The sequence below is a fragment of the Rhodococcus sp. Leaf225 genome (assembly GCF_001426145.1).
Lineage (GTDB): Bacteria > Actinomycetota > Actinomycetes > Mycobacteriales > Mycobacteriaceae > Rhodococcoides.
In genome coordinates, this window is sequence record NZ_LMRN01000020.1 from 214,470 (window position 1) to 271,784 (window position 57,315).

The 57,315-nt window shown below is 69.1% G+C and carries 54 protein-coding genes, 1 tRNA gene, 1 other RNA gene and 1 pseudogene (1 of these 57 cut by a window edge); 42 read left to right on the forward strand and 15 right to left on the reverse strand.

Going from position 1 to position 57,315, the window contains the following annotated elements; genetic code table 11:
• Positions 1 to 33 precede the first annotated feature (33 nt).
• Positions 34 to 378 carry a WhiB family transcriptional regulator gene (locus ASG69_RS14485; RefSeq protein WP_156380535.1) on the forward strand — a complete coding sequence of 115 codons (345 nt, stop codon included), beginning with the start codon at positions 34 to 36 and terminating at the stop codon, positions 376 to 378.
• A gap of 23 nt (positions 379 to 401) precedes the next feature.
• On the opposite strand, the gene ASG69_RS14490 is transcribed toward ASG69_RS14485, so the two are convergent.
• From ASG69_RS14490 to ASG69_RS14500, 3 genes are all read right to left on the reverse strand, one after another.
• The gene (locus ASG69_RS14490) at positions 402 to 1,712 is read right to left on the reverse strand and encodes an ABC1 kinase family protein (protein WP_027506825.1); all 1,311 of its coding nucleotides are present in this window, start codon (positions 1,710 to 1,712) and stop codon (positions 402 to 404) included.
• A gap of 83 nt (positions 1,713 to 1,795) precedes the next feature.
• Complete coding sequence (locus tag ASG69_RS14495; protein ID WP_056447855.1) at positions 1,796 to 2,677, reverse strand: hypothetical protein; 882 nt, start codon at positions 2,675 to 2,677, stop codon at positions 1,796 to 1,798.
• 122 nt (positions 2,678 to 2,799) lie between these two features.
• On the reverse strand, positions 2,800 to 4,179 hold the full coding sequence (locus ASG69_RS14500) for a zinc-dependent metalloprotease (RefSeq protein WP_027506823.1): 1,380 nt from the start codon (positions 4,177 to 4,179) through the stop codon (positions 2,800 to 2,802).
• Positions 4,180 to 4,312: 133 nt separating this feature from the next.
• On the opposite strand from ASG69_RS14500, the gene ASG69_RS14505 reads away from it, so the two are divergent.
• Entirely contained in the window at positions 4,313 to 5,338 is a 1,026-nt protein-coding gene (locus tag ASG69_RS14505) for a YlbL family protein (protein WP_056448064.1), read from the forward strand.
• A gap of 17 nt (positions 5,339 to 5,355) precedes the next feature.
• Here ASG69_RS14505 and ASG69_RS14510 read toward each other — a convergent pair whose 3' ends face one another.
• Complete coding sequence (locus tag ASG69_RS14510; RefSeq protein WP_231476446.1) at positions 5,356 to 5,994, reverse strand: PPA1309 family protein; 639 nt, start codon at positions 5,992 to 5,994, stop codon at positions 5,356 to 5,358.
• 178 nt (positions 5,995 to 6,172) lie between these two features.
• On the opposite strand from ASG69_RS14510, the gene ASG69_RS14515 reads away from it, so the two are divergent.
• Positions 6,173 to 9,169, forward strand: a complete 2,997-nt coding sequence (locus ASG69_RS14515) for a UPF0182 family protein (protein WP_200933828.1) — start codon at positions 6,173 to 6,175, stop codon at positions 9,167 to 9,169.
• Positions 9,170 to 9,704: 535 nt separating this feature from the next.
• Here the strand turns inward: ASG69_RS14515 and ASG69_RS14520 are convergent.
• Entirely contained in the window at positions 9,705 to 10,235 is a 531-nt protein-coding gene (locus tag ASG69_RS14520; protein ID WP_027506819.1) for a transglycosylase family protein, read from the reverse strand.
• A gap of 462 nt (positions 10,236 to 10,697) precedes the next feature.
• Between ASG69_RS14520 and ASG69_RS14525 the strand changes: the two genes are divergently transcribed.
• Positions 10,698 to 10,774: transfer RNA gene (locus ASG69_RS14525), tRNA-Met, on the forward strand.
• Positions 10,775 to 10,873: 99 nt separating this feature from the next.
• Here the strand turns inward: ASG69_RS14525 and ASG69_RS14530 are convergent.
• The 4 genes from ASG69_RS14530 to ASG69_RS14545 all read right to left on the reverse strand — a co-directional run bounded on the left by ASG69_RS14530 (position 10,874) and on the right by ASG69_RS14545 (position 14,721).
• Positions 10,874 to 11,083 (reverse strand): hypothetical protein, encoded by a 210-nt coding sequence (locus tag ASG69_RS14530; RefSeq protein WP_037186691.1) that lies wholly within the window; start codon positions 11,081 to 11,083, stop codon positions 10,874 to 10,876.
• Between the two features lie 103 nt (positions 11,084 to 11,186).
• Positions 11,187 to 12,407, reverse strand: a complete 1,221-nt coding sequence (locus ASG69_RS14535) for an acyl-CoA dehydrogenase family protein (RefSeq protein WP_056447862.1) — start codon at positions 12,405 to 12,407, stop codon at positions 11,187 to 11,189.
• 31 nt (positions 12,408 to 12,438) lie between these two features.
• A complete protein-coding gene (locus ASG69_RS14540; RefSeq protein WP_056447865.1) occupies positions 12,439 to 13,857 on the reverse strand; it encodes an acyl-CoA dehydrogenase family protein in 1,419 nt (472 codons plus the stop codon).
• A 39-nt stretch (positions 13,858 to 13,896) separates the two neighbouring features.
• Positions 13,897 to 14,721, reverse strand: a complete 825-nt coding sequence (locus ASG69_RS14545) for an inositol monophosphatase family protein (protein WP_056447868.1) — start codon at positions 14,719 to 14,721, stop codon at positions 13,897 to 13,899.
• A 57-nt stretch (positions 14,722 to 14,778) separates the two neighbouring features.
• Between ASG69_RS14545 and prfB the strand changes: the two genes are divergently transcribed.
• The 15 genes and pseudogenes from prfB (at position 14,779) to ASG69_RS14610 (ending at position 28,718) form a co-directional block, all read left to right on the forward strand.
• Positions 14,779 to 15,894 carry a peptide chain release factor 2 gene (prfB, locus tag ASG69_RS14550; protein ID WP_027506816.1) on the forward strand — a complete coding sequence of 372 codons (1,116 nt, stop codon included), beginning with the start codon at positions 14,779 to 14,781 and terminating at the stop codon, positions 15,892 to 15,894.
• Positions 15,895 to 15,960: 66 nt separating this feature from the next.
• Positions 15,961 to 16,785 (forward strand): mechanosensitive ion channel family protein, encoded by an 825-nt coding sequence (locus tag ASG69_RS14555; RefSeq protein WP_081821432.1) that lies wholly within the window; start codon positions 15,961 to 15,963, stop codon positions 16,783 to 16,785.
• The gene (locus ASG69_RS14560; RefSeq protein ID WP_056447871.1) at positions 16,782 to 17,234 is read left to right on the forward strand and encodes a hypothetical protein; all 453 of its coding nucleotides are present in this window, start codon (positions 16,782 to 16,784) and stop codon (positions 17,232 to 17,234) included. Before ASG69_RS14555 ends, ASG69_RS14560 begins: the two co-directional genes overlap by 4 nt.
• Positions 17,235 to 17,287: 53 nt before the next feature.
• Positions 17,288 to 17,977: a cell division ATP-binding protein FtsE gene (gene ftsE / locus ASG69_RS14565; RefSeq protein WP_027506813.1), complete on the forward strand. Its 690-nt coding sequence runs from the start codon at positions 17,288 to 17,290 to the stop codon at positions 17,975 to 17,977.
• Between the two features lie 69 nt (positions 17,978 to 18,046).
• Positions 18,047 to 18,952: a permease-like cell division protein FtsX gene (gene ftsX, locus ASG69_RS14570; protein WP_027506812.1), complete on the forward strand. Its 906-nt coding sequence runs from the start codon at positions 18,047 to 18,049 to the stop codon at positions 18,950 to 18,952.
• An 87-nt stretch (positions 18,953 to 19,039) separates the two neighbouring features.
• Positions 19,040 to 19,513, forward strand: coding sequence for an SsrA-binding protein SmpB (gene smpB, locus ASG69_RS14575; RefSeq protein ID WP_027506811.1), 474 nt, complete (start codon positions 19,040 to 19,042; stop codon positions 19,511 to 19,513).
• Complete coding sequence (locus ASG69_RS14580; RefSeq protein ID WP_156380536.1) at positions 19,510 to 20,379, forward strand: DMT family transporter; 870 nt, start codon at positions 19,510 to 19,512, stop codon at positions 20,377 to 20,379. Before smpB ends, ASG69_RS14580 begins: the two co-directional genes overlap by 4 nt.
• 69 nt (positions 20,380 to 20,448) lie before the next feature.
• On the forward strand, positions 20,449 to 21,966 hold the full coding sequence (locus tag ASG69_RS14585) for an SDR family oxidoreductase (protein WP_051613594.1): 1,518 nt from the start codon (positions 20,449 to 20,451) through the stop codon (positions 21,964 to 21,966).
• 62 nt (positions 21,967 to 22,028) lie between these two features.
• Positions 22,029 to 22,399, forward strand: a transfer-messenger RNA (tmRNA) gene (gene ssrA / locus ASG69_RS22200).
• 122 nt (positions 22,400 to 22,521) lie between these two features.
• Positions 22,522 to 23,178: an alpha/beta hydrolase gene (locus tag ASG69_RS14590; RefSeq protein ID WP_056447877.1), complete on the forward strand. Its 657-nt coding sequence runs from the start codon at positions 22,522 to 22,524 to the stop codon at positions 23,176 to 23,178.
• A gap of 59 nt (positions 23,179 to 23,237) precedes the next feature.
• A complete protein-coding gene (locus ASG69_RS14595; RefSeq protein ID WP_056447880.1) occupies positions 23,238 to 24,536 on the forward strand; it encodes an NAD(P)/FAD-dependent oxidoreductase in 1,299 nt (432 codons plus the stop codon).
• A 41-nt stretch (positions 24,537 to 24,577) separates the two neighbouring features.
• A pseudogene (locus ASG69_RS22870) lies at positions 24,578 to 25,204 on the forward strand (DUF1365 domain-containing protein); the annotation flags it as partial.
• A gap of 156 nt (positions 25,205 to 25,360) precedes the next feature.
• On the forward strand, positions 25,361 to 26,635 hold the full coding sequence (locus ASG69_RS22875; protein WP_056448067.1) for an SAM-dependent methyltransferase: 1,275 nt from the start codon (positions 25,361 to 25,363) through the stop codon (positions 26,633 to 26,635).
• Entirely contained in the window at positions 26,632 to 27,927 is a 1,296-nt protein-coding gene (locus ASG69_RS14605; protein ID WP_056447883.1) for an SAM-dependent methyltransferase, read from the forward strand. Before ASG69_RS22875 ends, ASG69_RS14605 begins: the two co-directional genes overlap by 4 nt.
• On the forward strand, positions 27,924 to 28,718 hold the full coding sequence (locus ASG69_RS14610; protein WP_056447886.1) for a DUF1295 domain-containing protein: 795 nt from the start codon (positions 27,924 to 27,926) through the stop codon (positions 28,716 to 28,718). Before ASG69_RS14605 ends, ASG69_RS14610 begins: the two co-directional genes overlap by 4 nt.
• A gap of 79 nt (positions 28,719 to 28,797) precedes the next feature.
• Here the strand turns inward: ASG69_RS14610 and treY are convergent, their stop codons facing one another.
• The 4 genes from treY to ASG69_RS14630 form a co-directional block, all read right to left on the reverse strand.
• The gene (gene treY, locus ASG69_RS14615; RefSeq protein ID WP_056447889.1) at positions 28,798 to 31,146 is read right to left on the reverse strand and encodes a malto-oligosyltrehalose synthase; all 2,349 of its coding nucleotides are present in this window, start codon (positions 31,144 to 31,146) and stop codon (positions 28,798 to 28,800) included.
• 9 nt (positions 31,147 to 31,155) lie between these two features.
• Entirely contained in the window at positions 31,156 to 33,480 is a 2,325-nt protein-coding gene (glgX, locus tag ASG69_RS14620; RefSeq protein ID WP_056447892.1) for a glycogen debranching protein GlgX, read from the reverse strand.
• Positions 33,481 to 33,560: 80 nt separating this feature from the next.
• Positions 33,561 to 34,490, reverse strand: coding sequence for an NAD(P)/FAD-dependent oxidoreductase (locus ASG69_RS14625; protein WP_056447895.1), 930 nt, complete (start codon positions 34,488 to 34,490; stop codon positions 33,561 to 33,563).
• Complete coding sequence (locus ASG69_RS14630) at positions 34,487 to 35,083, reverse strand: TetR/AcrR family transcriptional regulator C-terminal domain-containing protein (protein WP_027506801.1); 597 nt, start codon at positions 35,081 to 35,083, stop codon at positions 34,487 to 34,489. The genes ASG69_RS14625 and ASG69_RS14630 overlap by 4 nt, the downstream gene beginning before the upstream one ends.
• Positions 35,084 to 35,149: 66 nt before the next feature.
• On the opposite strand from ASG69_RS14630, the gene ASG69_RS14635 reads away from it, so the two are divergent.
• Positions 35,150 to 35,725, forward strand: a complete 576-nt coding sequence (locus ASG69_RS14635; RefSeq protein WP_051613593.1) for a DUF2567 domain-containing protein — start codon at positions 35,150 to 35,152, stop codon at positions 35,723 to 35,725.
• A gap of 113 nt (positions 35,726 to 35,838) precedes the next feature.
• Positions 35,839 to 36,915 (forward strand): GGDEF domain-containing protein, encoded by a 1,077-nt coding sequence (locus ASG69_RS14640; protein ID WP_056447898.1) that lies wholly within the window; start codon positions 35,839 to 35,841, stop codon positions 36,913 to 36,915.
• Here the strand turns inward: ASG69_RS14640 and ASG69_RS14645 are convergent.
• Positions 36,908 to 37,663 (reverse strand): NUDIX hydrolase, encoded by a 756-nt coding sequence (locus tag ASG69_RS14645; RefSeq protein ID WP_082544651.1) that lies wholly within the window; start codon positions 37,661 to 37,663, stop codon positions 36,908 to 36,910. The two genes, ASG69_RS14640 and ASG69_RS14645, sit on opposite strands and share 8 nt — an antisense overlap.
• 80 nt (positions 37,664 to 37,743) lie before the next feature.
• Here ASG69_RS14645 and nadA point away from each other — a divergent pair, with 80 nt between their 5' ends.
• The 13 genes from nadA to hisI all read left to right on the forward strand — a co-directional run bounded on the left by nadA (position 37,744) and on the right by hisI (position 48,675).
• A complete protein-coding gene (gene nadA, locus ASG69_RS14650) occupies positions 37,744 to 38,781 on the forward strand; it encodes a quinolinate synthase NadA (protein WP_056447901.1) in 1,038 nt (345 codons plus the stop codon).
• Positions 38,778 to 40,400: an L-aspartate oxidase gene (locus ASG69_RS14655; RefSeq protein WP_056447904.1), complete on the forward strand. Its 1,623-nt coding sequence runs from the start codon at positions 38,778 to 38,780 to the stop codon at positions 40,398 to 40,400. Before nadA ends, ASG69_RS14655 begins: the two co-directional genes overlap by 4 nt.
• Complete coding sequence (nadC, locus tag ASG69_RS14660; RefSeq protein WP_056447907.1) at positions 40,397 to 41,266, forward strand: carboxylating nicotinate-nucleotide diphosphorylase; 870 nt, start codon at positions 40,397 to 40,399, stop codon at positions 41,264 to 41,266. The genes ASG69_RS14655 and nadC overlap by 4 nt, the downstream gene beginning before the upstream one ends.
• A 37-nt stretch (positions 41,267 to 41,303) precedes the next feature.
• The gene (locus ASG69_RS14665) at positions 41,304 to 41,771 is read left to right on the forward strand and encodes an SRPBCC family protein (RefSeq protein ID WP_056447910.1); all 468 of its coding nucleotides are present in this window, start codon (positions 41,304 to 41,306) and stop codon (positions 41,769 to 41,771) included.
• 135 nt (positions 41,772 to 41,906) lie between these two features.
• Entirely contained in the window at positions 41,907 to 43,244 is a 1,338-nt protein-coding gene (hisD, locus tag ASG69_RS14670; protein ID WP_056447913.1) for a histidinol dehydrogenase, read from the forward strand.
• Entirely contained in the window at positions 43,241 to 44,377 is a 1,137-nt protein-coding gene (locus ASG69_RS14675) for a histidinol-phosphate transaminase (RefSeq protein ID WP_056447916.1), read from the forward strand. Before hisD ends, ASG69_RS14675 begins: the two co-directional genes overlap by 4 nt.
• Positions 44,378 to 44,410: 33 nt before the next feature.
• Complete coding sequence (gene hisB, locus ASG69_RS14680) at positions 44,411 to 45,028, forward strand: imidazoleglycerol-phosphate dehydratase HisB (RefSeq protein ID WP_056448074.1); 618 nt, start codon at positions 44,411 to 44,413, stop codon at positions 45,026 to 45,028.
• Entirely contained in the window at positions 45,025 to 45,663 is a 639-nt protein-coding gene (gene hisH, locus ASG69_RS14685; RefSeq protein ID WP_056447919.1) for an imidazole glycerol phosphate synthase subunit HisH, read from the forward strand. Before hisB ends, hisH begins: the two co-directional genes overlap by 4 nt.
• Complete coding sequence (locus tag ASG69_RS14690; RefSeq protein ID WP_056447922.1) at positions 45,660 to 45,899, forward strand: hypothetical protein; 240 nt, start codon at positions 45,660 to 45,662, stop codon at positions 45,897 to 45,899. The genes hisH and ASG69_RS14690 overlap by 4 nt, the downstream gene beginning before the upstream one ends.
• A gap of 52 nt (positions 45,900 to 45,951) precedes the next feature.
• Positions 45,952 to 46,704, forward strand: coding sequence for a bifunctional 1-(5-phosphoribosyl)-5-((5-phosphoribosylamino)methylideneamino)imidazole-4-carboxamide isomerase/phosphoribosylanthranilate isomerase PriA (priA, locus tag ASG69_RS14695; protein WP_056448077.1), 753 nt, complete (start codon positions 45,952 to 45,954; stop codon positions 46,702 to 46,704).
• The gene (locus tag ASG69_RS14700; RefSeq protein ID WP_056447925.1) at positions 46,701 to 47,546 is read left to right on the forward strand and encodes an inositol monophosphatase family protein; all 846 of its coding nucleotides are present in this window, start codon (positions 46,701 to 46,703) and stop codon (positions 47,544 to 47,546) included. The genes priA and ASG69_RS14700 overlap by 4 nt, the downstream gene beginning before the upstream one ends.
• On the forward strand, positions 47,543 to 48,316 hold the full coding sequence (gene hisF, locus ASG69_RS14705; protein ID WP_027506789.1) for an imidazole glycerol phosphate synthase subunit HisF: 774 nt from the start codon (positions 47,543 to 47,545) through the stop codon (positions 48,314 to 48,316). The genes ASG69_RS14700 and hisF overlap by 4 nt, the downstream gene beginning before the upstream one ends.
• Entirely contained in the window at positions 48,313 to 48,675 is a 363-nt protein-coding gene (gene hisI / locus ASG69_RS14710) for a phosphoribosyl-AMP cyclohydrolase (protein ID WP_056447928.1), read from the forward strand. The genes hisF and hisI overlap by 4 nt, the downstream gene beginning before the upstream one ends.
• Positions 48,676 to 48,685: 10 nt before the next feature.
• On the opposite strand, the gene ASG69_RS14715 is transcribed toward hisI, so the two are convergent.
• Entirely contained in the window at positions 48,686 to 49,192 is a 507-nt protein-coding gene (locus tag ASG69_RS14715) for a MarR family winged helix-turn-helix transcriptional regulator (RefSeq protein ID WP_056448080.1), read from the reverse strand.
• Positions 49,193 to 49,332: 140 nt separating this feature from the next.
• Between ASG69_RS14715 and ASG69_RS14720 the strand changes: the two genes are divergently transcribed.
• From ASG69_RS14720 to pyk, 8 genes are all read left to right on the forward strand, one after another.
• Complete coding sequence (locus ASG69_RS14720) at positions 49,333 to 50,874, forward strand: anthranilate synthase component I (RefSeq protein WP_235578963.1); 1,542 nt, start codon at positions 49,333 to 49,335, stop codon at positions 50,872 to 50,874.
• Positions 50,871 to 51,530 carry a TIGR02234 family membrane protein gene (locus ASG69_RS14725; RefSeq protein WP_056447934.1) on the forward strand — a complete coding sequence of 220 codons (660 nt, stop codon included), beginning with the start codon at positions 50,871 to 50,873 and terminating at the stop codon, positions 51,528 to 51,530. Before ASG69_RS14720 ends, ASG69_RS14725 begins: the two co-directional genes overlap by 4 nt.
• 114 nt (positions 51,531 to 51,644) lie before the next feature.
• Positions 51,645 to 52,454 carry an indole-3-glycerol phosphate synthase TrpC gene (gene trpC, locus ASG69_RS14730; protein WP_027506784.1) on the forward strand — a complete coding sequence of 270 codons (810 nt, stop codon included), beginning with the start codon at positions 51,645 to 51,647 and terminating at the stop codon, positions 52,452 to 52,454.
• A 55-nt stretch (positions 52,455 to 52,509) separates the two neighbouring features.
• Positions 52,510 to 53,769: a tryptophan synthase subunit beta gene (gene trpB, locus ASG69_RS14735; RefSeq protein ID WP_027506783.1), complete on the forward strand. Its 1,260-nt coding sequence runs from the start codon at positions 52,510 to 52,512 to the stop codon at positions 53,767 to 53,769.
• A gap of 20 nt (positions 53,770 to 53,789) precedes the next feature.
• Positions 53,790 to 54,593, forward strand: coding sequence for a tryptophan synthase subunit alpha (gene trpA, locus ASG69_RS14740; RefSeq protein ID WP_056448083.1), 804 nt, complete (start codon positions 53,790 to 53,792; stop codon positions 54,591 to 54,593).
• Complete coding sequence (lgt, locus tag ASG69_RS14745) at positions 54,593 to 55,603, forward strand: prolipoprotein diacylglyceryl transferase (protein ID WP_056448086.1); 1,011 nt, start codon at positions 54,593 to 54,595, stop codon at positions 55,601 to 55,603. The genes trpA and lgt overlap by 1 nt, the downstream gene beginning before the upstream one ends.
• Positions 55,581 to 56,321, forward strand: a complete 741-nt coding sequence (locus ASG69_RS14750; protein WP_056447937.1) for a TM2 domain-containing protein — start codon at positions 55,581 to 55,583, stop codon at positions 56,319 to 56,321. Before lgt ends, ASG69_RS14750 begins: the two co-directional genes overlap by 23 nt.
• A gap of 99 nt (positions 56,322 to 56,420) precedes the next feature.
• Positions 56,421 to 57,315, forward strand: partial view of a pyruvate kinase gene (gene pyk, locus ASG69_RS14755; RefSeq protein WP_027506780.1) — the 5' portion only. Its footprint extends 524 nt past the window's final position; the window shows 895 of its 1,419 coding nt (coding positions 1-895); its start codon is at positions 56,421 to 56,423; its stop codon lies off the right edge, out of view.

Genomic DNA, 57,315 nt, shown 5'->3' on the forward strand with positions numbered 1-57,315 from the left:
CCACCGTGAATCGCAGCAGAAGAGGAGAACGACGTGTCACCCGCCACCACCCGGACGACATGCCGCACCGACGACACCACGACCGACCGGTCCGTGGCCGCCATCGACGACTTCGTCGCAGATCAGTTGCCGTGCCGCCGAGCCGATCCGGATCTCTGGTTCGCCGAGTCGCCCGACCGTCTCGAACGCGCCAAGCAGCTGTGCGCACACTGCCCCATCAGGTCGGGGTGCCTCGACGCGGCGCTCGACCGTGCCGAGCCGTGGGGAGTGTGGGGCGGCGAGATCTTCGATCAGGGAGTCGTCATCGCGCGCAAGCGGTCTCGCGGCCGTCCCCGCAAGAACCCGGTCACACCCGCACCGTCCGTCGTCTGTGCTTGACGGTCGGTGCGGGTGTCGCCCGGCTACTCGGCGAACCCGGGCATCCACTCGGTGAGAATCGCCATGTACGGAGCATTCGCGTCGAGCTGGGCGCAGATGCCCACCGATCCCAGGAGAACGCGGAAGATCACCGCGTACCGCGGCGGCAGATTGAGGGACCGGGCCGTACGGAACTGCGGACCGTTGAAGTCCGCGGCCTTGCCTGCCGTGCCCTGCAGCCACTTTCGAGTGAAGTGGAACGACTCGGTCTTGATCGGATCGGTGAAGGGGCGGAGATAGTCGGCGATCTCCTGCTCGGTGACCTCGCGGCCGGGAATCACGAATCCCGTCTCGCGCAGCAGTTCCGTCAGCTCGTCGAACTCCTCGTCGCGCGAGAGTCGCACCATCCGACCGAGTTCCGGGGGCAGACCGTCGGGGAGAGTGAGGCACGCACCGAAGTCGATGACGCCGAGCCTGCCGTCGGCGAGCAACTTGAAGTTGCCGGGGTGCGGATCGCCGTGGATGCGGCGGACGCGCTCCGCCGATTCGAAGTGGAAGCGGGCCAGGTTCTCGCCGGCGGTGTTGCGCTGCTCCGCGGTTCCGGTGGCGATGACGGAGGAGAGGGACGTTCCTTCCATCCACTCCGTGATGACCACCTTGGGAGCACTCGCCACGACACGAGGCACGGCGAATCTTTCGTCCCCGTCGTAGACCGCGGCGAACGCACGCTGGTTCTCGCCTTCGATCCGGTAGTCGAGTTCCTCCTCCGTGCGCGCCGACATCTCGTCGAGGACGGCCTTCACGTCGGTTCCCGGCACGATGGTGCCGAGGATGCCGACGAAACGCGACAGCGTCTTGAGGTCGGCCTTCAGCGCCTCGTCCGCACCCGGGTACTGGATCTTGACCGCCACGTCGCGACCGTCGGACCAGGTCGCTCGGTGCACCTGCCCGATGGAGGCCGACGCGGTGGCCGTGTCGTCGAAGTCGGAGATGCGCGAGCGCCACCCGGTGCCGAGCTGTTGATCCATCACCCGATGGACCGTCGCGATCGGCATCGGGGGCGCCTCGGCCTGCAGCTTGGTCAGCGCCTCGCGGTAGGGCTCTGCCATCTCCTCGGGTACGGCCGCCTCCATGACGCTGAGAGCCTGACCCAACTTCATCGCTCCGCCCTTGAGTTCGCCGAGAACGGCGAACATCTGCTGGGCGGCCTTGGCGCTGAGTTCGGCGTCGATCTCCGCACGATTTCCGCCCGCGAGTTTGCGTCCGAAGCCCATCGCTGCGCGGCCTGCCATCCCGAGGGGGATGCTGGCCAGCTTGGCTGTCCGGGCGGAACTGCTGCGGGGGATGTCGGGCATGACTCCATCATGTCTGACGATCGGCCGACGCGCCGCGACCGGTCGAGACCCGGCCGCGCATCCGTGACACGTCACACCGTCCGTCACCGACGAGCGCAGGTGCACAACAGGTGACGCGGCCATCGTCGACGGCGGGTGGCCGCGGCGACGAGGTCCACCTCCAGGCTGTGCCCGACGGTCATCGGTGCGGGCGAGTCTGCGTGTGCGTCGAGGAACTCGGTGACCTGCGCGACCGCGAACGCCGCGGTGGCGGCGATGGTGGCGCCGCTCGCGGACCCGACGGTGCCGAGGAGCTGCGCGGCGAGGTGCGGCCATTCCCGGTCGTAGTCGCACCGCGTCAGCTCGACGCACTCGAGGCAGGGCGTGTGTCCGGGAAGGACGAGCGGTCCCACCACGCCGACGCCGTCGCGCAGCCGCACGGGAAGGTGCGGGATGCCGTCGTCCATGAGCACCCGGGACACCTCGGGGGCACAGAGCACGGTGTCCGCCACGACCACGCAGTCGACGTCCGCGTGTCTGTGGGGGAGTGACACGTGCCGGCGCTGGACGCGGCCCGTCGGGGACAACCCGATGGACACCGCATCCGACAGGGGACCGCGTCCCAGCACGAGGACCGTGCGGACGGCGGACGACCGCGGGTGACGACGTCCGAGCACGCCCAGTCGTTCGAGTTCGGCTTGCACCGCGGTGAGCACTGCCGCGTCCACGCCGAGTTCGGCTGCACGCCAGTACACGTCGGGTATCGACCGCCGTCCGTCCAGGAGACGCAGCACCGAGGCCATGACGGCCGGTGTCACGCCGTCCGGCGGGGTGAGGACCACCCGGCGCTCGGGATGCCAGCCGACCTGCAGCCGACCGTCTCGGCGCACGAGGAGCGTGACCGATTCGGCCAGGTGCGGGAGGCCGTCCCGGTCGGCGCGCGTACGGGCGATCTCGGGCGAGCTCGCGTGGCGTGTCTCCGTCATGCGCAGACGATGGCACGCCCCACACTGCGGACGGGGTGTCTCGCGCCGTTTGTCCACAGGCGTACGACGCTCAGAGCTGCGACGCAGTCACGCGGGCGTCGGGAAGTCCCAGGTCGGCGGAATCAGACGGGGGCGGGGCCCTCGTCGTCTCCCTCGGCCTTCTTCTCGGCCGCGCGCTTGCGCTCGAACTCCTCGAGCTGAGCGATGGGGTCGTCGAAGGACCCGGTGTCCCCGCCCACGATGCGATCGATGAAGGACGACGAGTCGTCGAGGTCCGCGGTGTCGGGCAGCAGATCGGGGTGGGCCCACACACCGTCGCGGCCGTCGATACCCGCAGCGTCGGTCAGTCGACGCCACAGATCGGCTGCTTCACGCACCTTGCGCGGCCGCAATTCGAGGCCGATGAGCGTCGCGAAGGTCTGCTCGGCCGGGCCGCCGGACGCGCGACGGCGCCGCATCGTCTCCGACAGTGCGGACGCTCCCGGCAGCCGCTCGCCCAGAGCGGTGGTCACCACCGTGTCCACCCACCCCTCGACGAGGGCCAGCAATGTCTCGAGGCGCTCCAGGGCCGCCTTCTGCTCCGGGGTCGTCTGCGGCTCGAACGCACCCTGCTGCAGGATCTTCTCCAGCTGGCTCGGGTCGGTGAGCGCGGACGGATCGATACCGCGGGCCGCCTCCTCGATGGCACCGAAGTCCATCCGGATGCCGCGCGCGTACTCCTCGACGGTGGCCAGAACGCGCTGACGCAGCCACGGCACGTGCGAGTAGAGACGGTGGTGGGCGACCTCGCGCGCGGCGAGGAACACGAGCACCTCGCGCTCGGGCAGCTCGGTGCCCTCGCTGAACACCGCGACGGCGTCGGGAAGCAGCGCCGCAGTGTCCGACGGGCCGAGCGGCAGGCCGATGTCGGTCGAGGTGAGGACCTCCTTGGCCAGCTGGCCCAATGCCTGGCCCAGCTGTGAGCCGAACGCCATGCCGCCCATCTGACCGAGCATGCCGATCATCGGACCGACCATCTGTTGCGCCTCCGGCGGCAACGCGGAGGTCCACATGCCGGAGATCTGCTCGGCGACGGGATCGCACAACCGCTTCCACGTGTCGAGCGTGTTGTCCAACCATTCCTGCGGAGTCCACGCCTCGGTGCGCACCGCGCCGGCCGGGAGGATGGTGGCCTCGTTCAGCCACTGCTCCGCCAGGTGCGCCGCGTCGACGACGGCGGACTTCGATCCCTCCCGCACGGGGGTGGTCGACCCGATCTGCTGGAGGGCCAGCTTCTTCGCCAGGTCGTAGTTCACCGGTCCGGACGTGGCACCGGATCCCATCCCGCTGAACATCTGACCCATCTGCGTGAACATCTGGCCGAGCGCCGCCGGATCGAAACCCTCGGCGCCGAAACCGAATCCGCCGGCACCACCTCCGGGCGTGCCGGAGCCGCCGCTCGACCCCTCGTTCTTGTCCGGGTCGTCGTCGGAATTGGAGAATCCGAAAGGCGTGTTGGTCATGGTTCAACGGTACAAGCCGAACACGGGTTCGGCGGCGATGCCGAGTGCGCCGAGCGCGAACACAGCGACGCCACGGGCGACGTCGACGCGTCTCCCCGACAGCGCTGACGGTGTCGTTCTCTACTGTGGTGACGTGAATCGAAGGATCGCGACGCTCCTGGTCGCTCTGTTGCCGGTGGTCGTCCTCGGAGTTCTGGGATCTGCGGTCACCGTTCCGTTCGCGGCCCTCGGGCCCGGACCGACGTTCGACACACTCGGTGAGGTGGACGGCAAGCCCGTCGTGGACGTCCAGGGCACCGACGTCGATCGGCCGTCCGGCCACCTGAACATGACGACCGTGGCGGTTCGGGACGAGTTGACGGTGTTCGACGCTCTCGGCCTCTGGCTCAGCGGCAGGCAGGGGTTGGTCCCGCGCGACGAGATCTACCCGCCCGATCGCAGCCGAGAAGAGGTCGAGAACGCCAACCAGGCCGACTTCGCGGAATCCGAGGACAGTGCGGAACTCGCAGCCCTGGATCACCTCGGACTGCCCACGGTGCTCACGGTCGCGCAGATCGGCGACGACAGCCCCGCGGCGGGCGTCCTCGAGGAGGGTGACCGAGTGACCGCGATCGACGGCGCGCCCGTGTCCACTGTGGCCGACGTCCAGAAAGCTGTCGGTGCCGTGAATCCCGGCACGACCATCTCGGTGGACGTCACGCGGGACGGCGCGACGACGACGGAGAACGTCACCGTCGCCGCCCGTCCGGACGACGCCGAGCGCGGCTATCTCGGCATCACCCCGGAGGAGACACCGGACGTGCCGTTCACCGTGGAGTTCAATCTCGCCGACGTCGGCGGCCCGTCCGCCGGACTGATGTTCTCGCTGGCGGTGGTGGACAAGCTCAGTCCCGGCGACCTCAGCGGCGGTGCCTTCGTCGCCGGCACAGGAACGATCGACGCCGACGGCGTGGTGGGTCCCATCGGCGGGATCCCGTACAAGTTGGTCGCCGCACGCGAGGCCGGCGCGACGATCTTCCTCGTTCCCGCGGACAACTGCGCCGAGGCGGCGCCGCGGACGCCGGAGGGGCTACGCCTGGTGAAGGTCACGAGCCTGGACGATGCGATCGGGTCGCTCGACGCTCTGGCCGGTGGGGGAGACGCCCCGTCCTGCTCGTGACGATCCGGGTGCGAACGCTAGTAGTCCTCGTCCTCGGGATCCGCGTCGAGCGTGGCGTGCAGCGCCGCGACGACGTTCGGCGCCAGGTTCTCGTAGGTCAGTAGCTCCGGCGCCTCGTCGAAACTGCTGTCGTCCTCGTTCTCGGGACGCAGCTGCAGCAGGGCGATGGACGGACCGTCCCGAAGTACGGCGACGATGAGCCGCCCGTCGCGCCGGTCGGGGTGCTCCTCGGCCGTGAGGCGCGCGGCCTGGTCCGCCGCGTCGCGATCCGCCAGGAGCGGAGCGAGGGCGCTGTCGAGATCCGATTCGGCCTCGGGCGGCAGAACGACGATCTCCTCGACCAGTGCGCACCCGGCGACCGAGGCCGGCCAGGTGGTCGTGCCGAGGAACTCGTCGAGCGCGTGCGATCCGCCCGCGACGTCGGCGGGCAGCCGCTCCTGGGCGACAGGGGTCAGGTCGGCGCCGTCCTCGAGCTGGTCGAGCAGGCTGGGCTCCGCGGCCGCCAGATCCTCGGTCGGGACCAACGCGAACAACTGAGGCCCCTGGTCCCACCCGCCGGCGTCCACGTAGTCGACGACCTCGCGCACACAGCGGGCGAGGGCGCGTTCGGCGCGGGCGTCCCCGGATTCGGGATCGAACCACTCGCTCCCGGTCACGATGCATCCTCGTTGTCACTCACCGCTCCATCCTCGCATCGAGGGCTAGAGTCGTGGACGTCGCCACGGCGGGACACTTCGCGTTCGAGGGTGTCCGTACAGTGGTCGAAAACGGACATGTGGTGTCGTCACGGTGGTGTCACGAGGCGACGGCGCGCGAGATCTTGGAGTGTGGCACGTGGGCATGAGGCCCCCAACCGGTTTGCCGTCGTTGTCGAGACGGAGCCGTACGTTACTGGTCCTGGCGTTGGTTCTGGCCGCGCTGTTGCTCATCGGTCCCCGGTTGGTGGACACGTACACGGACTGGTTGTGGTTCGGGGAGGTCGGCTTCCGCAACGTCTTCACGACGGTGCTCCTCACTCGCGTGATCACGTTCCTCGTCGTCGCTCTGCTGGTGGGCGGCACGGTGTTCGGTGCTCTCACCGTCGCCTACCGGTCGCGTCCGGTCTTCGTACCCACGGCCGGACCGAACGATCCCATCGCTCGCTACCGCACCACCGTCATGTCGCGTCTGCGCGTGTTCGGTATCGGCATCCCGGTCGTCATCGGCCTGCTCTCCGGCCTTGTCGCACAGGGCAACTGGGTCACGGTGCAGATGTTCCTGCACGGTGGATCCTTCGGCGTGCAGGATCCGCAGTTCAACCTGGACGTCGGCTTCTACGCCTTCGATCTGCCGTTCTACCGGTCGATCCTCAACTGGCTCTTCGTCGCCGTCGTCATCGCCTTCTTCGCGGCACTGGTCACGCACTACATCTTCGGCGGCCTGCGCCTCAGCGGCCGCGAGGGTGCGCTGACCAAGTCGGCGCGCATCCAGTTGGCCGTGCTCGCCGGCACCTTCGTCGTCCTCAAGGCGGTGGCGTACTGGTTCGATCGTTACGCACTCTTGTCGAGCAGCCGTAAGGAGCCCACGTTCACGGGCCCCGGCTTCACCGACATCAACGCCGTCCTGCCCGCGAAGCTCATCCTGCTGGCCATCGCTGTCATCTGTGCGGGTGCCTTCTTCGCGGCGATCTTCCTGCGCGATCTGCGGATCCCGGCACTCGCCACCGCGCTTCTCGTCCTGTCGTCGATTCTCGTCGGCGCCGTCTGGCCGTTGGTCGTCGAGCAGTTCTCGGTGCGCCCCAACGCTGCCGACAAGGAGCGGGCGTACATCGAACGGAACATCGAGGCCACCCGAGCCGCCTACGGCATCACGGACGACACCGTGACCTACGAGGACTACACGGGCGTCGGTTCCGCGTCGCCTCGGGACGTCCCCGCGGACCAGACCACCATCGCCAACACCCGTCTGCTCGATCCGAACGTGCTCTCGCGCACCTTCACCCAGCAGCAGCAGCTCAAGAACTTCTACGGGTTCCCGTCCACGTTGGACGTCGACCGCTACGAGATCGACGGGCAGCTCCAGGACTACATCGTCGCGGCGCGTGAGCTGTCTCCCAACAGCCTCACCGGCAACCAGACCGACTGGATCAACCGCCACACGGTGTACACGCACGGCAACGGTTTCGTGGCGGCCCCGGCCAACCGCGTGAACGCCGCCGTGCAGGACGCGACGAGCACCGAGTCGAACAGCAACTCCGGGTACCCGATCTACACCGTCAGCGACCTCGCGTCGCAGGCCGCGGACGACCAGGTCATCCCGGTGGAGCAGCCCCGCATCTACTACGGCGAGGTCATCGCGTCGTCCAACCCCGACTACGCCATCGTCGGTGGCAGCGAAGGCTCGGACGGCCGCGAGTACGACACCGACACCTCGCGCTACACCTACACCGGTTCGGGTGGCGTGAGCATCGGCAACTGGTTCAACCGGTTGGCGTTCGCGGCGAAGTACACCGAACGCAACATCCTCTTCTCGGGCGCCATCGGCGACGACTCGAAGATCATCTTCAACCGCGATCCTCGTGAGCGCGTGCAGAAGGTCGCACCGTGGCTGACCGCGGACGGCAACTCCTACCCGGCCGTGGTCGGTGGAAAGATCGTCTGGATCGTCGACGCGTACACCACGCTGGACCAGTACCCCTACGCGCAGCGCAGTTCGCTCGAGGGACTGGTGCAGGACAGCATCGACGCCAACACGGGTCGACTGCTTCCGCGTGACGAGGTGTCCTACATCCGCAACTCGGTCAAGGCCACCGTCGACGCCTACGACGGGTCGGTGAACCTCTACCAGGTGGACGACAACGATCCCGTCCTCGCCGCGTGGATGGGCGCGTTCCCGGGTGCGGTCCAGCCCGAGTCGGCGATCTCCGACGAATTGCGTCAGCACTTCCGCTACCCCGAGGACCTGTTCAAGGTCCAGCGCGAGATGCTCGCCAAATACCACGTCAACGATCCCGGCGAGTTCTTCACCAACAACGCGTTCTGGTCGGTTCCCAGTGACCCGACCGTCGAGGGTGGCACCAACCTCAACCAACCGCCGTACTACGTCCTGATCGGTGATCCGGACACGGGCCAGCCGTCGTTCAGGTTGACCAGTGCGATGGTGGGCTTCAACCGAGAGCTGTTGTCCGCGTACATCTCCGTGCGCTCCGATCCGGAGGGTTACGGCGAGTTCACGGTGCTGCAGTTGCCCACCGACACGCAGACTCAGGGTCCGCAGCAGGCGCAGAACTCGATGACGTCGGACACCCGTGTGGCGTCGGACCGAACGCTGCTGCAGCAGTCCAACAGAATCCAGTACGGCAACCTGCTGACACTGCCCATCGCCAACGGCGGAATCTTGTACGTCGAGCCGCTGTACACCGAGCGCAACACGACGAACACCTCCACGTTCCCGCAGTTGTCCCGCGTACTCGTGAGCTATCGCGAGCCGGGTGCGGGCGGCGGTGTCCGCGTCGGGTACGCGGCGACGCTGGCCGAGGCACTGGACCAGGTGTTCGGCTCCGGTACGGGCAGCGTGGCGACCGCGCCGGGCGGTGAGGCGACAGAGCCGCAGCCGGACAACGGCTCGTCGACCGGCACCACCCCGGCACCCACCGAGGGGTCTGCCACCACGCCTTCGTCCACGTCGGCCGCACCCGCTGCGCCCGTCGACCGGACGGCCGCGGTGAACAACCTCAACAGTGCGCTGGCAGCAGTGCGGACCGCGCAGCAGTCGGGTGACTTCGCCCAGCTCGGTACCGCGTTCGACAACCTGCAGCGCGCGATCGACCAGTACAACAGCACCGGGGGATAGTCGGCCCGGTAGTCACGACCGAAGCCCCGTCACTCGTCACGAGTGGCGGGGCTTCGTCGTGAGCGCGGGTCGTTGTGTTCGGGTCGTTGCGCGCGGGTTCCAGCGCCCCGCACGCGTTGCCGCCGGCGGGTGGGGGTGTGCGGCTTGTGCGACGTGTGCGGATGGCAGTGGTGGTATCGGGGAGCCGGGTTGCGGGGGAGCCGCTGCGTCGACCCGCACGGGTTCCAGCGCCCCGCACGCGTTGTCGCCGGCGGGTGGGGGTGCGCGGCTAAGGAAACGTGTGCGGATCGCCTGCGCCGACGACGGGGCCGGGGCGTGGCCGGGTGTGGGGGAGCCGCCGCGTCGACCCGCACGGATTCCAGCACCCCGCACCCCTTCCCGCCTGCTGGAGGGGGTGTGAGCCCCGAGCACAGGGTGCAGATCGCGTCGCGGGGCCGGTGCGGCGACACCAGGGCCCCAGCAGACGCCCCGCACACGACGAAGCGGGCGCACCCGATGATCGGATGCGCCCGCTTCGGACGTTCGAGAGGATGCTCTAGCGAGCGAGGCCCGCGAGGACGCCGGAGTTGGCGGCCACGAAGTCCTGGTACTGCTGGCCGACGCCGTACTGCTGGGCCAGTGCTGCGCCCTGCTCGACGGCGGACTGCACGGGTGCCGGTGCGGCGGGTGCAGCAGGCGCGGGAGCGGGTGCCGGTGCGGGCGCCTCGGCGACCGACGTGGTGCCCGACGAGAGGTACTGGCCGCAGGTGGGCCATGCGCCGACGCCCTGGGTCGCGAGAACGTTCTCGGCGACGCGGATCTGCTCGGCCTTGGAGGCGCTGGACGCGGTGCCGGAGCCGCCGTTGGCCGCCCAGGTGCTCTGCGAGAACTGCAGGCCACCGTAGTAGCCGTTGCCGGTGTTGATGCCCCAGTTGCCGCCGCTCTCGCACTGTGCGACGCCGTCCCAGTTGTGGGCGGGTGCTGCGGAGGCGGTTCCGGTGCTCAGGACGAGCGGTGCGGCGACGACGGCGCCGGTGACGGCGGCCCATCCGAGCGCGCGGGTGGTGAAGTTACGTGCAGTGGTCATGCGGGGTAGATCCTCTCAGCGCTGGTCGACGTGAGCGCGCAGGCGAGTGACGCCTGCATTCGCTCGAATCCCTGCCCCCATCGAGTCGGGTCTCCGATCCCGCGGGGCAGAAGAATCCAGCGGCGGGTCGGCCTGGCCCTTGTTTCGGGCCGAGCGCGACGGTAACGAAACAATCACGAGCCGTCACCCGGCCCTCTGGCGAGGTCGGAAACGGGCGAGATGGTGGGTTCGTGACATCTCTGCAGGTCATGACGGATGACAACCGTCTCGTGTCCTCCTCGTGACCCCATCGTTATGTGAGGGGGAACACGGGTGAAAAGAGACCGCGGTCACCCTCCGGGGCTCGATCTCGTTGCTCAGCAGGCGATTTGCAATTCACCGACGCCGTCCGGTAACTTCTTGTTCAGCAAGAACGCAGTACAGCTTGCACCGCAGACGGAGCCGAAAGGTTCTCGATGCTGACGCGGGGTGGAGCAGCTCGGTAGCTCGCTGGGCTCATAACCCAGAGGTCGCAGGTTCAAATCCTGTCCCCGCTACCACCACGAAAGGCCCGACAGTCTCAGACTGTCGGGCCTTTCGCGTTGCCGCGGGCACCGGCGTCGACTCGATCGGATCAGAGCGACGTCGGTGCCTGGTGCTCAGTGAGAGATGTCTGGATCCGCCGACGTCATGCCCGTGCTGGGCGCGTCGTTCTCGTCGACGTCCCCGCCGGCGTCCGTACGGTCCCCCGAGTCGTCCGTCTCGTCCAGATCGACGGCGTCCGCACCCTCGAGGTGGGTGAGGCCCACCTCGGCCTCCGCGACGAGGCCCTTGGCTTTGTCCTCGATCTTCTTCGCCCAGTCCGACATGGCAGTCTCCCTCGTGTTCGCCGTGCTTCGTCCGTTCCAGCTTGCCAGAACAGCAGAAAAGGCCCGGCACATGTGCCGGGCCTTTCTCAGGGTCGTGTGACCGTCACTTCAGCTCGGCGGACGTCTTCCCGAGCACGCGGCGAGCCACGATCAGCTGCTGGATCTGCTGGGTGCCCTCGAAGATGTCGAGGATCTTCGAGTCGCGTGACCACTTCTCGAGCAGCAGGTGCTCGGAGAAGCCGAGCGTGCCGGCCAGTTCCACCGCCTTGAGCGTGATGTCGGTGGCGCTACGGCCTGCCTTCGCCTTGGACATCGACGCCTGCAGCGAGTTGGGCTCCTTGTTGTCCGCCATCCACGCAGCGCGGAGAGCGAGCAGGTAAGCAGCCTCCCAGTCGGCCTCGAGCCGGATGTACTCCGCAGCAGCGGCCGACTGGCTGTAGGTGGCAGCGTCGTAGTCGATGACCACTCCGGCGTCGGTCAGGATCGACCGGAGCTCCTCGAGCGCTGCACGGGCGACTCCGATGGCCATGCCGGCGACCAGAGGACGGGTGTTGTCGAACGTCTGCATGACGCCGGCGAAGCCCTTGTCCGTGTCGACGTCCGGGGAACCCAGGAGGTTGTCCTTCGGGATGCGGCAGTTGTCGAGGAGCAGGGCTGCGGTGTCGGACGCCTTGATGCCCAGCTTGTGCTCGAGGCGTGCGACGGACAGGCCCGGTGCGTCCCGCGGGACGACGAAGGACTTGATCGCGGCGCGGCCCTTGGTCTTGTCGACGGTGGCCCACACGACGATGTGCGTGGAGCGCTCGCCGGCCGTGACGTAGATCTTCTCGCCGTTGAGGACCCACTCGTCACCGTCGAGTACCGCGGTGGTGCTCACGGCGGCCGAGTCGGAACCGAACGAGGGCTCGGTGATGGCCATCGAGGCCCACACCTTGCCGAAGCGCTCGAGCTGCTCGTCGGTGGCGACGGCGGCGATGGCGGAGTTGCCGAGGCCCTGGTAGGGGATGGACAGGGTCAGACCCACGTCACCCCAGCAGGTCTCGATGACGTTGACCAGAGCGGACATGTTGCCGCCGTTGGCATTCGCGGTCTTGCTCGGCTTCGGAGCGTCGCCCTTGGCCTCACGGCCGCCCTTGGCGCCGCCGATCTCACCGCCGGCGTCGCTCATGCCCTCGATCATGGCGGCCATGGTGTCGAGCTCGACCGGGTAGGCGTGCTCCGCCAGGTCGTACTTGCGCGACACGGGGCGCATGATCTCGGCCGCGACCTGGTGAGCCTGATTGGCCGACGCCCTGAGCTTGCGAGGAAGTTCGAGATTGATCATGAGAGTTCCAATCGAAAGGTGGGGTGTCGGATCAGATCAGGACGATGCCCTCGGCAACGCCGACGGCGCGGAGATCGCGGTACCAGCGCTCGACCGGGTGCTCCTTGGTGAAACCGTGTCCGCCGAGAAGCTGGACACCGTCGAGGCCGATCTGCATGCCCTTGTCCGTCGCGAGTCGACGGGCGAGCGAGGCCTCGCGTGCGAAGGACAGTCCCTGCTCCGCACGGGACGCACCACGCTGGATGACCAGGCGCAGACCGTCGAGCTCGATCGCGATGTTGGCCACCATGAAGGCGACGGCCTGACGGTTGCTGATCGGCTCGCCGAACGCGGTGCGGTCGTTGACGTAGGGGACCACGTAGTCCAGGACGGCCTTCGACGTGCCGGCGGCCATGGACGCCCAGCCGAGACGCGCGAGCCGGATGGCGTCGGTGTAGTCGGACACGTGGGCGTCCGCGTCGCCGTCGCCCAGCAGGTTGGCCTCGGGTACGGCGACGCCGTCGAGATGCAGTCGGCCGATGCCCGCTGCACGCAGACCCATGCTGGGGTCCGCCTCGACACTCAACCCGGCGCTGTCCGACTCGACGATGAAGAGAGCGGGACGGCCGTCGAGTTCGGCGGCGATGATGAAGAGCTCGCAGGCGGCGGCCGACGGCACGAGGCTCTTGACGCCCGTGAGCTTGTAGCCGCTGGGGGAGCGGACCGCCTTGGTCTGCAGCGCGAACGGGTCGAAGAGCGCGCGCGGCTCGTTCACGACGAGAGCCGCACTGGGCACCTTCTCACCCGTGAAGGACGGCAGGTACGTCTTCTGCTGAGTCTCGGTGCCCCACTGCGTGAGCGCCACCGCCACGCCGCTGGGGGCGAGGATCGGCAGGGCGAGGCCCATGTCTCCGTACGCGAGCGCCTCGGCGACGAGGGCGTTGGTGACGGCGCCGCGCTCACTGGCCGCGCCCTCGAGGTTCTCGGGGACGTTGATGAGGGTGATGCCCAGTTCGGCGGCGCGAGCGACGAGGTCGTCCGGCGATGCCGCGGCCTCGTCGGCGTCGTGCGCTGCCGGGCGCATGATCTCCTCGGCGAACTCGAGCACCGTCTCGACGATCATCTTCTGCTCGTCGTCGGGAGTCAGGTCGAAGTAGTCGAGTCCCTTGGTGGAGGACTCGGGCAGACGCTCGGGCTTGCCTCCGCCGGACACCTTGGAGAAGGTCCGGGTGGCGGCACCGAGCGTCTTGAAGCCGGTCTTCGTGCTCTCGTACGTGACACGGTCGATCGTCTGGCGCAGGTTGTACTTCTCGGCCAGGTCGGAGCCGGAGAGCTTGGTGAGCACGCGCATCGCGGTTCCGATGGCGTCGCGTCGGATCGGGTTGAGCCCGACCGCTGACGTGTCGCGCACCGGGCGCCGAGACGCATCGGTCTTGGTCGTGGGGGCGCTGTCGTTCTTCGTCATGATCACCCAGCTGTTCTCGGTGTTCGGTCGTGGACGGGACCTATCTTACTCGTCGGTAAGTTCGGTGTCTACCGTCGAGTAAGGTCGGCGCGTCAGGCGCCCGAGGACGGCGTCGTGCAGAAGCGCGTTCGACGCCACCGCACTGCCTCCGTGCGGCCCCGCCGCACCGTCGAGAGCGGTGAAACGGCCGCCCGCCTCCCGTACCAGCACGTCGAGCGGAGCCAGGTCCCACAGTGATACTTCGGGCTCGGCGGCCACATCGATCGATCCCTCGGCGACCAGGCAGTACGAGAGGAAGTCGCCGTAGCCGCGGACGCGCCACACCTCGTCGGTCAGATCCAGGAAGTTCTCTCGCAGACCGGCGTCCCTCCACCCGCTGAGGCTGGAGAATCCCAGGCTCGCCGAGGACGGAGACGCCACCGACGACACCGACAACCGTCGCGGCTCGCCGGCTTCGAAGCGTGCGAACGCTCCCAGCCCGTCGGCCGCCCACCATCGCCGCGCGAGAGCGGGAGCGCTGACCACTCCCACGACCGGCACGCCGTCGGAGAGCAGCGCGACCAGCGTCGCCCAGATCGGCACACCGCGGACGAAGCTCTTGGTGCCGTCGATGGGATCGAGCACCCACTGACGCCCGGAGAGGACGGCGTCGCCGCCGAACTCCTCGCCCAACACCGCATCGCCCGGTCGGACCTCGCCGAGCAGCCGCCGGATCTCGGTCTCGACGGCCAGATCCGCGTCCGAGACGGGTGTGAGATCCGGCTTGTCCTCGATGCGCAGGTCCACGGCCAGGAATCGCGCCGTGGTGATGGCGTCGGCCGCGTCCGCGAGACGGAGGGCGAGGGTGAGATCGTCGGCGAGGTCGGTCACGGCACAGGACGTTACTGCGGTGCGGGCCCGTCGGTCGTTGCCGGTAACCTCGGGCGCGTGCATCCTGACGTATCCGCTGACATCGCCGAACTCGACACCACCCTCAAGACCGTGGAGTCGGTGCTCGACATCGAGGAACTCCGTCGCCGGATCGACGAGCTCGAACACCAGGCTGCCGACCCCGAGCTGTGGAACGACCAGGACCACGCCCAGCAGGTGACCAGCGCGTTGTCGCACGCGCAGACCGAGTTGCGGCGGGTCGAGGCGCTGCGCCAGCGGCTCGACGATCTTCCGGTGCTGTACGAGCTCGCCGAGGCGGAAGAGGGCGAGGCCGCCGCCGAGGCGCTCGCGGAGGCGGACGCCGAGCGCGTCTCCCTGCACACCGACGTCGAGCTGCTCGAGGTGCGGACCCTGCTGTCGGGTGAGTACGACAAGCGTGACGCGCTGGTCAACATCCGGTCCGGCGCCGGCGGGATCGACGCCGCGGACTGGGCCGAGATGCTGATGCGCATGTACATCCGCTGGGCCGAGAAGCACGGATACGGCGTGGAGGTCTACGACACCTCGTACGCCGAGGAGGCCGGCATCAAGAGCGCCACCTTCGCGGTGAAGGCGCCCTACAGTTACGGAACTCTGTCGATCGAGCAGGGCACGCATCGTCTCGTGCGCATCAGCCCCTTCGACAACCAGGGTCGCCGCCAGACGTCCTTCGCCGAGGTCGAGGTGCTGCCGGTCGTCGAGACCACCGATCACATCGAGATCCCCGAGAACGACATCCGTGTCGACGTGTACCGCTCGTCGGGACCGGGTGGTCAGTCCGTCAACACCACCGACTCCGCCGTGCGGCTCACCCACATTCCGACCGGCATCGTCGTCACCTGCCAGAACGAGAAGTCGCAGCTGCAGAACAAGGTGTCCGCCATGCGCGTGCTGCAGGCCAAGCTGCTCGAGGTCAAGCGCAAGGAGGAGCGCGCCGAGATGGATGCCCTCAAGGGCGACGGCGGCAGCTCCTGGGGTAACCAGATGCGCTCGTACGTCCTGCACCCGTACCAGATGGTGAAGGATCTGCGGACCGAGTACGAGGTCAACAACCCGTCCTCGGTGCTCGACGGTGACATCGACGGGTTCATCGAGTCGGGCATCCGCTGGCGTATGCGTGCAGAGCAGGAGTAACAGGTGAGCGCCTTCTGGCCACTGCCTCCCGATTTCGTCTTCTGGCTCCAGAACAACTTCCTCGAGATGATCCTGTGGATCCTCGGCGGCATGCTCGCAGCGCGGGCGGTGGGGTGGGCCGGCGGCAAGATCACCGGTCGCATCGACCGGACCTACCAGCAGACCGACGCGCTCGTGCGCACCGAGGCAGCGAAACACCGCCACTCGGTGGCGCAGGTCGTCACCTGGGTGGTCGTGGCACTCATCTACGTGCTGGTCGCCATCCGGGTCCTGCAGCGCCTCGGCTTCCCGATCACCAGCCTCGTGGCTCCGGCGACCGTGCTCGGTGCCGCGCTCGGTTTCGGTGCCCAGCGCATCGTCCAGGACATCCTGTCCGGGTTCTTCATCATCACCGAGCGTCAGTACGGGTACGGCGACGTGGTCCAGCTCGCGATCACCGGCACCGCGGGCGACGCGATCGGCACCGTCGAGGACGTGACACTGCGCGTCACGCGGGTGCGGTCGGCCGAGGGCGAGGTGATCACCGTGCCCAACGGGCAGATCGTCAAGGCGGTCAACCTGTCGAAGGACTGGGCGCGCGCTGTCATCGACGTGCCGGTGCCGCCGTCCGCGGATCTCTCGCGCGTCACCGAGCTGCTGAAGTCGGTGGGCGAGGAGGCCTACCGCGACGGTCGGCTCACCGAGTTGCTGCTCGACGAGCCCACCGTCATGGGTGTCGAGAGCATCGAGGTGGACCAGGTCAACCTGCGCCTCGTCGCCCGCACCCTGCCGGGCAAGCAGTTCGAGGTGGGACGTGAGCTCCGCGCGCGCATCGCTCTGACACTGCGCAACGACGGCATCACCGTCTCGCCCGAACTCTCCGCCGACCGTCCCGTGGGAGGCGAACAGTGACCTCGAACGAACCCGAGAGCTCGGCGACCGAGCACCCGGACGCTCCGCGATCGACGTTCCGCCCCGGGTGGATGTCGCGCATACCGGCGCGCATCCTCGGCCGTTTCCGCACGACCACCGTGGTGATGGTGCTCGCCTTCCTGGCAGTACTGGTGCTGTGGAACAACGTGCGCTTCGACCCGACCCTCAACGAGAACTCGCCGGTGTACGTCCCGCCCGCGCCGTCGTCGTCCGAGGCGCCGCCCCCGGCGGAGACCTACGCCCCGACGACCACCACGTTCCGGTCGACCACGACGCCCGTGCCGACCACGACTGATCCGGCCTCGCCGCAGGACGGTGTCACGACGACCGCGCCGGCGCCCACGACCACCACCGGCACGACGACGCGAGCGCCCGGGTTCCAGCTGCCGACCATCCCCGGTCTGCCGTTGCCGAGCGGAACGAACTGACCCGCGCGTCGCTGTAGCGGCACCGTCGGGACGCGCGGCTACACTGGCGACCCGTGATCAGCGTGGAGAACGTCTCGAAGTCCTACAAGTCCTCGACTCGACCCGCGCTGGACAAGGTGTCGGTGAAGGTGGAGAAGGGCGAGTTCGTCTTCCTCATCGGGCCGTCGGGCTCGGGCAAGTCGACCTTCATGCGCCTGCTCCTGCGCGAGGAGATGCCGACCTCGGGCGACATCACGGTGGCGGACTTCCACGTGAACAAGCTCGCCGGGCGGCGCGTGCCTAAGCTGCGGCAGAGCATGGGATGCGTCTTCCAGGACTTCCGCCTGCTGCAGAACAAGTCGGTGTCGGAGAACGTCGCGTTCGCCCTCGAGGTGATCGGCAAGCCGCGCGGGGTGATCGAGCGGACGGTGCCGGAGGTGCTCGAGCTGGTCGGCCTGTCCGGCAAGGCGGATCGTCTGCCGTCCGAGCTGTCCGGCGGCGAGCAACAGCGAGTCGCCGTGGCCCGCGCCTTCGTGAACCGGCCGCTCGTGCTGCTCGCGGACGAGCCCACCGGCAACCTGGACCCCGACACCAGCCAGGACATCATGTTGCTGCTCGAGCGCATCAACCGCACGGGCACCACCATCCTCATGGCCACTCACGACAACCACATCGTCGACTCGATGCGTCGCCGCGTCGTCGAGCTCGACAACGGCCGGGTGGTCCGCGACGAGGCACGAGGGGTGTACGGCGTGGGTCGTTAGATCCCGCTCTCGGCTCCGTCCTCTGCTCGCGCCTCGGCGCAACGACCTCTCGAAGAAAGTGTGTGAACCGTGCGCGCTAGTTTCCTTCTCGGCGAAGTTCTCACCGGACTGCGCCGCAACATCACGATGACCATCGCGATGGTGCTGACCACCGCCATCTCCCTCGGTCTGTTCGGTGGTGGCCTGCTGGTCGTGCAGATGGCGGGGAAGACGCAGCAGATCTTCCTGGATCGCGTCGAGGTCCAGATCTTCCTGACCGACGACATCTCGACCACCGACCCGGACTGCACCTCGGGCATCTGCGCCGGCCTCCGCACGGACCTCGAATCGACGCCGTCCGTGGTGTCGGTGCAGTACCTCAACCGGGAGGACGCCGTCGCCGACGCCACCGATCGCGTCTTCAAGGATCAGCCGGAGCTGGCGTCCCTGGTGTCACCCGAGAGCTTCCCCGCGTCGTTCAAGGTGAAGCTCAGCGATCCCGAGCGGTTCGGCGTGATCAACGACGAGTTCGGGGCGCGGCCGGGTGTGCAGAGCGTGCTCAACCAACGCGAACTGGTCGACCGGCTGTTCAGCGTCCTCGCGGGCGTCCGCAACGCCGCGTTCGCGGTGGCTGTGGTCCAGGCCGTCGCGGCGGTCCTGCTGATCGCCAACATGGTGCAGATCGCCGCGTTCACCCGTCGGACCGAGGTGGGCATCATGCGCCTGGTCGGCGCCACGCGGTGGTACACGCAGCTGCCCTTCCTGCTCGAGGCCATCGCGGCATCGCTCGTGGGTGCGGTGCTCGCCATCGCCGGACTGTTCACCGCCAAGGCGGCGTTCATCGACTCGGTGCTGGACGACCTGTACCAGGCCAACATCCTGGCTCGGGTGACGACCAGCGACGTCCTGTTGGTCTCGCCGATCCTGCTTCTGGTCGGCGTCGGCATGGCCACGATCACCTCCTACATCACCCTGCGCCTGTACGTCCGGCAGTAGCGCACCCGGCACCCGGAACAAACGGGTGGACGGAGTCCTTATGGTTGTCAGAAGTCACGCCCACCCGCGCCCGAAGGAGTTCCAGCTGTGAAGGAGAAAGGTCGCAAGGCGATTGCGACCAATCGCAAAGCGCGACACAACTACACGATCCTCGACGTCTACGAGGCCGGAGTCGCCCTCGTCGGCACCGAGGTCAAGAGCCTGCGTGACGGGAAGGCGTCGCTGGCCGATGCCTTCGCCACCGTCGACGACGGCGAGGTGTGGCTGCGCGGCCTGCACATTCCCGAGTACATGGCGGGAAGCTGGACCAACCACGCGCCGCGGCGCAACCGCAAGCTCCTGCTGCACAAGCGGGAGATCGAGGTCCTCATCGGCAAGACGCGTGAGGGCAACATGACGCTGGTACCGCTCTCCATGTACTTCAACGAGGGCAAGGTGAAGGTCGAGCTGGCCCTGGCGAAGGGCAAGCAGGACTACGACAAGCGTCAGGACCTGGCTCGCCGAACGGCGGAACGCGAGGTCACCCGTGAACTCGGTCGTCGCATAAAGGGAATGCGCTGACCGCGATCGTCCTCGCGCTGATCGCGGCGCTCGGGTACGGCGTCAGCGACTTCGTCGGAGGAGTCGCGTCCCGACGCGTCGCCGCGCTGCGCGTGGTGATCGTCTCGTACCCGGTCTCGGTACTCGTCGTGGCGGCGGTGATGCCGTTCGTCGGAGGCACTCTCACCGCGTCGTCCGTGGTGTGGGGTGCGTTGTCCGGACTGGCCGGCGGTGTCGCCGTGTGGTGGTTCTACCTGGCACTCGCCGCCGGGCCGATGGCCGTCGTGTCGCCGATCACGGCCGTTCTGGTGGCCGGTGTACCGGTCGGCGTCGGGCTCGTCCTGGGCGAGCGACCCGGCGTCCTGGCATACATCGGCATCGCGCTGGCGCTGGTGGCTGTGCTCATGGTCAGCAAGGAATCACCCGACGACGCCGCAGGTGACGTGGCCGGCGGACGGACTCTGCGATTCACGCCCCGGGTGGCATGGCTGACCGTCGGTTCCGGTCTGGCATTCGCGTTGACGTTCATCTTTCTCGACCGGGCCGGGGAGGACGACGCGGGTCTGTGGCCGTTGCTGGCAAACCGGGTCACCGCCACCGCCCTGGTGTGGGGGGTCGCCCTCGGCACCGGCATGTTCTCGTTCCCCCGTGGCGGCGTTCTGAAGCTGGCCGCCTGGATCGCTCTTCTGGACGTCGCCGCCAACGCCGCGTTGCTCTATGCCTTCCAGGGTGGGCTGCTGTCCCTCGTCAGCGTGATCGCCTCGCTGTATCCCGCCGCGACCGTGCTGCTGGCCATGGTGATGCTGGGGGAGCGGGTGGCCAAGGTGCAGATCGTCGGCATGGTCATCGCCCTGGGCGCGGTCGGGCTGATCACCGCGGGTGCCTGACCACCTGGCGGTGGTCGCGCTCCGGGTGGGCGCCACACTCGAGGTGCTCCTCTGCTACGAATGGAGTGCATGAACACCGAAGCAGGCGCCCGTGTCGTGGTCACCGGAGCGACGGGCTACATCGGCGGTCGACTCGCCCCGCGACTGACGGAGGCCGGCTACCGGGTTCGCGTCCTCGCCCGGTCGCCTCAGAAGCTTCGCGACGTGCCGTGGGCTGCGGACGTCGAGGTGGTGCAGGGCGATCTGAGTGATCGCGAGTCGCTGGACGACGCGTTCCGGGACGTCGACGTCGTCTACTACCTCGTCCACTCCATGGGGGGATCCGACCACTTCGCCGAGGCGGAGCGTCGGAGTGCGGAGAACGTGGCCGAAGCGGCGAAGGCCGCCGGAGTGCAGCGCATCGTGTATCTCGGCGGCCTCCACCCGGTGACCGGCGCGTTGTCCCCGCACCTCGAATCGCGTGCCGAGGTGGGCCGGATCCTCATCGAGTCCGGCGTCTTCACCGTGGTGCTGCAGGCGGGTGTCGTCATCGGCTCCGGATCCGCGTCGTTCGAGATGATCCGGCACCTCACCAATCGACTGCCCGTCATGACGACCCCCAAGTGGGTGCACAACCAGATCCAGCCGATCGCCGTCCGCGACGTGCTGCACTACCTCATCGAGTCGGCGACCGCTCCGTTCGAGACTTCCCGTACCTGGGACATCGGTGGGCCGGACGTCCTGCAGTACGGCGAGATGATGAACGAGTACGCGAGTGTGGCGGGTCTGCGCAAGCGTCGCATGCTGGTGTTGCCGGTGCTGACTCCCCGACTCGCCGGTCACTGGATCGGGTTGGTCACGCCGATCCCACGCGGACTGGCCATGCCCCTCATCGAGTCACTGCAGTACGACGCCATCGCCCACGAACAGGACATCGACACGGTCGTCCCTCCGCCGGAGGGTGGATTGACCACATTCGCCGATTCCGTGCACCTCGCGCTGCGGCGCATCGAGGACGGGGAGGTGGAGACCACGTGGTCCAACGCGACCGATGCCGGCGCCCCCTCCGATCCGCTGCCGTCGGACCCGGACTGGGCCGGCGAGGTGGTGTACGTCGACGAACGTGCGCAGGACTGCAACGCGCCACCGGAACTGCTGTGGGACGTCGTCGAGGGCATCGGTGGTGAGAACGGGTGGTACTCGTTCCCCGCTGCCTGGGTCATCCGCGGCTGGATGGACAAGATCGTCGGGGGCGTGGGACTCAAGCGCGGCCGTCGGGATCCACGTCGGTTGGTCAACGGCGAGGCGCTCGACTGGTGGCGCGTCGAGGAGATCGAGCGCGGGTCGCTGCTGCGTCTGCGCGCCGAGATGAAGGCGCCGGGCGGTGCCTGGCTGGAACTGCGCGTCCTTCCGCGCGACGGCGGGACCCGCTCCCGCTACGAGCAGCGCGCGATCTTCTTCCCGCGGGGGCTGGGCGGACGGCTGTACTGGTTCGCCATCATGCCGTTCCACGGTGTGATCTTCCGCGGAATGCTCGAGAACATCACGGGCAAGGCCGAACGCGCGGCCGACACCGGTGACAAACGGGATGAAACCCGCGTCGGATGACGTTAGACTGACGTGTCCACCGGGAAGACCGGTGGAACGAGACTTCGCCACAGCGGAGGAAAGGGGCTGAACGGTTTCGACTGTGTGCGTCTAGTCAGGGGAAGCGTGCCGGTGCAGGCGAGAGACCACCGCAAGCGTCATCGCAAAAATATAAGCGCCGATTCCAATCAGCGCGACTACGCACTCGCTGCCTAAGTAGCGACTGCGTGTCTGTCAGTCCGATCTTGCCCTCGGGTCGGGTACTGGCATCAGCTAGAGGGCTCACCTGGTCACTCGGTCACGGAGTGATGTGGGACATCAAACAGTGGCTGGGATCGTCATCCAGGCTTGTCTGCGAGATCTGGAGATCCGAGTAGAGGCTCAGCAGACTGCGCACGGAGAAGCCCTGGCAAACCGACACAGGACCCGGGTTCGATTCCCGGCAGCTCCACCGAACGGCCGGACACCATCAGGTGTCCGGCCGTCGTCGTGTCACCCCCCTGACGTCCGGCAGTGAGGGCGCGACGTTCGCCACTGCCAGGCATCCAGCGGCCGGAGCGCCCCGAATCAAGAACCATGAGTGTTGACGACGTCGCGGCCCCGACTCTGCACGGGCTCCGGTCCGGGCCCGCAGACTCCGCGGTGCTGGTTCTGCACGGCGGCAAGGTGACCAGCCACGACCGTGCCCGTCCGTGGCAGCTGTCGGCCCTGCGCATGGTCCCCCTCACGCGCATGCTCCGGCGCGCGACGGGGCCATCGGTCGCGGTGACCCAGTTGCAGTACCGGTACCGCGGCTGGAACGGCGCCGACCGCAGTCCCGTCGCGGACGCGTGGTGGGCGTGCGAGCAGATCCGCGACACGTACGGACCGGGGACTCCCATCACCGTGCTCGGTCACTCCATGGGCGGTCGCACGGCAGCAGCGATCGCGGGGCACCCCGACGTCGTGGCTCTCGTCGCGCTGGCGCCGTGGTGGCCCGATGGCAGGGAGACCGACACCCTGCGCGCCGATCAGCGCCTGTTGGTCCTGCACGGCACCGTCGACCGGTGGACCGACCCCGTCGCGTCCCGCGCCGCGACCGAACGCGCCGCCGCGCGCGGTGTCGACGCCTCGTTCGTTCCGATGGCGGGAGCGGGTCACTTCATGCTTCGATCACCGCGGACATGGTCGCGGCGGGTACGGGAGTTCGTCGTCGACCAATCGCGCGAGGTGTCGTCTACGAAACCCGAGTGACACTGCGAGCGGTCCGACGCACAGCGGCCGGCCGATCGCATCACGTAGGGAGAAGACACATGGCTCACGATGCTCACACCGACCGGCGCATCGCCGTGGTCGGCGCCGGCGTCGCCGGCCTCACGGCAGCGTACGTGCTGTCGAAGACTGCTCGCGTCACGCTGTACGAGGCCGACGGCCGTCTCGGCGGTCACGCGGACACCCACGTCGTGTCCACCCCGCAGGGTGATCTGCCCGTGGACACGGGCTTCATCGTCCACAACGACCGGACATACCCGACACTGCAGCGACTGTTTCGCGAATTGGACATTCCGACACAGCAATCGGACATGAGCATGTCGATCCGCTGCGACGGATGCGGGCTCGAGTACTCGGGTGGGCAGGGCCTCTCCGGGCTGATCCCCGGCCCCGGCAGTGTGGTCCGCGGTCGCTACCTGCGGATGCTGCTCGAGGTCACCCGCTTCCACCGTGTCGCCCGTGCGCTGCTCGCGTCCGACGACGATGATGCGACGGTCGCCGATGTGCTTGCCCGGCACGAGTTCTCGCAGTACTTCGAATCGCACTTCATGACGCCCCTCGTGTCCGCCGTGTGGTCGTGCGAGCCGTCACGGGCCCTGGACTACCCGGCCCGGTACCTCTTCTCGTTCCTCGAACATCACGGGATGCTCGGCGTCGGCGGTTCGCCGACCTGGCGCACCGTGACCGGTGGATCCGCGCGCTACGTCGAGCGTGTCGCCGAGACGATCGCCGAGATCCGTTCGGGCACACCGGTGGCCGCCATCCGTCGGGGCGACCGGTCGGTCGAGATCGAGGACGCCTCCGGGCACACGGAGACGGTCGATGCCGTCGTCGTCGCGACGCATCCCCAGCAGGCGCTGAAGATGCTCGCCGAGCCCACCTCGACGGAGCACCTCGTTCTCGGTGCCATGCCGTACTCGCCCAACGTGGCTCGGCTCCACACCGACGAGAGCGTGCTCCCGCGTCTGCGGCGTGCCCGCGCCTCGTGGAACTACCGCATGCCGGCGTGCGATGCGGCGCCGGGCGGAGTGGTGGTCACCTATGACATGTCACGGCTGCAGCGGCTGCCCGACACCGGCTCCCGGTACCTCGTGACATTGGGCGACGAGGACGATCCCACGGCCGAGGGTGCCGCACTCGACCCGTCCGCCGTGCTCGAGACGATGCGGTACGAGCATCCCCTCTACACGTCCGAGTCGGTCGCCGCGCAGGCGCGACTCGGCGAGCTCGACACCGACCTGGTCGCTTTCGCGGGCGCCTACCACGGGTGGGGCTTCCACGAGGACGGTGCGGCCTCGGGCCTGCGCGCGGCGGAACGTCTGGGCGGGGTCTGGGCATGACCGCCGTCGACACCCGCGCCGCTGCCGGTACTCGCACCGCCATGATCTACGAGACCTCCATCAGGCACGTGCGGCGCGAGCCGATCGAGAACGAGTTCACGTATCGCAGCTACTCGTGGTTCGTCGACATCGACGCACTCCCGTCGCTGCCCGGCCCGCTCGCGCCGTTCGCGAAGATCGACGCCGCCGACCACGTGGGCGATCCGTCGGCGACGCTGCGGGCCAACCTCGACGACTTCCTCCGGGCACACGGCCGGGTACCCGTCGCGGGGCGGATCACGATGCTGACCAACGCTCGTGTTCTCGGGTACGTCTTCAACCCCCTGACGGTCTACTGGCTGCACGATGGCGCCGACCGCGTCGAGCACGTGGTCGCCGAGGTGCACAACACCTACGGCGAACGTCACCGCTACCTGCTGGACACGGACGCGCGCGGGGCGGCGCGCACGCCCAAGGAGTTCTACGTCTCGCCGTTCAACGACGTCAGCGGGGAGTATGCGATGCGGCTCCCGGAGCCCGATGGCTCCCTCGCCCTGTCGATCACGCTGCTCCGGGACGGGCACCCCCCGTTCGTCGCGGTCATGTCCGGCAACGGACGCCCCGCGACGACGGGCCGCGTCCTGGGCGTTCTCGCACGAGCCCCCCTCGCCCCGCACGTGGTCACCGCGCGCATCCGGCGTCAGGGGATCGGGTTGTGGGCGCGTGGACTCCGCACGGTTCCGCGTCCGCCGGTGCGCGGCGACGTACCCGCCGTGGTGGACCGGCACGGTCCGCTCTCCACTCCGCTCGGCTCGGCAGTACCCCCTCGATCAGAAGGCACCAGGATGACTCAGTACGCCGTGGCATCGACCGTCGACGCCGAACGTTGGCCCTCCATCGCGACGGCGCCGGTCACCGTCAAGGCGCGCCTCGCCGCGCCCGTCGCCGACGCTCTCTTCCGCAGGGCGGCAGAACATCTCGCGATCCGGGTCGAGATGCCGAACGGCGTCGTCATCGGAGGTGGCGCGAACGATCCCACCGCCCCGGTGATGACGATCCACCGCCCACGCGACTTCGCGGCGCGCGTGGGGGAGAGTGGGCTCATCGGATTCGGTGAGGCCTACATGGCCGGCGACTGGGACGCGCCCGACCTCACGGCGGCACTCGGTGTCTTCGCCGAACGCATGGCGACCCTCATCCCGAAGTGGTTGCAACGCCTGCGCGGCCTGTACATCCCCAAGCAGCCGGTCTCCGAGACCAACACCACGAGCAACACGCGCTCGAACATCTCGCGCCACTACGACCTGTCGAACGAGATGTTCGAACTGTTCCTGGACGAGACCATGACCTACTCGAGTGCGCTGTTCCCGTCGCTGACCCCGCAGCCCGGATGGGACGACATCGCCGCCGCGCAGCGGTCCAAGATCGATCGACTGCTCGATCGCGCGGGGGTGACCGCGGGAACACGCGTTCTGGAGATCGGCACGGGCTGGGGCGAACTCGCCATCCGCGCCGCCGAACGCGGTGCCACGGTGCGGTCGGTGACCCTGTCCACCGAGCAACTGGAACTCGCGTGCAAGCGCATCGACGCCGCCGGCCACGCCGACCGGGTCCAGGTCGATCTCCTGGACTACCGGCTGGTCGACGGCGAGTACGACGCGATCGTGTCCGTCGAGATGATCGAGGCCGTGGGACACCAGTACTGGGGCGAGTACTTCCGCACCATCGACTCGTTGCTCGCCCCCGGAGGCAAGGTGGCGATCCAGGCCATCACGATGCCGCACGAGCGCATGCTGGCCACGCGCAACACGTACACGTGGGTACACAAGTACATCTTCCCCGGCGGGTTCCTCCCGTCGATCCGCGCGATCGAGAGCATCACCGAGAAGGAGACGACGCTGCGCGTGCGAGAGCGTCTGTCCATCGGCGACCACTACGCCCGCACCCTGCGCCTGTGGGACGAGCGCTTCCACGCGCACGCCGAGGAGGCCCGGATGCTGGGCTTCGACGACGTGTTCGCCCGCATGTGGCACTTCTACCTCTGCTATTCCGAGGCCGGTTTCGGCTCCGGCTACATCGATGTCCAGCAGATCCTGCTCGAACGAAGGAGCGACCGATGACCGGCACCCCCACCGTGGCCGCACGGCTCGAAGACCTGATCGCCCCCTTCGTCGGCGGCGCGCTGCCGGTGCACCTGACTGCGTGGGACGGCTCGACCGCCGGCCCCACCGACGCGCCGAAGGTGACGCTGTACAGCCCGAACGTCCTGCGACGGTTGCTGTGGAGCCCGGGGGAACTGGGTGCTGCTCAGGCGTACGTCACCGGTGAACTCGACGTGGAAGGTGACCTCGACGAGGCGCTGACGCACGTGTGGGACGTGGTGCGCACCCGTCGGCTGACGGCCGTGCGGCCCAGCCCGAAGGCGATCGTCGAGCTCATCCGCACCGCGGCGTCGCTCGGTGTCGTCGGGGTGAAGCAGGCCCGCCCTCTTCCCGCCCCCGCCTCGCAGGCGGTCATCAAGGGTCGGCTGCACTCGCTGGTGCGCGATCGCGCGGCGATCAGCCACCACTACGACCTGTCGAACGAGTTCTACGAGATGGTGCTCGACCCGCAGATGGCGTACTCGAGCGGCTACTGGACGTCGGACTCGCCCGACTACGGCCTCGAGGACGCGCAGCGCGACAAGCTCGACCTCGTGTGCCGCAAGATCGGCCTCGGCCGCCCCGGAATGCGGTTCCTCGACGTCGGGTGCGGATGGGGGTCGCTGAGCCTGCACGCGGCGGAACATTTCGACGCGCAGGTCGTCGGCGTCACCATCTCCCGCGAGCAGAAGGCCTTCATCGACAAGCGCATCGCGGACCGCGGCCTGCGGGACCGGGTGGAGATCCGCATCCAGGACTACCGAGAGGTGCCCGACGGCCCCTTCGACGCCGTCGCGTCCATCGAGATGGGCGAGCACGTCGGCGAGAAGAACTATCCGATCTACGCGAAGGCGCTGCACGACAACGTGGTGCCCGGCGGCCGGGTGCTGGTGCAGCAGATGTCGCGCAAGGCGGGGGACAACCCTGGCGGCGGTGCCTTCATCGAGTCGTTCATCGCCCCCGACATGTACATGCGGCCCGTGGGCGCGACGGTCGCCATGATCGAGGAGTCGGGTCTCGAGGTCCGCGACGTGCACGCCCTGCGCGAGCACTACGTCCGCACCGTCGACGCCTGGTACGCGACCTTCGAGAGCCGCTGGGACGATCTGGTCGCACTCGTCGGAGACGAGGTGGCGCGGGTGTGGCGTCTGTACCTCGTGGGCGGCGGAATGGCGTTCCGCGACGGCCGGATGGGTGTCGACCAGATCCTGTCCGTCCGCCCCGACGACCGCGGCGTGTCCTCGATGCCGCTGGTCCGGACACACGGATGACGGACTTCTCCTGGTCCGATCTGGCCGTCGTGTCGGCGTTCTCCCTGCTGGCGGTGGCGGTTGTCCTCACCGTCACCGCGGTCGTCGGCTTCCGTATCGGTCGGCACAACGTGGTCGACGTGAGCTGGGGGGCAGGCTTCGTCGCGGTGGCGATCGCCGCGGCACTGGCCGGGTCCGGCGACGGGTGGCGGCGAGTGCTGATGCTGGTGCTCGTCGGAGCCTGGGGCACCCGTCTCGCGGTCTCGATGTTCCGCCGCTCACGGGGCAAGGGCGAGGACCCGCGGTACGAGAAGATGCTGTCGAACGCGCCGGGCAGCCCCGCTGTGTACGCGATCCGCAAGATCTATCTCACGCAGGGTGTCGCGCTGTGGTTCGTGTCGCTGCCGGTGCAGGTCGCCGCCGTGTCCGACGGATCGTTCGGCGTCGTCTCTGCGGTGGGCGTCGCTCTGTGGGTCCTGGGCATCGTCTTCGAGACGGTGGGGGATCGTCAGATGGACGCCTTCAAGGCGGACGCGTCCCGCAAGGGCACCATCATGGACCGGGGCTTGTGGCGGTACACGCGCCACCCCAACTACTTCGGTGATGCCTGTGTCTGGTGGGGCATCTTCCTGGTCTCCGCGGCGCACTGGCCCGGTGTGCTGACCGTCCTCTCGCCGGTTGCCATGACGTACTTCCTCGTGTTCGCGACGGGTGCGCGGCTGCTCGAGCAGCACATGGCGGAGCGGCCCGGATATCGCGAGTACCAGCAGCGCACCAGCTACTTCGTTCCGCTCCCGCCCCGCAAGGCCTGAGCGGGCCCGACTTCCGGTCACGCACGCAGCCCCGAGGAGGGGTGGTCTGCGCGCGTGACCGGTTCACCTCGAGATCAGGTCACCGTCGGACGAGGAGCGCGACCGGGAGCGCGGAGAGCAGTGAGGACACGGTGACCGTTCCGCTGAACGACCCACCATTCACGAGGTCGGTCCACTCACCGTCCGGCAACGCCAGCGAGGTGTCACCCCATCCGGCCTCGCCGAGGCGCATCGACCACCGCGTGGCGACGGCGACGACGTCGGCGTCACCGTCGGCGGGTCCACGACCGAACGCCACGACGTGGTCGGCGGCGGCGCCGGTCGCGAACACCGGAACGTAGGACCCGCCCACGAAGCTGTCCGGACGGTCGCGGCGCAGCCGTGCGGCACACCGGGTCACGTGGAACTTTGCGGCGCCGCTCGCGTCGAGCGCCGGCGTCCCGTCGATGTCCAGGAGAGCCTTGCGGGCGTCGTAGTCCACGTCCCGGCGGTTGTCGGGGTCGACGAGAGAGTCCTCCCACAGCTCCGTGCCCTGGTAGATGTCCGGGATGCCGGGACCCGCCAGGTGGAGGAGCTTCTGTCCGAGCGAATCGCTCCATGCGTGCGGAGCGATCTGCTGGACGAACGTCGTGAGCGAGGGAGCCACCGCTCCGTCGACGATGCCGTCGATCCACGTGCGGACGGCAGACTCGAAGTCCTCGTCCACGTCGTTCCAGCCGGTGTACGAGCCCGCCTCGCGGATGGCCTTCTCGGCGTAGGCGTGCAGTCGCTCGCGGTACTCGTCCGTGACCACGCCGTCGGTCGGCCAGGTGCCGACGATGTTCTGCCACAAGAAGAGTCCGGTGGACCCGTTGGGCGACGGAGCCTGCTCCTCCCAGTCGCTCAGGCACGCGCGCCACAGGTCGGGCACCTGAGACAGCACGCCGATGCGCGCCCGGACGTCCTCGCCGCGCTTGGTGTCGTGTGTCGAGAGGGTCGTCATCGCGGCAGGCCACAGCCGGGCCCGCTCGGACAGGCGGAGGTGGAACTCCGGCACCGACCGACCGAAGCGGGACGGGTCACCGCCGACCTCCTGGAGCGAGACCAGCCGCGACGTGCGGTAGAACATGCAGTCCTCGACGCTCTTCGCCATCACGGCGCCCGCGACCTGCTGCAGACGTCCCGACGCCTCGCCGCGTGCGGCCACGGCGGCCGCGACGACATCGAGGGCGGGAACCAGTTCGGGGCGATCCGCGGCGACGTCGCCGAGCAGGCGGGGCAGCATGCCGGCCAGCGGCGCGTAGTCGGAGCGGTACACCGGCATGCGGGCGACGATCTCGGTCACGGCCTCGCGGGCGAGGTCGGCGTCGAACGACGTTCCGGTGTCGCGGGCGATCGCCGCGACCAGGCGCCGCACCTCGGGAGCGAGCTGTGTGCTCGCCGTGTCGGCCTTGATGGTCCGCTCGGCCTCGTGCACCCAGTGTGCGTCCCCCGCGTGGCCGGTGACGTCCGCCGACAGTCGCGTCAGCGGCTCCTCGCCCGACGGGTCGAGGAACACCCCACCGAGATCGGCGAGAGCGTCGTACCCGGTGGTTCCGTCGACGGGAAGGGTGACGTCGAGCGGCTCCTCGGCGGTGAGGATCTTCTCGACGACGAGCCACGAGTCGGGTCCGACGACGCCCCGCAAGCGAGCGAGATACTCGGCCGGTGCGGTGAGCCCGTCCGGATGGTCGACGCGCACACCGTCGACGAGACCGTCGCGGAACCAGCTGCCGACCTCGGCGTGCGTCGCGTCGAAGACCGCGGGGTCCTCCTGACGGAGACCGGCCAGGTCGCTGACGGAGAAGAACCGGCGGTACCCGATGCGCCCGGAGCGCCATCCGACCAGTTCGTAGGACTGCTTGTCGTGCAGTGCTTTCGCGTCGTCCCCGCCGTCGTCGGTCGCAGGGTCCACCGGGAAGCGGTTCTCGTAGTAGGCCAGCGTGGCCTCGTCTCCCGACCGGTCGACCGAGAGTTCGTTCACGTCGGCATCGTCGCCCAGCACGGGGAGCGCGATGCGCTCCGCACCGGCCCAGTCGATGTCGAACCACGAGGCGTACTGCGATGCGCGTCCGTGTCTCAGCACGTCCCACCAGAACGGGTTCTCCCGCGCCGTGGCCACACCGAGGTGGTTGGGCACGATGTCGACCACGACGCCCAGGCCGTGGGACCGGCACTCGGCGACGAGGTCCTCGAGAGCGGCTCGACCACCGAGTGCCTCGGAGACGGTGCGCGGATCGGTGACGTCGTACCCGTGGGTGGAGCCCTCGGCCGCCGTCAGGATCGGCGACAGATAGACGTGGGAGACACCGAGTTCGGCGAGATAGGGAACCAGCGACGCGGCATCGCGGAGAGTGAAGCGATCACCCCGTAGCTGGAATCGATAGGTCGAGGTGATCGCGTGGCTCATGTCGTTTCCTTACCCCGTTTTCCGTAGCACCAACAGTGACCGTGCTTGCACCTCGACAGCGGTGCCGGCGACGATGACTCGATCGTCGGCTCCGGTGGCCGAGGCGGTGTCGAGCGCGACGGTCCACTCGTCGGCGTACTTGCCGTCCAGTGTGGTGAAGTCGATCGGCTCGTGATGGGCGTTGAAGCACAGGTAGAACGTGTCGTCGACGACCCGGTTGCCCCGGTTGTCGGGCTCGGGGATGTTCTCGCCGTTGAGGAACACCGCCAGCGACTTGCCGAAGCCGCTGTCCCAGTCCTCCTCGGTCATCTCCTCGCCGGTCGGGGTGAGCCACGCGATGTCGCGCGTCTGCTCCGCCTTGCGGATCGGCCGGCCCTCGAAGAAGCGTCGTCGACGGAACACCGGGTGGTCGTTGCGGAGTGCGATCACGCGGGACGTGAACTCGACCAGATCGGCGTTCGTCTCCGCCAGCGACCAGTCCATCCAGGCCAGTTCGGAGTCCTGGCAGTAGACGTTGTTGTTGCCCTGCTGGGTCCGGCCCATCTCGTCGCCGTGCGCGAGCATCGGCGTGCCCTGGCTGAGCATGAGCGTCGCCAGCATGTTGCGGATCTGACGGGCGCGCAGCGACAGCACCTCGGGGTCGTCCGTCGGCCCCTCGACACCGCAGTTCCATGACCGGTTGTGGCTCTCGCCGTCGTTGTTGTCCTCGCCGTTGGCCTCGTTGTGCTTGTCGTTGTAGGACACCAGATCGTGCATCGTGAAGCCGTCGTGCGCGATGACGAAGTTGATGCTCGCACCGGGGCGGCGACCCGTCGCCTCGTAGAGGTCGGAGGATCCGGTGAGCCGCGACGCGAACTCGCCGAGTGTCGCCGGCTCACCGCGCCAGTAGTCGCGGACGGTGTCGCGGTACATGCCGTTCCACTCGGTCCAGAGACCGGGGAAGTTGCCGACCTGGTAGCCGCCCTCACCGACGTCCCACGGCTCGGCGATCAGCTTGACCTGGCTCACCACCGGGTCCTGCTGGACCAGGTCGAAGAACGCGCTCAGCTTGTCCACGTCGTGCAGTTCGCGGGCCAGGGTCGATGCGAGGTCGAAGCGGAAGCCGTCGACGTGCATCTCGGTGACCCAGTAGCGCAGGGAGTCCATGATCAGCTGCAGGGTGTGCGGGTGACGGACGTTCAGGCTGTTACCCGTGCCCGTGTAGTCCATGTAGAAATACGGGTCGTCGTCGACCAACCGGTAGTACGCGGCGTTGTCGATGCCGCGGAACGCGATGGTCGGACCCATGTGGTTGCCCTCGGCGGTGTGGTTGTAGACCACGTCGAGGATCACCTCGATGCCGGCTTCGTGGAACGAGCGCACCATCGTCTTGAACTCCGACACGGCCGAACCGGCCATGGGGGAGGACGCGTACTCGTTGTGCGGGGCCATGAAACCGAACGAGTTGTAGCCCCAGTAGTTGCGAAGTCCCTTGTCCACCAGTGTCTGATCCTGCATGAACTGATGCACCGGCATCAGTTCGATGGCGGTGACGCCGAGCTTCTCCAGGTGGCTGATCACGGCCGGATGGCCGAGACCGGCGTACGTACCGCGCAGATCCTCCGGGATGTCCGGGTGGGTCATCGTCATGCCCTTGACGTGGGCCTCGTAGATGACGGTCTCGTTGTAGGGGCGACGCGGCGAGCGGTCGTTCTGCCAGTCGAAGAACGGGTTGACGACGACCGTCGTCATCGTGTGCCCCAGCGAGTCGTGCTGGGGGAAGTGGTTCTCGGACTCGGACTCGGGCTCGGGCTCTGGATCAGGCTCGGGTGCAACGGTTCTGGCAGTCGCGACGTTGGCGCGGGTCGCGTCGACGGTGCGCGATGCGGTGGCCGATCCCGCGGGGCCGGCGACGTGCGCCTCGCCGGGATGCACGGCGTCGTCGTTCTCCTGCGCTGCGGGCACGGGACGTTCGGGGATGTCGATGTCGTAACTGAAGAGCGAGCGGTCACCGTCGAACGATCCGACGAACGCCTTGCCGTAGGGGTCGAGCAGCAGCTTGCTCGCGTCGCACCGCTGTCCCGCTCCGGGATTCCACGGGCCGTGCACGCGGTAGCCGTACCGCTGGCCGGGCTGGACCTGGGGGATGTAGGCGTGCCAGACGTACCCGTCGACCTCTTCGAGGCGGACGCGGGTCTCGTGACCGTCGGCGTCGATGAGGCAGAGATCGACGGCCTCGGCGACCTCGGAGAAGAGCGCGAAATTGGTTCCGGCGCCGTCGTAGGTGGCGCCCAGGGGATACGCGCTGCCGGGCCATACCTGGATCGATGGTTCGTGTGCATGGTCGACGGACATGCTCGGAACCCTATCCCGGCAGCGGCGAAGGACACCTGTCGGCGAGGTCCGTCGCAGGCCGGAGCGTCGGCCGCCCGGGCTCAGCCCAGTCGTGCGATCAGCGCGTGCCCGAGGTCGGTGCCCGATCGCCAGGCGCTCTCGACGCGGGGCGAGCCCTCCGGGCACCACTGATCCCCGGCGAAGCCGACCAGACGGTCTCCGTGCGAGACGATGTCGTGGCTCGCGTCGTGCTGGGAGGCGGGCTTGGCGAAGGTCCAGCGGTGGGCGTGCGTCCAGATCGGAGTGCCGATGCCCGTGAGCGCGGCGACGGCGTCGACGACGGCGGGGATCGCACCGGCGGGGTCGTCGAGGTGTCGCCGGGCGCGCTGCGCGGACGTGTGGGCGACCAGCACCGCGGCTCCGTCGCCCCGGCGTGCGCCGTCGCGCGCGAGGAACTCGACGTCCGCGTCGTCGGACACGAAGGCGGCGTCGGGGAAGGGGAGTCCGGCGGCGTCGTCGTCGGTGAGCCCGAGGACCACCGCGACGACGGGGTCGTAGTCGACGGCGTCGGGCACGGTCACCAGCCGGGACGCCTGCGGGTCGGGCATGGCCAGGACCACATGCCCGTCGGGCAACGCCCGAGCCTCGGTGGCGTCGACAGGGATGCCGGACAGCAGGTCCTTGACCAGAGATCGCAGGCCCGCCGGCGTTCCCCACCGCGTGGGTCCCGATTTCTGTTCCGGCTCCGCCCCGGCCCGCACCACCGTGAAGGTGTCGGTCCACTCGTGCACGAGACCGCGAGAGGCCCAGTCGGACACGACGTCCCGGAACCCGTCGTCGCGGACGGTGAAGTAGCCGGCGCCCACATCGACTCGGCGTCCGTGCAACTCGGGGGACGACATTCGACCGCCGACGGCGCGGCCCCGGTCACGCAGCACGAACGGGACACCGGCGTCGCGGAGCACGCGAACGCACGCGGCACCGGCGATACCGGCTCCGAGGACGGTGACGGGAGAGGTCGAGGAGGTCACTCGTTCAGCGTACGGACGCGGCTCCGAACGCCGTCGACGAAGAGTTCGAGGCCGAAATCGAACCGAGCGGTGGCATCTCGATCGAGGTCACCGTCGTCGGGGTGTCGATCCGCGGCCAGCGCACCCGCGGACTCCATCTGCAGCCGGGACTGTTCGTCGCTCGTCGCACCGAGCACGTAGTAGAGCAGGGCGTCCGCGGCGTGTCCGGCGTCCTCCGGGGTCAGCCCGGTGGCGCGGAGATCGTCGACGACCGTGGTCCGCACGGGGTGCGTCACCGTGCGGGCGGACAGGCTGGAGGCGACCACCTCGGCGCCGTCCCGGTGAGCCAGGAGAGCGTCCCGAAGTCCGTGAGCGCGGCCGCGCACGGCGTCCAGCACATCGGAGGTGACGTCAGCGGGCACGGCGTCGAGGCGGCTCAGGATGCGATCGGACACCGCGCCGAGCAGCGCCTGCTTGTTCGCGACGTGCCAGTACAGCGCGCCGGGCGCCACACCGAGCGAGCCGGCCAATCGGCGCATCGTGAGGTCGGCGAGACCGTAGTCGTCGAGAATGGTCAGTGCGCCGTCGACGACGTCGTCTCTGCGCAACTGCATTCCGCACCTCTCCCGACTCGTGTCGCGGGCCCGTCGGCCACGCAGTGACAGCCTAGGCTGGCCGACGTGAGTGATGTCGACACGACGGGGTTCGCCTCGACCGCACCCGGGATCGGCGATGCGGGTCGGCCGTCGCGCGGCGCGTTCACCCGGCGTTCGATCCGGATCGTGCTCGCGACCGTGGTGGTCGGTGCCGTCCTCGGGATCCTGTGGGCTCTGCTCGCGCCCGTGGAGCACGTCGCTGCCGTTGGTGACGGCCGCGCGATCGTGTTGACCGGCGAGAGCGATCATCGCTTCGACGCACTCGCTCTGTTCCTCTGCGTGACCGCCGCGGCCGGGGTGCTGACCACGGTCGCCGTCTGGGCTCGCGTGGCCGAGCGAGGGCCGCGTCTGGTCCTCGACATCGTGGTGGCGTCGGCGCTGGCGTCCGCCGCGGCGATCGGTGCCGGCCTCGCCGTGGGCGCGGTGCGGTATCCGAGTGCCGACGGCGCCCTTCGCGGCGATGTCGTCGCACTCGCCCCCGGTGTCTCGACGTGGCTGGCTCTGCTCGCGCAACCTCTGGCTGCGGCGGTCACGCTCGTTCTCGTCACGGCGCTGTCGCCGTCGGACGATCTGGGTCGGGACGAGTCCCCCGAGGAGTGATCCGTTCGGGTCTCGGACGCCGGGTTCGTCTGCTTGAATGAGCGCTCTCAGGGCGGCCCACGACGGGCCGCGGGCGGGGGCCGACCTCTTCGAACGGCGAGGGTCTCCAGGACGTGGCGAACACCATTCGGCGGTGGTTGACCAGACCCGTCGATTACGCGTGGACCGTCCACTACTTCGAGACGAACACCGCGCTCGGCTCGACCCGCGTCCTCATCGGTCTGTCCTGCCTCCTGTTCTCCGTCCTGTACGTCGTCGCCGGACTCGCCCCGCCGACCGCGCCGACGGGAGCAGCACTGACGATCGTGCTCGTGAACGCGGTGGCGACCGCCGGCGTCGGGCTCGCGTGGATCCGCGGACCGTGGCCCTCACGGAGGATGTCGACGGCCTTCGTCGTGTACGCGGACGTCGGACTCTCCGTGGTGCTTCTCTCGCTGTCCGACCCGCTCGCCGTGCTGCCCTGCACGATCCTGTTCGGCGTCGCGAGCAGTTACGTGGCGACGTTCCACACGCCGCGGGTGTTCGCCGTCCACCATTCCCTCACCGTGGTGGTCTGCGTCGGGTTGTTCGTCCGAGCGATCGGCTCCGAGTCCGTGCTCGGAGCGGCGCGCACCTCGCTCGCCGTCACCTACGGATTGCTCATCGTGATGGTTCTCTTCCTCGCACCGATCTCCATCTACCGCCTGCAGTTCCTGCAACGCGGCGACGTCACCGCCGCGTACGTGGATCCGCTGACCGGCCTGCGCAACCGGCGGGGACTCACCGTCGCGGCGGGCGAACTGCTCGGCACCCGGAACGGTCTCGTCGCGGTGGTCATCGACATCGACCGCTTCAAGTCGATCAACGACCGCTTCGGACACCACCACGGTGACCTCGTCATCCGTCGGACGGCGGACACCATCGACGAGATGTTCCCGTCTCCGTCGATCACGGCCCGCACCGGCGGGGAGGAATTCGCCGTCGTGACCGCGCTGCCGATGGACGAGGTGCTCGACCGGGCGCGGCGGCTGCGCAGCGCCTACACGGCGCGGTCGGACCACGAGTCGAGTCTGAGCATCGGGGTCGCTCGCGAGGAGCGGGTCGTCACCTCGCACGACGTGGAGGTGCTCCTCATCTGTGCCGATCGAGCGATGTATTCCGCCAAGGCGGACGGCGGCGATGCCGTCAACGGCTACGGCACTCTCACGTAGGTGGTCGGAGCGCGGCGAACTCGTCGGTCACACGTAGTGCGCTGTCCCGGAAGCGGTACAGCGCGGCGGGACGTCCTCCGGACGGGCCCGGGGGAGCGGTGTGGCCGGTGGACTCGATGACGCCCCGCCGGGTGAGCACCCGTTGGAGATTGGTGGTGTCGACCTGGTAACCCAATGCGGCGCAATAGATGTCACGCAAGGTCGACAGGCTGAACTCGACGGGCGCGAGCGCGAAGGCGATGTTGGTGTACGACAGTTTGGCCGCCAGTCTCGCGCGGGCGTGCGCCACCATCGTGCCGTGATCGAAGGCGGTCTCGGGGAGCGTCGCGACCGGGTGCCACGCAGTGTCGACGGGAAGTCGCGGGTCGCCGACGATGGGGACCAGACCGAGGAACGTCGAGGCGATGCGGCGATCGCCGGGGACCCGCCCGGGATCGGAGAAGACGGACAGCTGCTCGAGGTGGCGTACCTCGCGCACGTCGACCTTCTCCGCCAGCTGACGTCGCGCGGAGTCGGTCAGGTTCTCGTCGCCCCGGAGGAGCCCGCCGGGGAGTGACCAGGTTCCGCGTGCCGGGGCGAGTGCGCGCTGCCACAGCAGCACGCACAGTTCGGCAGGCTCGCGGGGCTGCAGCTCGCGCACCTGGAAGACGACGGACAGCACTTCGTGCACCGGTCGGGTGGCCGGATCGGGGGCACTTCCGGTCGGTCCGTAGGCGGCGGTGCTACGATGAATCACGTTTTCGATCATAAGTCGAAAACCCCGTCGGGTCCATTCCGGCGGATCGGCACCGGCGCACGCGAGCGCTGGACGCACGCGAGGAGCACGACATGGCGATCACCACCACGCGATTCGGCGGGAACTCCGCGGTCTTCGACGGACCGACGGGCTACGCCGGCGTCGATGCCGGCCCGGAGTGGGCCGAGGAGATCCTGCGCCTGGCAGAGGCGAAGAACGCGACGATCCTGGCACACAACTATCAGCTGCCCGCCATCCAGGACATCGCCCACCACGTCGGCGACTCGCTCGCGCTCTCGCGCATCGCCGCCGAGGCGCAGGAGGAGACCATCGTCTTCTGCGGCGTGCACTTCATGGCCGAGACGGCCAAGATCCTCGCGCCGTCCAAGACGGTCCTCATTCCCGACGAGCGGGCGGGCTGCTCTCTCGCCGACTCCATCGACGCGGCCCAGCTGCGTGAGTGGAAGGCCGAGCACCCGGACGCCGTCGTCGTGTCGTACGTGAACACGACCGCCGAGGTGAAGGGACTGACGGACATCTGCTGCACCTCGTCCAACGCGGTCGAGGTCGTGCAGTCCATCGACCCGGACCGCGAGGTGCTCTTCCTGCCGGACCAGTTCCTCGGGGCCCACGTCCGTCGGCAGACCGGTCGCACCAACATGCACATCTGGGCCGGTGAGTGCCACGTCCACGCCGGCATCAACGGCGACGAGCTCACCGCACGGTCGCAGGCGTACCCCGAGGCCGAGCTCTACGTCCACCCCGAGTGCGGGTGCGCGACGTCCGCGCTCTACCTCGCCGGCGAGGGATTCGTGCCCGAGGACCGCGTCAAGATCCTCTCGACCGGCGGCATGCTCGACGCGGCGCGCACCACGGGTGCGAAGCAGGTTCTCGTCGCCACCGAGATCGGCATGCTGCACCAGCTGCGCAAGGCGGCGCCCGGTGTCGACTTCCAGGCCGTGAACGACCGCGCGTCCTGCCCGTACATGAAGATGATCACCCCCGCGGCGCTGCTCCGGTGCCTCACGGAGGGCAAGGACGAGGTGCACGTCGACGTCGCGACGGCCGAACGCGCACGCGCGTCCGTCGAGCGGATGATCGCCATCGGCTCGCCCGGCGGCGGCGAGTGACCACTGCGGCCACTCCGGGCGAAAGTGTCGCTGCCGCTCCGGGCTGGGAGGCCGCGGCCGATCTCGTCGTGGTCGGCGGGGGAGTCGCCGGTCTCGCCGCGGCGATCGAGGCGACCCGGTCCGGGCTGAGCGTGCTGGTGCTGAGCAAGGACGCGGCGGGTACGGCGACGCAGTACGCCCAGGGCGGCATGGCCGTCGCGATCGGCGAGGACGTCGAGGCTCACGTGCGCGACACGATCGTCGCGGGCGCCGGTCTGTGCGACGAGGCCGCGGTGCGCTCGATCGTCGGGGCCGGCGCCGACGCGCTGAGTGTGCTCACCGGCATCGGTGCTCGGTTCGACAGCGGCGCGGACGGCTCCATGGCCCGCACTCGTGAGGGCGGCCACTCGGTCGGCCGCATCGTGCACGCGGGCGGCGACGCCACGGGGCGCGAGATCCAGCGCGCTCTGTCGTCCGCGGCGCCCGCGACGGTGAACGGCGCGACCGTGCTCGACGTCCTGGTCGGCGACCGCGGTGTGGCGGGCGTGCTCGTATCGCTCTCGCCGGACGATCTCCACGCGAACCTCGGCGTGGTGCACGCACCCGCCGTGCTGATCGCCACCGGTGGCACCGGAATGCTGTACTCGGCCAGCACGAACCCGTCCGGCGCCACGGCCGACGGCCTCGCTCTCGCACTGCGGGCGGGCGCGGACGTGGCGGACGTCGAGTTCGTGCAGTTCCACCCGACCGTGCTGTTCCGCCCCGGCGGCCGCGGGCGGCTCCCGTTGGTCAGCGAGGCGGTCCGCGGTGAGGGCGCGCGTCTCGTCGACGCCGACGGCCGCTCGATCATGGCGGGCGTGCACCCGCTGGGTGATCTCGCTCCCCGCGACGTCGTGTCCCGGGCGATCGCCGCTCGGCTGGCCGAGAGCGGCGCCGATCACGTCTTTCTCGACGCGCGGTCCGTGCCCGACATGGCCCTGCGTTTTCCCACCGTCACCGAGGCCTGCCTCGCTCAGGACGTGGACCCGACGGAGCAGCCGATCCCGGTGGCCCCTGCAGCGCACTATGCATGCGGCGGTGTCGTCACAGACGAGTACGGCCGCACCTGCGTCGCCGGGCTCCACGCCGCGGGCGAGGTGGCCCGCACAGGACTGCACGGAGCGAACCGTCTCGCGTCGAACTCGCTGCTCGAGGGCGTGGTGCTGGGGACCCGAGTGGCTCGCAGCGCCCAAGACCGGGTGTCCGTCCGCTCCCTGACGTCCGGCGATCCGTCTGCGCGACACCGGGCGCCCCGGCTCGACAGGGACGTCCTCCAGTCCGCGATGACCCGTCACGTCGGCGTCGTCCGCGACGACACAGGTCTGCGCGAGGCAGCGGCGATCGTGGGAGCCGCTGTCCCGCGCGAGCTCACGTCGACCCACGACGTCGAGGACGCCGCACTGACACTGCTGGCGTCCGCGACCGCCTCGGCAGCTCTCGCCCGCACCGAGACGCGGGGTGCGCACACCCGCGCCGATCACCCCCGGTCCGACGACGCACAGCGCCGCAGCACCGTCTTCCGGCTGGCCGACGACGGCAGCCTCGCGATCGTGCGGAATGCCCGCAGCGCCGACCAGGTCGGCCCGATAGGAGTCTCATGACCACACCCGCCGCTGCTCTCGACCCCGTCGATCGAGACGAGATCCTCCTCGTCGTGCGCCGCGCGCTGGAGGAGGACCTCCGATACGGGCCCGATGTGACGAGCCTCGCCACGGTGCCCGAGGGCGCGCGCACCCGCGCCGCGGTCGTCTCGCGGGCACACGGCGTCGTGGCGGGCCTCGACGCCGCGCTGGCGGTGCTCGACGAGGTGATCGGCGACCACGTCGTGCTCTCCCGGATCGCCGACGGCACCCGGGTCGAGCCGGGTGACGTGGTGCTGTCGGTGGAGGCACCGACCAGGGCCCTGCTCACCGCGGAGCGGACGATGCTCAACATTCTCTGCCACCTGTCCGGCATCGCGACCGCGACCGCGGCGTGGGTCGACGCGGTGTCCGGCACGGGATGCGTCGTACGGGACAGTCGCAAGACCTTGCCCGGGCTACGTGCACTGCAGAAGTACGCCGTGCGTGCCGGCGGCGGGCAGAACCACCGCATGGGCCTCGGCGACGCGGCACTGATCAAGGACAACCACGTGGTCGCCGCGGGCTCGGTGGTGGCGGCTCTGCGCGCCGTCCGAGCCGCGGCGCCGGACATCGCGTGCGAGGTCGAGGTGGACACTCTCGAGCAGCTCGACGACGTGCTGGCCGAGGGCGTCGACCTGGTGCTGCTCGACAACTTCCCGCTGTGGCAGACGCAGATGGCGGTGCAACGTAGGGATCGAGCAGCTCCCGCGACGAAGCTCGAATCGTCCGGCGGGCTGTCCCTGGACTCGGCCGCCGAGTACGCGGGCACCGGTGTGGACTTCCTCGCGGTCGGCGCGCTCACCCACTCCGTGACGGTGCTCGACCTGGGGCTCGACTTCGAGTGACGTTTCGCGTGAGCGGGATCCGGGCACAGGACCGCACATGACATCTGTGAGCACTGTGGACCGCGGCGATCGCGTCATCGCCCGCCGCGTGACCGTGAACGCCCCTGCCGACGACCTCTTCGCTCAGGTGGCGGATCCGCACCGGCACGGCGAGCTGGACGGCTCCGGAACGGTGAAGGACACGGTGAAGGGTCCGACGACGCTCTCGCGCGGAGCGAAGTTCTCGGTGGGCATGAAGCAGTTCGGCGTGCCCTACCGCATCACCAGCACCGTCACGGAGTTCACCGATACCGGGGACACCAAGGTGATCGAGTGGCGGCACCCGCTGGGCCACAAGTGGCGCTGGGAGTTCGTCGCGGTGGGCCCCTCGTCCACAGAGGTGACGGAATCGTTCGTCTACGGAACGGCGAAGATCCCGAAGATGCTCGAGGTGACCAAGCAGACGGCACAGAACGCGAACGGCATCACGAAGACGCTGGAGAAGCTGGCAGCCCGCTACTCCTGAGACCATGGTGCGGGCAGGCCGGAGGCCGGTCGGTGGGACCAGGTGGATCGTCCCCCTCGGGGCGCCGGTCGGGGCTCGAGCGATAATCGACGTGCGCCGACCGGCGCGCCCTTGCTCGACCCGAGAGGATCACCCATGACTGCCCGCACCGAGTTGCGACGCGTGGATCTACGCGGCAGCTCTCCGTCCACCGCCGAGCTGCGCGCGGTTCTCCCACGGGGTGGAGTGGACGTGAACTCGGTGCTGCATCTGGTCACCCCGGTGGTCGAGGCGGTGCGTGAGCGCGGCGCCGACGCGGCGCTCGAGTACAGCGAGACGTTCGACCGCGTGCGTCCCGACTCCGTGCGAGTCCCGGCCGCCGAGCTCGAGAAGGCTCTGGACCAGCTCGATCCCGACGTGCGGGCGGCACTCGAGGTGTCCATCGAGCGTTCGCGCATCGTGCACGAGGATCAGCGTCGGTCCGAGACCGTGACCACCGTCGTCCCCGGTGGAACCGTCACCGAGAAGTGGGTCCCGGTCGAGCGAGTCGGACTATACGTACCGGGCGGCAACGCCGTGTACCCGTCGTCCGTCGTCATGAACGTCGTCCCCGCGCAGGTCGCCGGCGTCGGCAGCCTCGTCGTCGCCTCGCCGCCGCAGGCGGACTTCGGCGGCCTCCCGCACCCCACCATCCTGGCGGCGGCAGCGTTGCTCGGCGTGGACGAGGTCTGGGCGGTCGGCGGTGCCCAGGGCGTCGCACTGCTCACCTACGGCGGCGTGGACACCGACGGTGCGCCGCTCGAGCCCGTGGACATGATCACCGGCCCGGGCAACATCTACGTCACCGCGGCGAAGCGGTTGTGCCGTGGAGCGGTGGGCATCGACTCCGAGGCCGGGCCCACCGAGATCGCCATCCTGGCCGACGACACCGCCGACCCGGTGCACGTCGCCGCCGATCTGATCTCGCAGGCCGAACACGACGTGCTGGCGGCGAGCGTGCTCGTCACCACCTCGGTCGCCCTGGCGGACGCCGTCACGCGCGAGGTCGCCGAGCGCACGCTCACCACCAAGCACTCCGAACGCGTCGCGACGGCGCTGTCCGGTGAGCAGTCGGGCATCGTGCTGGTGGACACGGTGGACGACGGCATCCGCACGGTCGACGCCTACGCCGCGGAACACCTCGAGATCCAGACCGAGAACGCCTCCGAGGTGGCGGGCCGCATCCGCAGCGCCGGAGCGGTGTTCGTCGGACCGTGGTCGCCGGTGAGCCTCGGCGACTACTGCGCCGGGTCGAACCACGTCCTGCCGACGGCCGGATGCGCCCGTCACTCGTCCGGGTTGTCGGTGCAGACCTTCCTGCGCGGCATCCACATCGTCGACTACTCGCGCGACGCTCTCGACGGCGTCGCGAAGCACGTCGTCGCCCTCGCGAACGCGGAGGATCTGCCGGCGCACGGTGATGCCGTCCGCGTGCGGTTCGAGAGCCGATCGTGACGGCCGCGCCCGGCGCCGGGACCGCACTGTCGGACCTGCCGCTGCGCGACTCGCTCGTCGGGAAGTCTCCGTACGGTGCGCCGCAGCTCGAGGTGCCGGTGCAGCTCAACACCAACGAGAACCCGCACCCACCGTCGGCAGCGCTCGTGGAGGACGTCGCCCGCTCCGTGCGGGAGGCGGCAGCGTCGCTGCACCGCTATCCCGATCGGGACGCCGTCGCACTGCGCACGGATCTCGCCGCGTACGTGGCGGCCCGTACGGGGGTGCCCGTCACCGTCGACAACCTGTGGGCCGCGAACGGATCGAACGAGATCCTGCAGCAACTGCTGCAGGCGTTCGGGGGGCCGGGACGCACGGCGCTGGGATTCGTACCGTCGTACTCGATGCACCCCATCATCTCGGCGGGCACCCAGACCGAGTTCCTCGATCTGCATCGGCGTGACGACTTCTCGCTGGACGTCGACGCGGCCGTGGCCGCGATCGAGTCGATGACGCCGGACGTCGTGTTCGTCACCAGCCCCAACAACCCGACGGGACACAGTCTCTCGCTCGACGACCTCCGGCGTCTCGCTTCCGCGACCACCGGGATCCTCGTCGTCGACGAGGCGTACGGCGAGTTCTCGGCGGCGCCCAGCGCGGTCGACCTCATCGACGAGTTCCCCAGCCGAGTCGTCGTCAGCCGGACCATGAGCAAGGCCTTCGCGTTCGCGGGTGGGCGACTCGGGTACCTGGTGGCCGCTCCGGCCGTCGTGGACGCACTGCTGCTGGTGCGGCTGCCGTACCACCTGTCGGTGCTCACCCAGGCTGCCGCGCGCGCCGCCCTGCGCCACGCCGACGACACGCTGGCCTCGGTGGCCGAGCTGGCGGCCGAGCGTGATCGCGTCGTCGCCCGGCTCGCCGTCCTGGGCTACCGAGTGGTGCCCAGCAGCGCCAACTTCGTGCTGTTCGGCCTCTTCGACGACGCGCCCGCGGTGTGGTCGCGGTATCTCGATCAGGGCGTGCTCATCCGCGACGTCGGAATAGCGGGGCATCTCCGCGTCAGCATCGGCACCGAGGCCGAGAACGATCGGTTCCTCGACGTCAGCGCCGACCTGTCCGAGGACGTCGTCCACTCGTCCGCCCCCGCCACCTGAACCCCCAGCAGAGGATCTCCAGTGAGCAGCATCATGACCCCGAACCGCATCGCGCGCATCGAGCGGACCACCAAGGAGTCGTCCATCACGGTGGAGCTGAACCTCGACGGCACCGGCATCGTCGACGTGTCCACCGGTGTCCCGTTCTTCGACCACATGCTGACCGCGCTGGGAACGCACGCAAGTTTCGACCTGACTGTGCAAGCGAAGGGCGACATCGAGATCGAGGCGCATCACACGGTCGAGGACACCGCTATCGTGCTCGGCCAGGCGCTGGGCCAGGCACTCGGCGACAAGAAGGGAATTCGCCGTTTCGGTGACGCGTTCATTCCGATGGACGAGACGCTGGCACACGCCTCGGTCGACGTGTCCGGTCGGCCGTACTGCGTGCACACCGGGGAACCGGAGCACATGCTGCACGCCGTCATCGCAGGGTATCCGGGCGCGCCGTACTCGACGGTGATCAACCGCCACGTCTTCGAGTCCATCGCGTCCAACGCGCGTATCGCCCTGCACGTCCGGGTGCTGTACGGACGCGACCAGCACCACGTCACCGAGGCCGAGTTCAAGGCCGTCGCTCGCGCCCTCCGCGCGGCCGTCGAGCCCGATCCGCGGGTCACGGGAGTGCCGTCGACGAAGGGAAGCTTGTGACCAGCAAGTCTGTCGCGTTGCTGGATTACGGTTCGGGGAATCTGCACTCGGCGCAGCGCGCACTCGAACGTGTGGGTGCCGACGTCACGGTGACGTCCGATCACCGAGTCGCGCTGCAGGCCGACGGACTGGTCGTGCCCGGTGTCGGCGCGTTCGGCGCATGCATGGACGGTCTGCTGTCGGTGCGCGGCGACGAGCTCGTCGACAAGCGGCTCGCCGGGGGTCGCCCCGTGCTCGGCATCTGCGTCGGCATGCAGATCATGTTCGACCGCGGCGTCGAGTTCGACGTGCCCGCCACCGGCTGCGGCCAGTGGCCCGGCACCGTGGAGAAGCTGCAGGCCGAGGTGCTCCCGCACATGGGCTGGAACACGGTGCGCCCGGGCGAGGACTCGGTGCTGTTCGCGGGCATGGACCCCGACACGCGCTTCTACTTCGTGCACTCGTACGGCGTGCAGGACTGGGAGATGGCACCGAGCGAGTCGCTCGCCGCTCCGGTTCTCACGTGGGCCGATCACGGCGGCGAGTTCCTCGCGGCGGTGGAGAACGGCCCTCTCTCCGCGACACAGTTCCACCCGGAGAAGTCCGGCGACGCCGGCGCCACGCTGCTCGAGAACTGGCTCCGCACCCTCGGATGAGCGAGCCCCGCGAGTTCTCACTGGGTCGCCACACCGGGCTCGTCCTCGGTGCGGCGACCCTGATGCTCGCCGCGACCACCCTCGTCCTCTGGCTGCTGCAGCCGAGTGGTCCGGTGGGGCTGCTGGTGGTGGCCGTCGGACTCGTCGCCACGGGCGTCTGCGCGTCGCTGGTGGCGAAGGCGTCCGTTCGCCGATCCTTCGGCGAGGAGCCCGACGGGTCCGAGCTGTCCGACTGACGCGCCGCCCTGCCCGGTGTCGCCGCGGATCGTGCCGGTAACCTCGTCGAACGTGAGCCTGGTACTTCTCCCCGCAGTCGATGTCGCCGATGGTCAAGCTGTTCGTCTCGTGCAGGGAGAGGCAGGCAGCGAGACCGCCTACGGCTCTCCGCGCGACGCCGCGCTGGCCTGGCAGAACGACGGCGCCGAGTGGGTGCATCTGGTGGATCTGGACGCCGCCTTCGGTCGCGGTTCGAACCGCGACCTCCTCGCGAGCGTGGTGGGGGAACTCGACGTGAAGGTCGAGCTGTCCGGTGGCATCCGCGACGACGAGAGCCTGCGGGCAGCGCTCGCGACGGGCTGTGCGCGCGTCAACCTCGGCACCGCCGCACTCGAGGATCCGGAATGGTGCCGCCGCGCCATCGGTGAGTACGGCGATCGTGTCGCCGTGGGACTGGACGTGCGCATCGTCGACGGTGAGCACCGCCTGCGCGGACGCGGCTGGGTGAGTGACGGCGGCGATCTGTGGGAGGTGCTGGAGCGGCTCGACCGCGACGGGTGCTCGCGGTACGTGGTCACCGACGTCACGCGGGACGGCACCCTCACCGGCCCCAATCTCGAACTGCTCGAACAGGTCTGCGCTGTCACCGAGGCGCCGGTCATCGCGTCCGGCGGAGTGTCCACCGTCGAGGATCTGGTCGCCATCGCCACGCTGACCGACAAGGGCGTCGAGGGTTCCATCGTCGGCAAGGCCCTCTACGCCGGCCGCTTCACGCTGCCGGAGGCCCTCGCCGCCGTCGCGGACAGCGCACCGTCGGCGACATGACCGCCGTGGACCTGGACGCTCTCGCGGCCACCGCGCGCACCCTGCTCGACGGCACCCACGAGCGGTTCGTCGCGGGCGCCGGCGCGCCCAGCGCCGTGGCCAAGGGGCCGGACGACTTCGCCACCGCGGTCGACCTCGAGCTCGAACGTCGGCTGGTCGAGGAACTGCAGGAGCAGACCCAGATCCCCGTGCACGGCGAGGAGTTCGGCGGGCCACCCGTCGAGTCCGGCACCGTGTGGGTACTCGATCCGATCGACGGGACCTTCAACTACTCGTTCGGGCTGCCCACGGCGGGCACACTGCTGTCGCTGCTCGTCGACGGGCGCCCGGTCATCGGCCTGACGTGGCTTCCCCTGATCGGCCAACGCTTCTGGGCGGTGGAGGGCGGACCCGTGCATCGTGACGGGGAGGCGCTCCCCGCGCTGCCCATCTCCGCACTCGCCTCCTCCATCGTCGGATTCGGTGCGTTCAACATCGACAGCCGCGGCCGGTTGCCCGGCGCCTACCGGGTGCAGGTGCTCTCGGACATCAGCCGCGTCTCCTCACGGATCCGCATGCACGGGTCGACCGGGCTGGACCTCGCGTACACCGCGGCGGGAACACTCGGTGCGTCGATCGTGTTCGGTCACCATGCGTGGGACAACGCCGCGGGAGCGATGCTGGTCCGCGCCGGCGGCGGGATCGTCACCGATCTGGCGGGCGAGCCGTGGACGGTGACCTCGACGTCGGTGCTCGCCGCAGCCCCCGGCGTGCACGAGGAACTGCTGCAGGTGCTCGCCGGAGTCGGCGAGCCGTCCTCGTACACACCGACATCGCGCGCACGGGAAGGAGTCCGGAGATGAGTGTCGCCGTACGCGTCATCCCGTGCCTGGACGTCGACGCGGGCCGCGTCGTCAAGGGCGTCAACTTCGCCGATCTGCGCGACGCCGGTGATCCCGTCGAGCTCGCCGCGAAGTACGACGCCGAGGGTGCCGACGAGTTGACCTTCCTCGACGTCACCGCGTCGTCCGGTGGTCGCGCCACGATGCTCGACGTGGTGACCCGCACCGCGGAGCAGGTGTTCATTCCGCTCACCGTGGGCGGCGGTGTCCGCACCGTGCAGGACGTGGACACGCTCTTGCGAGCGGGCGCCGACAAGGTGTCCGTCAACACAGCAGCGCTCGCGCGACCGGAGTTGTTGCGCGAGTTGAGCTCTCGATTCGGATCGCAGTGCATCGTGCTGTCGGTCGACGCCCGGACGGTGCCCGAGGGCGAGGCGCCGACGGCGTCCGGTTGGGAGGTGACCACGCACGGCGGCCGCCGCGGTACCGGCGTCGACGCCGTGGAGTGGGCACACCGCGGGGCCGAACTCGGGGTGGGCGAGATCCTGCTCAACTCGATGGACGCGGACGGCACGAAGGCCGGCTTCGACATCGCCATGATCACCGCTGTCCGCGCGGCCGTCCGGGTCCCGGTCATCGCCAGTGGCGGCGCCGGCGCCGTCGAGCACTTCGCGCCTGCCGTGGCCGCGGGTGCCGATGCCGTTCTCGCGGCCAGCGTCTTCCACTTCGGCGAGATGACCATCGGCGACGTCAAGGGCGCTCTGCGCGCGGACGGTGTGGAGGTTCGATGAGCGCCCCCGTTCTCGATCCGGCGATCGCCGACCGTCTCAAGCGCACCGACGACGGACTGGTGTGCGCCGTCGCGCAGGAACGCGGCACCGGTGACGTGCTCATGGTCGCGTGGATGGACGACACTGCCCTGGCCATGACGCTCGCGACGCGCAAGGGCACGTACTGGTCGCGGTCACGGCAGGAGTACTGGGTCAAGGGCGAGTCGTCCGGACACGCACAGTACGTCCACGAGGTCCGCCTCGACTGCGACGGTGACACGATCCTGCTGACGGTCGATCAGACCGGCGGCGCGTGCCACACCGGTGATCACTCGTGCTTCGACGCCGACGTGTTGCTGAGCGAGCCCCCGACCGCGTGAGTACCGGCGGTCAGCCACCGCCGTCGCGGGCGATGCCGGCGTCGAGGTTGGTGACCATGACCTCGGCGAGCGCTCGCATCGTCTCGACCTGCTCGTCGTCCAGCCCGTCGAACACGAGTGACCGCACGGTGGAGACGTGGCCGGGAGCCGTGGCGACCACCTTCGCGTACCCCTCGTCCGTGAGAACGGCGTGGGAGCCGCGGCCGCCGCTGATGCTCTCCCGCCGGGCCCATCCGGCGCGCTCGAGCTTGGTCATCACGTGCGACAGCCGGGACAGCGACGCGTTGGCGAAGTCCGCGAGCTCGCGTAGGCGCAGCCGACGATCCGGAGCCTCGGACAGCGTCGCCAGCACGAAGTAGTCGAAGTGCGTCAGTCCGGAGTCACGCTGCAACTGAGTGTCCAGTGCGGCGGGCAACCGGGTCACGAAGGCGACCAGCACGCGCCAGGCGTCCTGCTGTGCCGGTGTGAGCCAGCGCATCTCGTCCGGCAGTGTCTCGGACGGCGGTGTCGCGGTCATCGGGTGCGCGTTCCTCTCCTCGTGCCGGATCACGACCGACCAGTTCGGTTTCCGACTCGTCGAGTGTCCCACCGCCCGTGCGACCCCCGCGTTCGGCACCTCCCGAACCCGGCGGGACGGCACCCGGGAAGATGACCCCCATGGATTCGCAGAAGGACCCGGCACCCGGAACCACCACCCGGGAGCAGTTCCGCCAACTGGCCGCCGTCCATCGCGTGGTCCCCGTCGTCCGCAAGGTCCTCGCGGACTCCGAGACTCCGCTGTCGGCGTACCGCAAGCTCGCCGGGGACCGGCCCGGCACGTTCCTGCTCGAATCCGCCGAGAACGGGCGGTCGTGGTCCCGGTGGTCGTTCATCGGTGCGGGCAGCCCCAGTGCGCTCACGGTCGTGGACGGCGAGGCCGCGTGGATGGGGGAGACGCCGGCGGGTGCCCCGTCGGGTGGCCATCCGCTGGACGCACTCGGAGCCACCATCGAGCTGCTCCGCTCCGAACGGTTGCCGGACCTGCCCCCGCTCACCGGCGGGATGGTGGGGTATCTCGGCTACGACGCGGTGCGCCACATCGAGCGACTGCCCGAACTCACCGAGGACGATCTGAAGATCCCCGAGATGGTGATGCTCCTCGCGACCGATCTGGCCGCGGTGGACCACCACGAGGGTGCGATCACCCTCATCGCCAACGCGGTGAACTGGAACGGCACCGACGAGCGGGTCGACGAGGCGTACGACGACGCGGTGGCACGGCTCGACCGCATGACCCTCGCACTGTCGTCCGCCGCGGAGTCCACGGTGGCGTCGTTCTCGCGACCCGAGCCGCAGTTCCGGCGCCAGCGGACCTCCGAGGGGTTCGGCGCCGACGTGCACCGCCTGGTCGAGGAGATCGAGGCGGGCGAGGCGTTCCAGGTGGTGCTGTCCCAGCGTTTCGAGATGGAGACCACCGCGACGCCGCTCGACGTCTATCGCATGCTCCGACGCTCCAATCCCAGCCCGTACATGTACCTGATGCACGTCCCCGGCGCGGACGGCGAGACCGCGTTCTCGATCGTCGGGTCGAGCCCCGAGTCCCTCGTGACGGTCGCCGACGGTGTCGCGACGACGCACCCGATCGCCGGGACCCGGTGGCGCGGCGCCACAGAGGAGGACGACCTCTTGCTCGAGAAGGACCTCCTCGTGGACGAGAAGGAGAACTCCGAGCACCTCATGCTGGTGGACCTCGGACGCAACGATCTCGGGCGGGTCTGCGAGCCGGGCACGGTCAAGGTCACCGAGTACCGCCACGTCGAGCGCTACAGCCACGTCATGCACCTGGTGTCGACGGTGACGGGTCGGCTCGACGAGGGCAGGCACGCACTCGACGCCGTCCGCGCCTGCTTCCCGGCGGGCACGCTGTCGGGCGCTCCCAAGGTGCGGGCGATGGAGCTCATCGAGGAACTCGAACCGACCCGCCGCGGCGTCTACGGCGGCATCGTCGGATACCTCGACTTCGACGGGGACGCCGACACGGCGATCTGCATCCGCTCCGCCCTCATCAAGAACGGCACCGCGTACGTCCAGGCGGGTGCCGGCGTGGTGGCCGACTCGGTCGCCGAGTACGAGGACACCGAGGCGCGCAACAAGGCGATGGCGGTGCTCAGCGCGGTGGCCGCAGCGGAGACGGTGACCACCGTCGGAGGCGCCGAGTGAAACGCGGGGGCGTCGGTCTCGCCGCGCTGCTCCTGGCTCTCGCGGCGCTGGCGCTGTGGGCGTCGTCGCGCATGACCTGGGTCCGGGTCGTCAGCTCGGACGGGCTGGGGGAGCAGCAGACGTCCTCGCTCGTCGGGGGTACGTGGGCCGCGGCGACCACGCCGTTGGCCATCGCGGCCATCGCTGCGGTGGCGGCTCTGTTCGCGATCCGCGGACGGTGGACGGTGCTGCTCGCGGTGCTCGTCGCGCTCGTCGGTGTCGGAGCCGCCGTTCCCGCGGTGCAGTTGATCGTCTCGGGCGTGGATCCGGAGCGCGCCGGCGCGCTGGCGGAACTCCCCGGTCGTGCCGAGGTCCTCTCCGCGGAGGCGAGCCGCGCGCCCGCCGCACTCGCGCTCCTGGGCGGTCTGCTCGCGCTGGCCGCCGCCGTCGTGGTCGCGCGCGCGTCCCGCTCCAAGGCCGGCCTGTCGGCTCGGTACGACAGTCCCGCGGTGCGCCGTGAGCGCGCCGAACAGGACGTTCGGTCTGCTGCAGTGGACGCCGACGAGGAACCGAGCGAGCGGGCCATCTGGGACGCACTGGACTCCGGCGCCGACCCGACCGTGACCGACGACGCCACCGGTGTCGACGACCGACCCCGCGGCGGTGAGACCCGCTAGTCGGTGGTGTTACTCCGGCCTCTACTCTGAGCGCACCGGATGAGCAGCGCCACACATCCACTGCGATGTCGAGCAGACATTCACCACTCTGGCGGAAGGACGCGGGGGACACCGATGACCGTTCTCGATTCGATCCTCGACGGTGTACGGGCCGACACGCAGGCCCGTGAATCCGTGGTGGACTTCGCCTCCGTCAAGAAGGCCGCCGCCGCCGCGCGGCCGGCCCTCGACGCCGCCGCCGCGCTCATCGAGCCGGGCATCGCCGTCATCGCAGAGGTCAAGCGCGCCAGCCCTTCCAAGGGTGCGCTGGCCGACATTCCGGACCCCGCCGTGCTCGCGGGTGCCTACGAGTCGGGCGGAGCGCGCGTCATCAGCGTGCTCACCGAGGAGCGCCGCTTCCGCGGATCGCTGGACGATCTCGACGCCGTGCGTCGCGCCGTCGAGATCCCCGTGCTGCGCAAGGACTTCATCGTCGGGCCGTACCAGATCCACGAGGCTCGCGCCCACGGCGCCGACATGATCCTGCTGATCGTCGCGGCTCTGGAGCAGGACGCCCTCGCGTCCCTGCTCGACCGCACCGAGTCGCTCGGCATGACCCCGCTGGTCGAGGTGCACACCGAGGAGGAAGCGGACCGCGCGCTCGAGGCCGGCGCCAAGGTCATCGGCGTCAACGCCCGCAACCTCAAGACGCTCGACGTCGACCCGGACACCTTCTCCCGCATCGCGCCCGGCCTGCCGTCGGACATAATCCGGGTCGCCGAGTCCGGCGTCCGCGGCACCGCCGATCTTCTGGCCTACGCCGGAGCGGGTGCCGACGCGGTTCTCGTCGGTGAGGGACTGGTCACCAGCGGCGACCCGCGGTCCGCGGTGCGTGACCTGGTCGCGGCCGGAACGCACCCCTCCTGCCCGAAGCCTGCGCGCTGATTTCAGGCTCCACCCGGCTCGTCGTCCCGGTGTGTCATCGGGCAGACTCGACACCGTGACTACCAGCTATCTTCCGAACTCGAGCGACGGCATCACCGATCGCACCGATCACGACCCCGACCTCGGCGGACACTTCGGTAAGTACGGCGGCCGCTACGTGCCCGAGGCGCTCATGGGCGTCATCGAGGAAGTCACCACCGAGTACGCCAAGGCGCGCGGAGATCGAGACTTCCTCGACGAGCTCGATCGTCTGCAGCGCGACTACACCGGTCGCCCGTCGCCGATCTTCGAGGCGGCGAATCTGTCGAAGCAGGCCGGTGGGGCCCGCATCTTCCTCAAGCGCGAGGACCTCAACCACACCGGTTCGCACAAGATCAACAACGTGCTGGGCCAGGTGCTGCTCGCCAAGCGGATGGGCAAGACCCGCGTCATCGCCGAGACGGGCGCGGGCCAGCACGGCGTCGCCACGGCCACGGCCTGTGCGCTGCTCGGCCTCGAGTGCCTCGTCTACATGGGCGAGGTGGACACCGAGCGTCAGGCCCTCAACGTCGCCCGGATGAAGCTCCTCGGTTCCGACGTCGTCGCGGTGACGTCCGGCTCGCGCACACTCAAGGACGCCATCAACGAGGCGCTGCGCGACTGGGTGACCAACGCGGACGAGACCTACTACTGCTTCGGCACCGTCGCCGGACCGCACCCGTTCCCCATGATGGTCCGCGATTTCCAGCGCATCATCGGCATGGAGGCACGCGCGCAGATGCTGCACGATCACGGCCGGCTTCCCGACGCCATCGCCGCGTGCGTCGGCGGCGGGTCGAACGCCATCGGCATCTTCCACGCCTTCATCGACGACGCGGACGTCCGGCTGATCGGGTACGAGGCAGCCGGCGACGGCATCGAGACGGGTCGCCACGCCGCGACCATCGGTGCGGGCTCGCCCGGCGCCCTCCACGGCGCCTTCTCGTACCTTCTGCAGGACGAGGACGGTCAGACCATCGACTCGCACTCCATCTCCGCCGGGCTCGACTACCCGGGCGTCGGACCGGAGCACTCGTACCTCAACGACATCGGGCGAGCCGAGTACCGACCCATCACCGACACGGAGGCCATGGAGGCCTTCACTCTGCTGTGCAAGACCGAGGGCATCATCCCGGCGATCGAGTCCGCGCACGCCATCGCGGGTGCCGTGAAGCTCGGCCGTGAACTCGGTGACGGCGCCATGATCCTGGTCAACCTCTCCGGTCGCGGAGACAAGGACGTCGACACCGCCGCGAAGTGGTTCGGCATCCTGGACGAGAAGGGCAACGTGACGTGAGCACCCCCACCCCCATCCCGGTGCACTCCGGTCCGTCGCGGTTGGGCCCGGTCTTCGACCACACCCGCGGTGAGCACCGCGCGGCCCTCGTCGGCTACCTGCCCGCCGGGTTCCCGACGGTGCCCGAGTCGATCGACGCCGTGCGCGCGCTCGTCGACAGCGGCTGCGACATCATCGAGGTCGGCGTCCCGTACTCCGATCCCGTCATGGACGGCCCCACCATCGCGGCCGCCGCAGGGCGCGCCCTGGCCAACGGCGCCCGCGTCCGCGACGTCTTCACCGTGGTCGAGGCCATCGCCGACGCCGGTGGCAAGGCCGTCGTCATGACGTACTGGAACCCGGTCATGAAGTACGGCGTGACCGAGTTCGCCGCGAATCTCGCGTCGGCGGGCGGCCTCGGCATGATCACGCCGGACCTGATCCCCGACGAGGCCGGCGACTGGCTCGGCGCCTCCGAGGAGCACGGGCTCGACCGCATCTTCCTCGTCGCACCGTCGTCGACGGAGGAGCGTCTCTCGCGCACCGTGCAGTCGAGCAGCGGTTTCGTCTACGCCGCGTCGACCATGGGCGTGACGGGTGCCCGCGATGCGGTGTCCTCTGCCGCGCCCGCACTGGTGTCCCGCATCCGCGTGCACTCCGACATCCCCATCGGCATCGGCCTCGGGGTGCGTTCCGGTGCCCAGGCCGCGGAGATCGCCGCGTACGCCGACGCCGTCATCGTCGGATCCGCGCTCGTCTCCGCCGTCGACCAGGGTGTCGGCGCCGTCTCCGCGCTCACCGCAGAACTCGCCGAGGGCGTGCGGTCGGCGAAGGCCGCGTCGTGATGCTCGCGGCGAACACCGCCGTGCTCGCCTACATCCCCAGTCCGCCGCAGGGCGTCTGGTACGTCGGGCCGCTCGCACTGCGGGCGTACGCCTTCTTCATCATCGTCGGCATCGTCGTCGCGATCGTGTGGGGTGACCGCCGCTGGGTCGCCCGCGGCGGCGACAAGGGGACCGTCCTCGACGTCGCCGTGTGGGCCGTGCCGTTCGGTCTCATCGGCGGTCGGCTCTACCACGTCATCACCGACGCGCCGACGTACTTCGGCGAGGGTGGCAATCCGATCGACGCCCTCAAGATCTGGCAGGGCGGTCTCGGCATCTGGGGCGCCGTCTTCCTGGGTGGTGTCGGCGCGTGGATCGCCTGCAGGCGACGCGGGATACCGCTCCCGGCCTTCGGCGACGCCGTCGCGCCGGGCATCCTCCTCGCGCAGGCCATCGGCCGCATCGGCAACTACTTCAACCAGGAGCTCTACGGACGCGACACCACCCTGCCGTGGGGCCTCGAGATCTACGAACGCGTCGACGCCAACGGTCGGGTCGACTCCCTCGCCGGCGTCTCCACCGGAATCGTCGAGCGGGTCGTGCATCCGACGTTCCTGTACGAACTGTTGTGGAACGTCGTTGTCGTCGTGCTCCTGGTGCTGGTCGACCGTCGCTTCCGCCTCGGACACGGCCGCATCTTCGCCCTGTACGTCGCGGGCTACTGCGCCGGACGCTTCGTCATCGAGCTGATGCGCAGCGACTTCGCGACGCTGATCGGCGGCATCCGCGTCAACTCGTTCACCTCCGGCATCGTCTTCCTGCTCGCGCTGGCGTACGTCGTCCTCGCGCCCAAGGGTCGTGAGGAACCGGCCACGCTGCGCACCCGGACCGACGAGGTCGAGCCTGACGGCGAGGTGACGGACGAGGCGGACGCCGATGCTCCGGCGAAGGACGAGGACCGATCCACCGACGAGGTGACCACCCCGACGACGAGTGAGGACGAGGGACGTGACCGATCCGGACAAGCCTGACCTGACGAAGAAGTCGACCGGCTCGGACCCCGTGGGGTCCGACGACGTCACCGGGAGCACTCCCGGTCCGGGGTGGAACACCAACGCCAGTTTCGGCGAGGGTCCGGGTTCCGGCGCCTACCCGTCCTACCCGTCGCCCGGGACGTACCCCGAACCGTCGGCCGGTGACACGGCTGCCTTCGGCTACCCGGTCGGCGAGTACGGCTCCTGGAATCGTGAGCCCGAGTCGACGGACTGGTCCGCACGGCCGGCCGCGGACACCCCGTACGCCCAGCCCCAGTACGGTCAGCCCCAGTACGCCCAGCCGCAGTACGCCCAGCCGCAGTACGGGCAGCCCCAGTACGGTCAGCAGCCGCAGTACGGGCAGCCACCGTTCGCGGGCGGCCACGGCGTCGATCCGATGGCGCCGTTCGGTCGAGACATGGGGACGGGTGAACCATTCGGCGACAAGTCGAAGGTGACGGCAGGTGTTCTCCAGTTGGCCCCGCTGCTCTTCGGTCTGCCGCTCGGCATCGGCCGGTTCTACATCGGCTCGACGGTGCTCGGCGTCGCGCAGCTCGTGTCGTTCATCGTGAGCGTCCTGCTGACCGTGACGATCATCGGCGCGTTGATCGGTATCCCGCTCTACGCGGCCGTCTGGCTGTGGTGCCTCGTCGACGGCATCGTGATGCTCGTGAGCAAGGTCCGCGACGGGAACGGCCAACTTCTCAAACCCTGAACGACCTCCCGGTTAACTACTGGCCAGTAGCCCAATTGTCAGGACATAGAGCGGCGTCGTCGATAGGAATCGGGTCCGGCGGGGACTAGGCTTGCGCCCGTGACCCGACGGACGAAGATCGTATGCACCCTGGGACCGGCGACTGCCACCGACGAGAGAATCAAGGAACTCGTCGAGAGCGGAATGGATGTGGCTCGGCTGAATTTCAGCCACGGCGACTACCCCGACCACGAGGCGAACTACAAGCGGGTGCGTGCGGCGTCGAACGCCACCGGGAAGGCCGTGGGCATCCTCGCCGACCTGCAGGGTCCGAAGATCCGGCTGGGCCGGTTCAAGGAGGGCAAGACCACCTGGGCCAACGGTGAGCTGATCCGCATCACGGTCGAGGAGTGCGAGGGCACCCACGATCGGGTCTCCACCACCTACAAGGAACTCGCGCAGGACGCCAAGGAAGGCGATCGCCTCCTCGTCGACGACGGCAAGGTCGGTCTGGTCGTCACCGGTGTCGAGGGCAACGACGTCCTCTGCCGCGTGACCGAGGGCGGCCCCGTCAGCAACAACAAGGGCGTGTCCCTCCCCGGCATGGACGTGTCGGTTCCCGCCATGTCGGACAAGGACACCGAGGATCTCGAGTTCGCTCTGGCCCTGGGAGTCGACTTCATCGCACTGTCGTTCGTGCGGTCGCCGGCCGACGTCGAGCTGGTGCACGCGATCATGGACCGGGTGGGCCGCCGGGTCCCCGTCATCGCCAAGATCGAGAAGCCGGAAGCGGTCGACAACCTCGAGGCCATCGTCCTCGCGTTCGACGCGGTGATGGTCGCGCGTGGTGACCTCGGTGTCGAGCTCCCGCTCGAGCAGGTGCCGCTGGTGCAGAAGCGCGCCATCCAGATCGCGCGCGCCAACGCCAAGCCTGTCATCGTCGCCACGCAGATGCTCGAGTCGATGATCGAGAACTCGCGTCCCACCCGCGCGGAGGCGTCCGACGTCGCGAACG

Bases quoted from the DNA above. Each gene is read 5' to 3' on its own strand.
- ASG69_RS14490 (WP_027506825.1), bottom strand. From the start codon at position 1,712: ATGCCCGACATCCCCCGCAGCAGTTCCGCCCGGACAGCCAAGCTGGCC.
- ASG69_RS14495 (WP_056447855.1), bottom strand. From the start codon at position 2,677: ATGACGGAGACACGCCACGCGAGCTCGCCCGAGATCGCCCGTACGCGC.
- ASG69_RS14500 (WP_027506823.1), bottom strand. From the start codon at position 4,179: ATGACCAACACGCCTTTCGGATTCTCCAATTCCGACGACGACCCGGAC.
- ASG69_RS14520 (WP_027506819.1), bottom strand. From the start codon at position 10,235: ATGACCACTGCACGTAACTTCACCACCCGCGCGCTCGGATGGGCCGCC.
- ASG69_RS14530 (WP_037186691.1), bottom strand. From the start codon at position 11,083: ATGTCGGACTGGGCGAAGAAGATCGAGGACAAAGCCAAGGGCCTCGTC.
- ASG69_RS14535 (WP_056447862.1), bottom strand. From the start codon at position 12,407: ATGATCAATCTCGAACTTCCTCGCAAGCTCAGGGCGTCGGCCAATCAG.
- ASG69_RS14555 (WP_081821432.1), top strand. From the start codon at position 15,961: ATGATCCTGTGGATCCTCGGCGGCATGCTCGCAGCGCGGGCGGTGGGG.
- ASG69_RS14585 (WP_051613594.1), top strand. From the start codon at position 20,449: ATGAACACCGAAGCAGGCGCCCGTGTCGTGGTCACCGGAGCGACGGGC.
- ASG69_RS14590 (WP_056447877.1), top strand. From the start codon at position 22,522: ATGAGTGTTGACGACGTCGCGGCCCCGACTCTGCACGGGCTCCGGTCC.
- ASG69_RS14595 (WP_056447880.1), top strand. From the start codon at position 23,238: ATGGCTCACGATGCTCACACCGACCGGCGCATCGCCGTGGTCGGCGCC.
- ASG69_RS22875 (WP_056448067.1), top strand. From the start codon at position 25,361: ATGACTCAGTACGCCGTGGCATCGACCGTCGACGCCGAACGTTGGCCC.
- ASG69_RS14605 (WP_056447883.1), top strand. From the start codon at position 26,632: ATGACCGGCACCCCCACCGTGGCCGCACGGCTCGAAGACCTGATCGCC.
- ASG69_RS14610 (WP_056447886.1), top strand. From the start codon at position 27,924: ATGACGGACTTCTCCTGGTCCGATCTGGCCGTCGTGTCGGCGTTCTCC.
- treY (WP_056447889.1), bottom strand. From the start codon at position 31,146: ATGAGCCACGCGATCACCTCGACCTATCGATTCCAGCTACGGGGTGAT.
- glgX (WP_056447892.1), bottom strand. From the start codon at position 33,480: ATGTCCGTCGACCATGCACACGAACCATCGATCCAGGTATGGCCCGGC.
- ASG69_RS14630 (WP_027506801.1), bottom strand. From the start codon at position 35,083: ATGCAGTTGCGCAGAGACGACGTCGTCGACGGCGCACTGACCATTCTC.
- ASG69_RS14645 (WP_082544651.1), bottom strand. From the start codon at position 37,663: ATGATCGAAAACGTGATTCATCGTAGCACCGCCGCCTACGGACCGACC.
- nadA (WP_056447901.1), top strand. From the start codon at position 37,744: ATGGCGATCACCACCACGCGATTCGGCGGGAACTCCGCGGTCTTCGAC.
- nadC (WP_056447907.1), top strand. From the start codon at position 40,397: ATGACCACACCCGCCGCTGCTCTCGACCCCGTCGATCGAGACGAGATC.
- ASG69_RS14665 (WP_056447910.1), top strand. From the start codon at position 41,304: ATGACATCTGTGAGCACTGTGGACCGCGGCGATCGCGTCATCGCCCGC.
- hisD (WP_056447913.1), top strand. From the start codon at position 41,907: ATGACTGCCCGCACCGAGTTGCGACGCGTGGATCTACGCGGCAGCTCT.
- hisB (WP_056448074.1), top strand. From the start codon at position 44,411: ATGACCCCGAACCGCATCGCGCGCATCGAGCGGACCACCAAGGAGTCG.
- ASG69_RS14690 (WP_056447922.1), top strand. From the start codon at position 45,660: ATGAGCGAGCCCCGCGAGTTCTCACTGGGTCGCCACACCGGGCTCGTC.
- ASG69_RS14700 (WP_056447925.1), top strand. From the start codon at position 46,701: ATGACCGCCGTGGACCTGGACGCTCTCGCGGCCACCGCGCGCACCCTG.
- hisF (WP_027506789.1), top strand. From the start codon at position 47,543: ATGAGTGTCGCCGTACGCGTCATCCCGTGCCTGGACGTCGACGCGGGC.
- hisI (WP_056447928.1), top strand. From the start codon at position 48,313: ATGAGCGCCCCCGTTCTCGATCCGGCGATCGCCGACCGTCTCAAGCGC.
- ASG69_RS14715 (WP_056448080.1), bottom strand. From the start codon at position 49,192: ATGACCGCGACACCGCCGTCCGAGACACTGCCGGACGAGATGCGCTGG.
- ASG69_RS14720 (WP_235578963.1), top strand. From the start codon at position 49,333: ATGGATTCGCAGAAGGACCCGGCACCCGGAACCACCACCCGGGAGCAG.
- trpC (WP_027506784.1), top strand. From the start codon at position 51,645: ATGACCGTTCTCGATTCGATCCTCGACGGTGTACGGGCCGACACGCAG.
- lgt (WP_056448086.1), top strand. From the start codon at position 54,593: ATGCTCGCGGCGAACACCGCCGTGCTCGCCTACATCCCCAGTCCGCCG.